Genomic DNA, 56,810 nt, shown 5'->3' on the forward strand with positions numbered 1-56,810 from the left:
GTGCGATCGCTCCCGCTGCTGCTCGAAAAATAATCGCGCCCACCCGCATCGTCCCTCCTTACGATGCGGGTGAGCGCGCGAGAAAAATCCTCGCAGGGCTCCCGGACTCGGACCGGCGGTCCTCCTCCGGCGCGGCGCTTTTCTTTCGGCGCCATCACCTTGCTACTTCGTACGATGCGACATCGTGCGCGAGTGATTCGGTCGTACAAAACTGAAGCAGGACGAAATCGATGCCCCTTTACGAATACGACGGCGAGCGCCCCATCCTCGGGCCAGGCGTTTACGTGGCCCCTCAAGCAACGGTCATCGGCAAGGTGCATCTCGCCGAAGCGGCGAGCGTCTGGTTTGGCGCGGTGCTGCGCGGTGACGTGGGCGTCATCCGCATCGGGGCCCGCACCAACGTGCAGGACAACGCCGTCATCCACGTCACGGGTGGGCTCACCGACACGACCGTAGGCGAAGACGTGACCATCGGTCATCTGGCCTTGCTGCACGGCTGCACCATCGGCGATCGGTGCCTGGTCGGGATGGGCAGCATCGTGCTCGACAACGCCACCATCGGCGATGAGTGCTTCATCGGCGCGGGCACCTTGATCACGCCGGCCACCGTGATCCCTCCGCGCTCGTTCGTGCTGGGCCGCCCCGGTAAGGTGATCCGCGCCGTGACGGAGACGGATCTCGCGTGGATCGTGGAGTCTGGGAAGCACTATGCGGAGTACGCAAAGCGCTTTACGACGTCGTTGAAGTTGATTGAGGGCACGTAGCTTTTTCGCGCGCCGCGGTCACTCCGCACCATGCGCGCCGCGGTCACTCCGCACCATGCGCGCCGCGGTCACTCCGCGCCATGCGCGCCGCGGTCACTCCGCACCATGCGCGCCGCGGTCACTCCGCACCATGCGCGCCGCGGTCACTCCGGTCCGCGCACGACGCGCAGCTCGACGCGCGTCGTGCCGATTTGCACGAGGCCGATTTTCTCGGCGGCGGCGCGCGACAGGTCGATGATCTTTTTCGAGCTGTCGAAGGGTCCGCGATCGGTGATGCGCACCCGCACGCTCGACCCGGTGTCGATGCGTCGCACCTCGACCCACGTGCCGAAGGGGAGCTTGCGGTGGGCCGCGGTCATGGCGCGCGGATCGTAGCGCTCTCCGCTCGCCGTCTTCTTGCCGACGAAGCGGGGGCCGTACCAGCTCGCGAGCCCCACTTGATCGGGCTGGGTGCCAGGGCGGCTCCCGGCCGGGCCGTTGATGAACGCGTAGTCGCCGGGTGAGTCCTCGGCCTGCGCGTTCGCGGGTGCGTTGAAGCCTCGATCGGCGGCGTTGCTGCTGCCTCCGCACCCGTTGAGACCACCGAACGAGGTCGCCAACGTGAAGAGGTAGGCGACCTGGGCGAGGAAGGGAGGCGGGGGCATCACCTTTCATGGAGTAGTACGGCTTGCGCGAAGCGCCAAGGGCGAGCACATTCGGGTGGCTTGGAGCGCCTACACGCATTTCTCCTGCTCGGCCTATGCCTCCTCAAGTCGCTCCTCGCGCCGCTCTTGGGCGCGCGACGCGGTCTGGGTGATTTCGAGCGGAGCTACGCGCCCGATCGCCTTCCGCCGCTCACACCCCACGAGAGGCGCGCGCTGCCGACATTGAGCGGGTGCATCGCCTGCGGCCTCTGCGATCTCGGCGAAGGGCTTCGCGCCGGCCGCTCCTCGGGCGTCTACGACGGGCCGATGGATCTCATGCTCGCGTCCTCGCGCAGCATGCCCGACTTCGACGCGGCCGCGCGCTCGTTCGCCGCGGTCTCCGACGAGCGGCTCGCGGAGCTGGAGCTCCGCTGCCCCGCCCGCGTTCCCATGCGCGAGGTCGCCGCCTTCGTTCGGGCGAAGAGCGCTGAGCTCCCCTCGCCTTCGCGCCGGCGCATGGGATGATGTAACGTCTTCGCGTGCATCTTCGCGCGAACACGGTGCAGCCGCCGCAACGCACCTCGAAGACCTCCGCGGCGCGGCTTCTACCGTTCGTGCTCGGCGTCCTCGCCGCAGCTTGCTCGTCCGAGGAGGGCGACGCAAAGACCACCACGACCCCCACCGTGCTCGGAGACGGCGAGCGCATTCGCGACGTGGGCGATCCCGCGGCCAGGAGGGCAGGCGCCAAGGTCTACATTTCGGGCGCGCAGGTCTTGGCGATCGACACCTTCGACGAGACGAAGAACGGCAGCAGCGCGGGCACCATTTACGTGCAAGACCCGGGAAGCGCGGCACCCTACTCGGGCATCAGCTTGTACAAGCCGGCGTTCGTCCCTTCGAACCTGCGCATCGCGCCGGGCGACGTGCTCGATCTGCGCGGTCCCTACGTGGAGCTCGCAAAAATCGGCGGCGCGGTCTTCACCCCGCCGGGGGTGCTTCCCCAACTGGATCGCCCCACGGCAACCTTCCGCTACGAAGCCACCCTCGCCGCCCCGGTCGAAATCGACGTCAACGATCTGAACGACTACACCAAGGGCCGGAGGTGGCTCGACATGTTGGTCACCGTCCGCGACGTCACGCTGGCCACTCCGCCCTCGAACGACACCAGCAACTCGGGCCGGGTCACCGCGAAGCTCATTCCGGGCGGCCGCGACGTACCAACCCTGAGCAACGAGCTGTTCGACGTCCCGGCGGGCAGCATCCCCGCGGGCACCAAGCTCCAATCGCTGACCGGCATCGTCACGTGGTTTTTCAGCTTCCACATCGCCCCCCGCTCCCCCGACGACATCGTTCGCTCCCCGTGAGCGCCCCTGCGATAGCTCATCACCGACGGCAGTCGAGAATGCTCCGTACCACGGCGACATCGAGACGCCGCGATCTCAGGCCGCGTTGACCACCGCGTCGGTGGTGAGGGCCGACTCCAGCCGTGATTGAATCTTGTGCTTCTTCGAGTACACCGTTTTGACGCTGATGTTCATGCGGGCCGCGATTTCGTTCGGCTCCAGCTCTTCGTCAAAGTACAAGTAAGCGAACGCGCGATCCTTCTCGCTGAAGCTATCGAGCATGGCCGCCGCGATCGAAGCCCGCTGCCGCTCGGCCACACAGTCGAACGGATCGGGGAGCTGACAGGCGAGCTCGTTGGCCTCCGACAGCGTTGTCTTGCTCGGCTCGCGCCGCAAGGTTCGCAGGTGGTCGTAGGCGCAGTGGATGGCCAATAGACCGAGCCAGCTCGAAAAGCGATTGCCCCGCTCCGGATCGAACGTGCGGAGCTTGTGCATCCCGTTGGAGAGCAACGACAAGAAGAGTTGCGCTTGAATCTCGAGCACGTCGTCGCCCGACACCATCGATGGGAAACGCCGGGTGACTTTGGTGATGCACCGGTGAATGAGACGGTCGTATCGGGTCTGAAATTCGCGCCATGCGCGAGCGTCGTTGCGAAGCATCGCGTCGACCAGTTCCCTGTCGCAAGCTATTCGAATCCGAGCGCGTTCCGGCGTGGTGCCATGGGCATCTCGGTAAGCATCTATCCCTCGCAGCATCTCTGGTCGGCCCTCCTCATCCGGTGCGCGAGTGCGACCGGTCGGCCGTTATAATGCGAAGGGTGTACCAACAAGCTCGACCTGGGATTTTCTCGCAGGATCAAGGTCCCCCAGGACCAGTGTCACGCTTTCTAAACGTCGTGTTACGCGTAACAACCACCGTAACACTCCATGGAAATGTTACGGTCGGTTACGCGGCGAACGGGTCCAGCACCCGAGCTCCTGTCCGAGCGACATCCTGCACATTGCGCGTGACCACCGTGAGGTCGTGAACGAGGGCGGTCGCCGCCAAAAGACCGTCCACGGCCGGGAGCGGATGGGGGACATTCAGGCGGCCCCAGAGATCGGCGATCGGTAGATCGACCCCGAAAATGCGGTCGCCATGCACCCGCAGAAGGATCGAGAGCCAGCGCTCGAGCGGCTCGGCGCCGGCGGGATCGCGCCGGCGCAAGCGCTCGATGCCCTGACGAAGCTCGGCGACGACCAGCACGGAGAGATGAATTTCGTCATCCGCCACCTGGGCCATCCAACGAAGGACCGCCGCGTTCGCGCGCTTTCCTTTTCGAAGCTCCGAGACGACGTTGGTGTCGAGAAGGAAGCTCATAGCTCGACTCGTCGCGCGGGCGATCGCGGCACGTCGAAGTCGGAGTCGTCTCCGTGGTTGGGCATGGAAAGAAGATGCCGTTTGAGGCTGGGCGTGCGCCGCGCGAGGAGGGCCTGCTTGAGGATCTCGCGATGCTCGGCCTCGGCGGAGCGACCGTGCTTGGCGGCCCGCTGTTTCAACGCGTCTACCACGGCATCTTCGACGTTTCGTACGATGAGCTGTTTCATGATATCAATGATATCACCTAACGGACGGGGGAGAAAGTCCTCCGGCCGGCGCCGGAACCTCCGCGGCGGATGCTCCGGAAGAAGATGCTCCAGAAGAACCAGAAGAAGAGGACGGCCCGGCAGGCCCGGAAGAAGAAGAAGAATGCGGCGTGCGCCGTGGGTGGAAACGGTGGTAACGCTTCGGCTGTGCAGGGATTTCTTCGTAGGTTTGCATCTTGGCTCCTCTGTCTTGGTGGTCTTGGTTGCCTTGCCCCGACCGCAGGATGCGGCGGTGCGGCCCCCTCCCATTCCGTCGTCCCCGCCGGCGGGCGGGTTGCGGGGGATCGTCCGCCGGTGGCGGCCATCGTCCGCGAGGGCGATCCGGAGGCCGCGCTCGGGCTCGCGGTGTGGACGTATGGCCTTGCACCGGAACGCGGAGCGCAGGTGGCGGTGGCGCTCGCCGCGTTGACGCAAACACGGCTGGCCGCGCGCTGGCCGGGTGCCGTCGTGACACCGAGCTGGGAGGGATACCGGGTGCGCGGCCTTCTGGAGCGCCCGTCGGAATCGGTGGCCGCGATTCAAAGCGCGCTGCTCGCGCCCGTGTCGGCGCAGGAGATGCCCGCGGTGCTGCGCAAGCTCGCGGCGCTGGCGAACAAACCGCTGCACGATCCGGCGCTGATCGAGCTGGCGAAGTGCCGCGGTGAGCCCTTCGGCGCCGTACCCGCGCCATCGGAGCCGAGCCTCGCCGAGGTGGAAGGTTGGAGGCGCGCGGCGCACGGCCTCGGGCGGGTGGCGCTGTCGGCGACAGGACTCGCGCGCGCGGTGAACGACGTGACCTTGGCTGTCAACGCGACCCGCGCATGGCCGCGGGCGGCGCGGTTGCCGGCGTTTGGGTGGGACGCCGCGTGGGCGACGACCTCGCCTGCGCCGGTGGTTTACGATGCGCGCAGCGAGATGCTCGCGGAGGGCACGTCGCGCGGTTTGGGGGGCCGGAGCGGCGCGGAGGCGCGCGCGACCTTGGCGTTTCGCACGCCGGACGCCATCCGCCCCGTGGCCGTCGCGGCCCACTTGGCGGACCCGCGCGGCACCTTGGCCGCGCGCCTCGAGGCGCAGGCGAGCGAAGGCGGCGCCGTGGTGCACGCGATCACGGCGACCGCCCATGCGCAGGGTGGGTGCCTCACCGTGGCGGTCGACGTTCGCGATCTGGGCGCGAACCCGCCGGCGCGCATCGCGACGACCCTCGCGCTGGTGCGGCAAGAGGTGTTGGCGGAGCTCGCAGAGGCCGACCCCGGCGATGGCTCGGGCCTGGTGTTCGCGCGGCGCGCAGGCGATCCGCGCGAAGCCGCCGAGCGGGCAGCCTGGTGGGAGCTCTACGCGCGAACCGCGCGATGGGCGCCCGGAGCAACCAACGGCGCGCCCCCGCCGAAGACGGAGCCGACCATGTTCGTCGCCGTCGGCTTCAACGGCGGACGCGACTCCACCCCCGTGGCACCCGACGGCACACGCCCACCCGCGTCGCCCAACGTTGCGCCCGCGACGCCCGCGTCACCCAACGTTGCGACCGCGACGCCCGCGTCACCCAACGTTGCGCCCGCGACGCCCAACGCCATCCCCACGACCGCGCCCGCAGCGCCCAACAGCGGGATGAGCGCCACCATGCGCACGGAGCTGGAGCGCGCGCTCGCGGCGTGGCGCGATCCCGTGGTCGAGCCGCGCATCCGCGTCGAGCGGGGCCAGTCGGATCTGTGGGTGCTCCTCGCCTCGCCGTGCGGCACCGTGCCCGAGGTCGACGCCGACGCGGGGCTCGGCGCCGTCTTTGCGCTGATCGCCGCCGAGCGCGCGCAGAGCCGCACGGATCCGTCCCTGACCATCGAGCCCTGGGCGTCGGGCGATGCCATCGGCCTGATCGCGCACGGCCCCGCGCTCGCCGGCGAGGCCCCGCTCGCCCACGCCCGGCGCATCGGCGACGCGGTCGCGCGGAGCTTCGTGCAGCCTCCGGATCTCGGGCTCGCCGCGCGGGCGCGCGCCGCGCTCCTCGCGTCGGCCATCCGCCCGGATCCCGAGCTGCGCGGCTTTCCGCGCCCCACGTTCAACGCCGCGCAGAGCCGCGCCTTGGTGGCGCTCGCCCACGCGGTCGTACCGGGGCATCCATCGTGGTTCTCGCCTTCGGGGAGCCTCGAGGCGCTCGCGCGCTCCTCGGACGGCGCGCTCCTCGCACGCGCCACCGGGTTGCGCAACGGACCGCTGCGGGTGGCGGTGCTGGCCAACGAAGACGCGGCGCAAGCCACCGCCGCGGCGCGGGCCGTGGATCGCTGGCTCCCGCGGCGCCCGGGGGAGACGCGCGTATGCTCGGCCCCGAGCGAGCCGCCGCCCCCGCGCCCCGGAACGTATACCGTCGACCTGGTCGGAGCGCCCAGCGAGGCGTGGCTCGCGCTTCCGCTCGCGCGCGGCGACGAGCGCGCGGCGCAAATGGCGCGGTTCTTTGCGCTCGCCCTCGACGGCGACGACGGCCTCCTTGCGCGGGCCGTCGGCGGCCCCGGCCTGGCACGGGCCTGGAGCGCCAAGGTGGTCGGGCCTTCGCGGGGGCCCGCGCTCGTGCTGCGGATCACCTCGGCGGAAGGGGCGCTCGATGCCGCGGTTGCCCAAACACGGGCACTGCTCGATCGGCTGCGCCAACGGGGACTCGAGGAATCCGACCGCCAGCGGGCCATTTCGGCGCGGGCGCGAACGGAGCTGCGCGCGCTCCTCGAGCCCCACGGGCGCCTGCTCGGCCTCTTCAGGGACGGGGCAGCGAGCCAGATACCTGCCCCTCCCTCGCTCGACGCGCTACGCTCCTTCGCTGCCAACGCACTTCGCGACGACGCGCTCGTCATCGTCGCGGCCCGCCCTCCCCGACTCCCTCCGAAAGCGACCCCGTGAGCCTTCCTCCCCCCTCGTTCGAGCAGGATGCCCAACTCGCGCTGGAAGAAGGAGAGCAACCCTGGTTCGACGTGGGTGCCGACCGCGTGCGCCTCTTACGCGACGGCGCGCAGGCCTTCCCGGCCATGCTCGAGGCCATCCAGCGCGCCGAGCGCGAGGTGCTCCTCGAGATGTACTGGATCGGCGCCGACTCGTGCGGCGAGCGCTTTCGCGACGCCCTCATGGCGCGCGCGCGCGCCGGCGTGAAGGTCAAGGTGATCTACGACGCCGTCGGGAGCCTGGGCATCACCGAGTCGTGGTGGCAGCCCGTGCGCAGCGCCGGGGGCGAGGTGCACGAGTACCACTCGCTCTTCCCCTTGGCGCAGAGCTTTCAGCTCGATCGGGTCGAGCAGCGCGACCACCGCAAGCTCCTGGTGGCCGACGACACCATCGCCTTCACCGGCGGCATCAACATGAGCGATCCTTGGCTCCCCATCGAGCAAGGCGGCGAAGGCTGGCGCGACGACGCGGTGGCCGTGAAGGGCCCCTGCGTCGAAGAGTTCCGCTCCCTCTTCTACGAGACATGGCGGCGCATCACGCGCACGCAGCGCCCGCGCGACGTCCTCCCCTTTCCGCGGCGCCGCTCGCGCCCCGTGTGGGTGCTGGCCAACAACTGGCGAAGGAGGCGCAGCATCCGGCGCGAGTACGTCGTGCGCATCGCCAACGCGCGCCAGCAGGTCGACATCGCCAACTCGTACTTCGTGCCCGACGGCGGCGTGCGCCGGGCCATGTTCCGCGCGGCCTCGCGCGGGGTGCGGGTGCGCGTCCTCGTCCCGGCCCGCGGCGACGTTCCCATCGTTCAATTTGCCGTCGAGGCCATGTTCGAGCAGCTTCTGCGGCACGGCGTCGAGGTGTATGCTCTGCCGGGCCCGATCCTCCACTCGAAGATCGCGATCGTCGACGAGACGTTCGCCACCATCGGCAGCTACAATCTCGACGAGCGATCGTGGCGCAAGAACCTCGAGGTCAACCTCGCGGTGGAAGACTCGCAGTTCGCGCGTCATGTTCGACACTGGTACGAGCACGATCTTGCCCAAGCGCTCCCCATCGATCTGGCGACCTGGCGTCAGCGCGGTACCCTTCGCCGCGGCATGGAGTGGGTCGCGTTTGCCATGCGGAAACTCTGGTGACCATGAAATTCAATCCCGTACGAAAACCGGTTCGAATCGCGGGCTTCGGCCTCATCACGGCCACCCTTCTTCCGCTCTATGTCACGCGCGACGCCATGGTCGGCGGCGGCCCGCGCAAACGCGCCGAGCTGCGCGACCGCTGGACGGGCCGCTGGGCGCGCTCGCTGCTCCGCCTCTTCTCCGTCCACCCCAACATCGTGGGCGCCATCCCGCCGCGGGCGGGCGGCTGCCTGGTGGTCGCCAACCACCGCTCCACCATCGACATCGCGCTCATGCTCTCCACCTTCGGCGGCTGCGTGGTCAGCCGCGCGGATCTCTCGCAGTGGCCCATCATCGGCACGGCGGCCAAAAAGGTGGGGACCCTCTTCGTCGAGCGAAGCAGCAAACAAAGCGGCGCCCAGGTCATTCGGCGCATGGCCGCCCGCCTGGCCAGCGGCGACGTGGTCTCCCTCTTTCCCGAGGGGACCACCTTCCCCGACGACGAAGTCCGCCCCTTCTCCCGCGGCGGCTTCGTGGCGGCGGTGCGGGCGGGGGTCCCGGTGTTGCCCGTGGGCATTGCCTACGAGCAGGGCTCGGGGGCGGCGTTCGTGGACGAGAGCTTCATGGAGCACCTGGACCGCATGTCCAAGGCGCCCCCCACCAAGGTCACCGTGTGCATCGGCGACCTGCTCCCCACCGACGACGGCCGCGCCGCCACCCTGGCAACGCGAGCGCACGAGGCGGTCTCGGACCTCGTCAAAAAAGCGCGCTCGCTGTCGTAAATTCGCGGCGGCCGGCCAAACTGGCTGGCTATCCCCCGCCCACGAAGTGAACGATTTCGATGGTATCCTCGGCGGATACGAGGTGGCTCTCGTGGCTCGCGCGCGGGACGATCTCCCGGTTGATTTCGACCGCGACGGGACCGGAGCCGAGCTCCAGGTGGGTGAGAAGGCCCCGGACCGTCAAACCTTCCGGAATGTCGCGTCGTTCTCCATTGATGATAACGTGCATGGGTGACCTTTTTCCGACGAGTGGACCGACAGCGCAAGCTGCGCTCACCGAGGACCCGCCCGCATGGCTGAAGATCCGATGGACGAGGGACGTCAAAATCCAATTCCGCCCCCCCTCGCCGATGACCACGAAGACGTGTCGTGGGCCCTCTCCACCGCCCAATCCACGTGGGAACGCGGGGAGCATACCGACGCGCTCAAATGGCTCCGGCGCGCCGTCGAGGCGGCCAGCGAGGCCGAGGCCGACGACCGCGCCCTGACCTTGGCCAAGGCCGCCGCCGATCTCACCACCCGCATCGACGAGCTCGGGTGGGAAGTCAGCTCCGTGCGCCCCGGCGCACCCACCATCACGGTCCCGGATACCCCCAATGTCGCCAAGCCCACGGTCCGCCTGAGCCCGCTGGTGCCCCCTCCGCCCCCGCCGTCCGGACCGACCGCTCCCGTCGGTCACCTGAGCGCGCGTCCTCAGGTTCCCCCGGCGCCGCCCGCCCCCTCGCCCCGCGCGTTCCGACCTTCGCCCCCGTCCGGGCCGAGCGCGGAGCCGGTCGCGAGCTCCTCGTCGCCCATCTCGTCGCCCTCGTCACCCATTGCCGCCGCCGGCCAGCGCGCCGCGGTGTCGACGCGCTCCACGGGATCGTCGCTCCTGGGGAGCAGCGCCGGAACCACCACGGCCTCGGGCACCGCCAAACCGACCCGCCCCAAGCACGCCAGCTTGGGTCTCTTGGGTCCCCGCCCCGCGACGCAACGAGAGGGCGTCGAAAACGGCAGCTCCGGCCCCGGCGTGCCCCGCCCATCGCAACCCACGCGACCCCCGCTCCCGCCGCGGCCTGCATCGCGGCCCCCGGTTTACCGCGAGAGCTCCACCAGCGCCGCACCTCCTCCGGTGGCCGCCCGCCCGCCCGTTTCCCGCGAGGCCACCACGAGCGCCGTGCCTCCGGCGCCGCCGCCACCGCCGGCCCCGCCCCGGCTCGAAGCCCCCGCGGTGATCGAGGCCATCTCGTCGAAGAACCTGGTGTCGTTGAACCTCCCGCAGACGCCCAGCGCGGAGCCGTTTCCTCTTGCGATGCGCGCCGAAGAACCGGCCCCGCCCGAAGCCCGAACCGAGCCCCGAGCGCCCGACGCCTTCGAAACCACGCGCACCACCCGCCCCGCCGGTGCATGGGACGATGGCGCCGACGATGGCGCGTTTGCACCGACCCCCGTCTACCCGTCGGGCCCCGAGAGCATCACCTTCGTCGGCCCCTCGCAGATACCACCTCCGCTGGAGGACGGATCCGCAGCCGGCGCCGCCTCCCTCTCGAAAGAGGATGAGGATAAGGAAGAAGATATCGAAGAAGGGCGAGGTGCCCGACTGCCCGAGGCGAGCGCGGAGGACGAAGCGCGCACCGCGCCGCCCACGTCATCGCCTTCGCTGGAGAACACCTGGAGCCCGCTTCGCAGCCCGGGCTTCCGCGGCGCCGAGGACATCGAGTCCTGGCCGACCGAAGCGATCCCGGGGCACGCGCTCCCGAACTTCAATGTCGAGGACTCCACCAAGACGCGCGTCGGAACGCCCGCGTACCGCGATGAGGCGATCTCGGCCTCCAGCCAACCGGCCACGACGCATCGGCTTCACGATGCCGAGAGCCGCATCGCCGCGCGCGGACCGGTGCAGAAACCTTCTCAAGCGGTGCGCGTGGTGGTCTGGCGCGGACCGGACGGGGTGCACGTCGCCCCGCACGGCACGACGGTTACGGCCATTTCCGTGGACGCGCTGCTCGTGGCGCTCGACCCCTCCGCCGATCTGTTCGCCTGGCTCACGAACAAGTAATCCAAACAAACGCGAACAAATACGAGTTCGTGGGGATTTTCATGTGAGTCTTTGCAGGCACACCATCGAAGATGGAGTATCGTAGCCGCCGAATGTTCGACGAGTTCGGAATCAATGCAGGTCTTGTTGAAGAGCTTCACGCAAAATTCCAACAAAACCCGCAGGCCGTGGACGGCAAGTGGCGCACGTTCTTCGAATCCCTGAACGGTCATCGCGCGGTCTCCTCGCCTGCTGGATTCGCGGGTCCCCCGACGCCCGAGACGGGGCTTTCTGCGGCCTCTGCTCCCTCTGCTCCCGTCAGCGCCCCGCCCATCGCAAAGAACGGTAATGGCGCTGCCCACGCGTATGGGCCCGCGAACGGTGCGCTCAACGCGACGATCTCGGCCAAGGGCTTCCTCGGCCTCGCGTCCTCGGAAGAAGAGCAGCTCACGGCCGTCGCCGTTCAGGGCCGCGTCTATCAGCTGGTGAACGCGTACCGCGTGCGCGGCCACCTCTTCGCGCGGGTCGATCCGCTGGTCAAAGATCCCCACGTGGATCCCACGGTCGCAGGAGCGCCCCCGGCGCCCGCCCCCGAGCTGGATCTCGATAACTTCGGCCTCACCGTGCAGGATCTGGAGAACACGTTCGCCACCGGCGGCATCGCCGGGCTGCCCGAGCGGACGACCTTGCGCCAGATCATCGCGCACCTGAGCGAGACGTACTGCAGCTCGATCGGCGTCGAGTACACGTACATCGAGGAGCCGGAGATGCGCGGCTGGCTCGAGCAGCGCATGGAGTCCACGCGCAACCGCGCCGCGCTCGACCACAAGCAGGTCGTCCGCATCCTCACCAAGCTGACGGACGCGGAGGTCTTCGAGGCCTTCATCGCCAAGAACTACCTGGGCGCGCGCCGCTTCTCGGTCGAGGGCGCCGAGAGCATCATCGCGCTCCTGGCCATGCTCATCGACGAGGCTGGAACGCACGGCGTGGGCGAGATCGTCCTCGGCATGGCCCATCGCGGCCGCCTCAACGTGCTCGCCAACATCATGGAGAAGGACGTGCGCGAGCTGTTCGCGGCGTTCGACGACAAGAAGCCCGAGCGCTTCCTCGGGGGCGGAGACGTCAAGTACCACCTCGGCTACTCCACCGATCGCGTCACCTCGTCGGGTGCCACCGTGCACCTCTCGCTCGCCTTCAACCCGAGCCACCTGGAGTTCGTCAATCCGGTGGTCGAGGGCCGCGTGCGCGCCAAGCAAGATCGCGCCAAGCGCAAGCACGTGATGCCGCTCCTCATCCACGGCGACGCGTCGTTCATGGGTCAGGGTGTCGTGCCGGAGACCTTGAACCTCGCGGGCCTCGAGGGCTACTCCACCGAGGGCACCATCCACGTCGTCGTGAACAACCAAATCGGCTTCACGACCCTGCCGAAGGACGCGCGCTCCACCCGGTACTGCACCGACATCACGCGCATGATGAAGACCCCCGTCTTCCACGTGAACGGCGAGGATCCGGAGGCGGTCATCCAGGTGACCCGCCTGGCCATGGAGTACCGCCAGCGCTTCCAAAAAGACGTCGTGATCGACGTATACTGTTACCGCCGCCTCGGCCACAACGAGGGCGACGAGCCGCGCTTCACGCAGCCGATGATGTACTCGCTCATCGACAAGAAGCCGACGGTCCGCGAGATGTACGTGGCGCGGCTCTTGGAGAGCCACCGCATCACGCGCGAGCAGGCCGACGAGATCGAGCGCGCCAGCAAGCAGCGCCTCGACGACGCCTTGGTCGAGGCGCGCAAGGGCGACTACCACACCTTGCCGAGCGCCATGGAAGGCCTCTGGACCCCGTACTACGGCGGCCCGGACGTCACGGTGCCCGAGGTCCCGACCCATGTCGACAAGCACGTGCTGCTCGACACGCTCGATCGGCTCACCAAGATGCCCACGGGCTTCACGCCCAACACCAAGGCGCTGTCGATCATCAAGGCCCGCCGCGAGCGCGCGCACACCCAGGGCACCATCCAGTGGGAGACGGGTGAAACCTTGGCCTACGCGACCTTGCTCGCGGAAGGACACCGCGTCCGCCTGAGCGGGCAGGACTGCCGCCGCGGCACCTTCAGCCACCGCCACGCGGTGCTCTACGATACGCAGACCGGCGCACCGTACGTGCCGCTGGCCAACGCGGGCCCCGGGCGCTTCGAGGTGCTCGACAGCCCGCTCTCCGAGGCCGCGGTCCTGGGCTTCGAGTACGGCTACAGCCTCGACTACCCCGACGGCCTCGTGATCTGGGAAGCGCAGTTCGGCGACTTCATGAACGGCGCGCAGGTCATCATCGACCAATTCATCGTGTCGGCCGAGGACAAGTGGAACCGCTTGTCGGGCCTCGTGCTCTTCCTCCCCCACGGCTACGAGGGGCAAGGACCGGAGCACTCCAGCGCGCGCATCGAGCGCTTCCTCCAGGGCGCGGCCGAGGACAACATCCAGGTCTGCAACCTCACCACGCCCGCGCAGATCTTCCACGTGCTGCGCCGCCAGGTGCTCCGCCCGTGGCGCAAGCCGCTCATCGTCTTCACGCCGAAGAGCCTCCTCCGCCACCCGGAGGCCATCTCCACCCTCGACGAGCTGGCCAACGGCTCGTTCCAGCGCGTGATCCCCGATCGCGCCATCGAGCCGAAGAACACCAAGCGCGTCCTGCTCTGCACCGGCAAGGTGTACTACGACCTGCTCAAGCAGCGCCGCGAGCTCAAACGCGAGGACGTGGCGATCCTCCGGCTCGAGCAGCTCTATCCCTTGAACGTGCAGCTCAAAGAGGCGCTCGCCCCCTACCCCGACGGCACCCCGCTCGTCTGGGTGCAAGAAGAGCCGCGCAACATGGGCCCCTGGTACTTCTTGAACGCGCGCCTGCGCGAGTTCATCGGCGACCGGCTGCCGCTCTCCCTGGTGTCGCGCGTCGAGAGCGCGAGCCCGGCCACCGGCAGCAAGGCGAGCCACGATCTCGAGCAGCGCATGTTGATGGACGCGGCGTTCAGCTGATCTTGGCTCGTGTCGATCGCAACGCCGCCTTCGTCACGTGAACCTTTGTGATTCGGAGTCGAGCTCCTTGGTTACCTGCGCGTGACCTCGGATCGCGCGCCGGCTCCCCTTCCCTATCTCCCCGGCATCTCCCGTGTGCCGGGGAGGTGCCTGCCCCGGCTTCGTACGCCTCAATGCACTGATGGATTGGACACGCCTCCACGAGACGCTCGCCGATTGGACCTTCGTGTTCATCGGCGGGCTGGTGGTGTTGGTCGCGGGCCTCGCGAATCGCTTTCTGCCGCAATCGCGAAAGCATATGCGGCGCACGATTGGGCTCTACGGGGTCTATGTCGCGTGCCATGGCCTCGGGATCTTTTTGACCCAAGCGGGGTTCTCCACCTGGGGCCCCCGCTTTCGCCTCGGATCCGAGTTCTTCGAGGCGTTCACGTTGGTGGCGCTGACCGGGTTCGTGGTGTTCGACCTGCTGCTCCCGCGGCTGAAGGTCGACCTGGTCAGCATCACGTCGGACATCATCCTCGGCATCGCGTACCTGGTGACCGCCCTGGGCGTGGCGCACGAGGCGGGGATGGACCCCACGTCGGTGCTGGCTACGTCGGCCATCGTCAGCGCGGTGCTCGCCCTCTCGCTGCAGGCCACCCTCGGCAACATCCTGGGCGGCGTGGCCTTGCAGCTCGATGGCTCGATCCACGTGGGTGACTTCATTCAGCTCGAGAGCGGCCGCCAGGGCGAGGTCAAAGAAATACGATGGCGCCACACGGTGGTGGAGATGATCAACGGCGACACCATCATCGTCCCCAACGCCTCCTTGCTCGCGCAGAACATCGTCCTCATGGGCAAGCGCGAGAACGCCCCGCTGCAGCGCCGGGTGTCGGTCTTCTTCAACGTGGACTTCCGCCACAACCCGCAGACCGTGGTCCAGGTGGTGAGCGACGTGCTGTGCGCATCGCACATTCCCAACGTGGCGGACAACCCCAAGCCTGACTGCGTCTGCCTGGAGCTCGCGCACGACGTCCGCCACAGCTTTGGCTACTACGCCGCGCGCTACTGGCTCACCGATTTCACGCTCGAGGAGCCGACGAGCTCCGCCATCCGCGCGCGCATCCACGCGGGCCTTCGCCGGAGCGGCATCCCGCTGGCGCACCCCGTCCAGTCGACCTTTTCGCTGGTCGAGGAGACGGCCAACGACAAATCGCTGCGCCTGCGCGATCGGCGCCTCTCGGCCATGCGGGCGGTGGATCTCTTCCAAGGTCTCACCGACGAAGAGCGCCTGGCGGTGGCGGAACGTTTGCAACCTACACCTTTCGCGGCGGGCGAGACGATCACCCGGCAAGGTGCGACGGCGCACTACCTGTACTTGCTCACCCGCGGGCGGGTGGAGATCCGCATGCGCACCGAGGGCGAATCGCGTGTGGTGGGCACCGTGGAAGGCCCGGACTTTTTCGGGGAGATGGGGCTGATGACCGGCGAAGCGCGCACCGCCGACGTGGTGGCCGTGACGGACGTCGATTGTTACAAGCTCGACCGAAGCGGCTTCGAGGAGATCCTACGGAATCGGCCCGAGGTGGCCGAGGGCATGAGCCAAACCATGGCCAAACGGCGGGTGGGGCTCATTGCAGCGCGTGATGGGCTGGATCTCGCGTCCAAACGCGCCCGCGAAGCGTCGGAGCAACAGCGAATTTTGGGCAAGATCCGCGACTTTTTCGGGTTATTGGAATGAGGGATGCCTACGCCGCGTCGCTGCCCGTCCTGTTCTAGCTTTCGCGCCAAGTCTCGTTTTCAGCTTTCGCGCCCGTTCTCGCTCGCATCTTGGCCGTCGCGCCCATCCTCGCTTGGATGCGGCGACGTCTGCGGCCGCGCCCACGGCTCTCCTTTTCGCGCGAGGACGGAGATGACCCAAAGGGCCAGCGCCGCGATGACGAAGGAAGCGACATAAAAGAGGGGGCGGGGATCGGCCATGAGTCACGCACCCTACCGCTTTTTGCTGGCGCTGATGTGCTTCTTTCTAGGCACGGGGTGCGCGGAGGTCCGGCTCGCGCAAACGAACGACGTGGACCTCGTCTATGCGATGGCCGCGGCAGCTCCGGCGACCCCGGTGCCGTCCGGGAGCCTGGAGGCGCAGGTGCGCGCGCGGCTCGCGGCGGCCCGCATCGCCGCCGACGTGCGTGTGGCGGATGGCGCCCTGCATGTCACGGTGGACCTCGATAACGCGGCCGCCGTCGATCCGCTGCTGCTCTGGCGCGGGGGGATCGCGCTGCACCGCTGGGATGGGCACCTCAAAGCCGGCGACGACGAGCCTCGCGAGACGCCGCTGGTCGATTTCGCGGGCCGCGTCGCCCGGGTGGAGACCGCGCGCCACGGGCACGATCTGACCCTTTTCACCACCGTCGCCATGCGCAACCCGCCCAAGGAGCCTCTGACCGTCAGCTTGGCGGGAAAGGTCGTCGCCGTTCAGAAGGTCGACCACACCCCTTCCCTCACCGTCTCGTTCGGCGACGATCTCGACTCTTACGGGCGCGCCGACCGCGCGAAGCGGCTCTTGGAGACGCCGGCGTTGCCCGCGCTCACCAAGGCGGCCCGCGAGCCGGTTCCACCGCGCTGGGGCATCGGGGTGCTGGGGCTCCTTTTGCCGATCGCGCTCTCCATGGGGTGGCTCTCCTTCGTGCGCCGCTTCGATCGCGCGCGCCCGGAGCCGCGGTGGCTGGTGGGCACCACGTTTGCGCTCGGCGGCGCGAGCGCCATGCTGGCGGGGCTCGTCGAGTACGGGCTCGGGTGCCTGAGCCCCTACTTGCACCCGATCCGCATGACCCTCGGCGGGCAGCTGCTCGCGACGCCATTGGCGCTGGTGGTGTTCACGGCGGTGGTGGGGCTCCCCGAGGAGGGCTCGAAGTGGCTCGGCACCTGGGCGCTCGCGCGGCACCGGCCGGAGTTCGACGAGCCGGTGGATGGCATCGTCTACGGCGTGGCCTCGTCCTTGGGCTTCGCGGCCATGGAGAACATCCGTTACTTCGCGTGGGGGCGGCTCGCGACCAGCGTGGTCGTCCTGCGCGCGTTCACCAGCGTCCCGGCGCACATGTTCTTTGGCGCCATTTGGGGCTACGCGCTCGGGCGCAAGCTCGTCGCGCCCCAGACCAGCGTGCCGAAGTTCCTGCTCGCCGCCGCGATCCTGCACGGCGCGTACGACACGTTCCTCTCGGTGCACGCCTTGGAGCCGCTCACCTTGGTGCTCCACGTGGCGCTCACGTCGCTCTTCATCGTGCTCCTGCGCCGCGCGCTTCGCCGCGGGGTGGTGACGGCGGGCGACGCGGTCCCCGAGTCGTCGCGGCGCCTCTCGATCGGGCTGGGCTCTCCCTTCGTCTTCGCGCTCTGGGCCGTCTCCATCCACCTGATCGCCGCCGCCATCGTCACCCTCGCCCTCTACTTCGACGCCACCCACGAGCGGATCAACGCGACGTTCTTGGTCGCCGGCAGCGGACTTCTCCTGCTCTTCGGCGTCGCCGCGCATGGTCTGGTGGGCTCGTTGCCGCTCGAAGCCGTCATCGACGAGAACGGCGTCACCTTCGCCGGCGCCACCCGCGCGTGGAGCGACATTGGGAGCTTCGAACGCAAGCGCGCCTCGCGCATCTTCGGCGAGGCGTACGAGCTCGTCATTCAATCGCGCGCCGGCACCCTGCACATCGGGCCGGGCAGCGACGAGGCCACGACGACCTTGGCCGCGTGCCTCGCGGCGTACACCGCGCGGGCGTGATCCGCGTGCGCGCCGTGCGGGCGTGATCCGCGTGCGCGCCGCGCGGGCGTGATCCGCGTGCGGCGGCGCGCGTACGTGCGTCAGTCGACGGCGATGAGCTCGACGTCGAACTTCAGCGCGGCCATGGCCGGAATGTCGGGCGGGTGCCCCGCCTCGCCGTAGGCCAAGTCGTACGGGATCACGAGCTTGCGCTTGCCGCCGACCTTCATACCGGCGACGCCCTGGTCCCAACCCTTGATGACCTGACCGGCCCCGAGCTTGAACCCAAACGGCTCGTTGCGGTCGCGCGAGCTATCGAACTTCTTTCCGTTCATCAATGTGCCCGTGTAGTGCACCTTGACCGAGTCGCCCGCCTTGGCCTCGCGCCCGTTGCCGACCACGTCGTCGGTGATCTCGAGCTTGGTGGGCCCGGGCGGCTCGGGCGCCGCTTGCGCGGGCTTGAAGCCGCCCTTCTCGGGCTCGTCGACCTTCTTCGAGCAGCCCGAAAGGCCGCCCCCCACGCTCACGCTCACCAGAAGACCAACGGCCAGACCCATGCAGTACCGTGCTCGCATCGCGCGCAGCGTTCTAGCACCGGCGGCTTCGCCGCGTCCATTGGCGCCTTCGTTACGTCGCGTGCTTCAAGTGGGCCTCGATCTGGCGCAGCCGCCGCTCCACCGTCTCGGGCTCCAGGTAAATGGCCATGCGCGTGCGAAGCTCCGGCAAGGCCCGCAAATAATCCTGCGTTTGGGCGAGCTCGGGCGACGTGATGCCCACCGCGTGGAGCGCCCGCTGCACCGTGCCGGGCCCGATGATGGGCGCAAGACCGGTGCGCTGCACGATCTCCTCGAACAGGCTGCGGGCCGTCATCGATACGTGCCGCTCCGCCGCGAGCAGGAACGCGAAACCAACGCGATGAACGAGTCCGCGCGGGCGGCAGCCTGGAGCGCCGCCCCTTCCAGTATCAGTGGCGACGGCATTTTCGCACACCATAATACGATGGGCCGAGGCGGTTCGGCAACGGGTGCCGCATCGATTTGTAGGTGCACGCACGCGTTCGCGCGGGCCAGCACGCATGTGTGCACATGCGCGAGCGCGCGCGTGCGCGATGGCGATCGCTAACGTTTCCCCTGCTGCGGCGAACGCGGCGTGGAGCTGGGCGATCCGCTGCCGCCGCCCGAAGAGGGCAATGTCACGCCAAGCTGGCCCGCGACCAAGCCGAGCACCGCGTCGAGCTGGTCCTGCGTCACCGGCCCATGGAGCTTCACCAGCGAGCCTTGGCTGGTGATATCGACCGTGCCGAGCAAGTTCTGGGTGACGAGCCGCACCGCGATCGAGTTTTGCTGCCGGACCACCTTGCGCAGCGCGTCCGCCGCCGCGGACGCCGCCGCCGGGTCGGGCGTATCGCCCTCGGCATACACGTCGGCGCCGCCCCCCTCGCGCGGCACGATCCACATGCGCATCTCGGAGACCGACTCGGGGATGAACGGCATCGGCCGATGCGGCGTCGCCAAGGTGAGACGCATCGCCTCCCCGGGCCGGCTGTGGACGCCCACCTTGGTCTTCGACAAGGTCTTCGCGGCCGCGTGCGCAAAGTCGGGCGGCACCACCGCCAGCACCCGCGTCTGCGGCCGCAAAAAGACCCGCTGCGCGCGGTCGGCGTGGCCGAGCGACGCCTTCACCCCCGGAACACCGGCGTCGAACGCGCCGCCGCTCGCGTACTTCTTCGAGACCACGTCGATGGCGCGGTCGACGATTTTGTCGCTCGCCGAGTAGTGCACCAAAATGACGTCGCGCTCCGTGTGAAGGAGCGACGGCCCGGTGATGTAGATCCAATCCGCGTCGCGCACGGGATCGATCTGCGTGCCGGCCATGAACTCGTCCCACTGCGGGATGGCCGACAAAAGCGGGCCGGCCTGCGCGCCCACGGGGTTCTTGCGGATCTCCTCCATGTTCACGAGCAGGCGCACCAGCGGCGGCCCGGCCTGCATGTCGCTCGCGGAGCCGACGAGCGCCGCCGGATCGTGCGACTTGCTCGCCGGCGCGCCCGCATCGTCCCGCGCGGCCACCGCGGCATCGGCGAGCGAGGGAGCTCCGGCGTCGAGCATCGCCACCTTCGCCGAGGCGTCCTCCCCCGGCGACGCGGCGACGTCGGTGCCGCCATCGGTCGACGCGTCTTCCTCCGGGGCCCCCGCGTCGCGCGTGCGATCGGGTCCCTTGGGTTTTGGCGCGGGTGTCGCGGTCGACCCCGGGCTCTCGGCCGGCGGAGGGCTTGGAGGCTCCGGAGGCGGAGGCTCGGGGGGCGCTTCGTCCTCCATGACGTCGATGGGGATCGAGAGCTCGCCCTCCACGTCCACGAAGTCGAGCTTTTGCTCGGGCAGCAACGACCACGGGCCCAGGGCGAAGTGCAGGCCCACCGAGACGACGAAGGCCAGCCCGAACCCGTACCGAATGCGCTTTGGGTCCCAGAATCTCTCCGGACCGGTCGGCTTCTTCGAAGGACGTTGCCGAGCCTGGCGCAACGTGGCATGCGGTGCGGTGGGCGCACCCTCGGCGGCCCCAGCCTGCACCTCCGAAGGACCGCCGTCGCTCGGACGCGTCTCCTCAGCCACGCCGTTTTCCTCTTTTTCCCACGGTTGCTGGACCGAGGGTCGCGTCATTCATCGTCATTTTCAAGAAATCCAAGTGCGGCATAATTCTTGTTGTTCTACGCCGCAAACCCATGAGTGAGCCTTCCGGGCTTGGCGAGCCAAAGCCGCCGAGCCACCCCCCGCACCGCAGCGTCATCGACCACGAGAACACCCGAGCGGTGACCTGCCAAGAAGTGGATCGACACGCCAGACCCGCAGTACTAGAGGCAGGGGGTACCTCAACACATAGCCGCAATCGGCAGCCATTTCGTATGCATTTTCCTCGCCGTCCGCTCTCGAAGTCCTTGGTTTTGACGGTCTGTGCCGGCAGCATCGTGTGGGGTGTGGCCACCGGCTGCAGCCAAGATTCCAGCCCCCAGGCCAACGGTCCCGAAGCGGACGCGGGCCCGCAAGCCCCGTCCACGGTCGCGAGCGGCACGCCTGCCGCGCCGGGCAAGGATCCCAAGGCGCCGAGCGCGGAGCTACCCGATGCGGCGGCGGCGTGGGATGGACCGCTCCTGGGCGCGCTGTTCATGCAGACGCCGGTCATGAGCGACATGGAGTGGCCGATCCCCGAAGGCTCGCGGATCCGGGACCCGGCGCGCGAGAAGGTCGTTCGCATCGGATACCTGCGCAAGGGATCCAAGGTACCGGTCATTCCCGAGGCGCATCGAAAACCCAACTGCACCGATGGCTGGTACGAGCTCGTCCAAGGCGGATTCGTCTGCGGAAGGTACGCCACGCTCGATCTGAATCACCCCACGCTTCGACTGCAAGCGCCGCATGCGCCCGACATGAATGCGCCGTTGCCGTATCAGTACGGTTACAACCTGACGCACGGGATGCCGCTCTACAAGAACATCCCCTCGCGCGAAGAGCGGCTCGAGTACGAGCCGTGGCTCTCGGGGCGAGCGCGGGCCCGGAGGGCGGAGGAATCCGCGTCGTCCGACCTGGATGCTGGCGCAGGATGGGGGACGAACCCCAACGATCCTTTTGGCGTCGGGGTCGACACGGTGGACGCGTCCACTCCTTGGTATTTGCAGAAATTCGATGGCGGGAAGCCTCAGATCACCCTCGATGAGCTGCGCGGCGAAGAGGGGGGCCCGGTGGTGCGGCGCATGGTGCGCGGCTTCTTCCTGGCGCTCGACAAGCAGGAGGAGCACCCGGAGAACCACTCCAAGTGGTGGAAGACCACCGGTGGCCTCTACGCGCCCGTGGAGCGCATCGTGGTGCAGCGGCTCCTCACGGAATTTCACGGTGTGTGGCTTCAGGACCCCTTGCCCGGCGTTCCGACCATCTCGGGCAACCCACCCACCACCGGTGACGCAGGAGCCTATGGTGATGGGGGTGCCCCCCTTGCCGCGGGGCTTCCCACCAAGCTCCCGGTCGGGTTCATCCTCTGGCGTGGTCACAAATGGACGCTGACCGCCGACAAGAAGCGCGCGGTGCGCGGCGAGCCCCTGCCCCGCTTCACGGCCGTGGGCCTCACGGGCAAGAGCATCACCGTGAACGGATTCGGCTTTTGGGAGACGGAGGAGGGCTGGTGGATGCGCAACGCCGACGGGCAAATCGCCCGGCAGACCACGCCGCCCAAGGATCTCGCCCCCGAAGAAAAGTGGATCGATGTCAACCTCAAGGCGCAGACCGTGGTCCTGTACTCGGGGAGCACGCCGGTCTATGCCACCGTGGGGTCGACGGGGAAAAAGAGCCCGATCAAGGAAAAGAACCACGAAACCAAGCCGGGATCCTTCCGCATTCGGGAAAAGCACATCGCCGCGACCATGGATGGCGATGTGGCGAGCGATGGGCCTTACTCCATCGAGGACGTCCCCTGGATCATGTACTTCAACGGCAGCATCGCCCTGCACGGCGCGTTCTGGCACTCCAACTTCGGCGTGGAGCGCAGCCATGGGTGCGTGAACCTTTCTCCCATGGATGCGCGCGCCATTTTCCAATGGTCCGATCCACCGCTGCCGGAGGGGTGGCATGGGGTCATGAGCACGCCGGACCGGCCTGGATCCCGGGTCGTCGTTCGCGAAGAGTAGCGCTCGACTCCGACCTGAGCGGTCCTCCTCCACCTCGAAGGTGCGCTCCTCCGATGCCGGCCCGAACCGGTTGACGCATCAGTCGACTTGACGGCCCCGCGCGAGTGAGAAAAGTTGCGTGTTGTGAATCAACTTTCGGCCCACCTCGATCGTGGATGGGATTTGGCGCAAAAGGGGGATGCGACCGGCGCCATTGCATGCGCACGTCGCGCCCTCGAACTGGATCCTCAATCGCCCGAGGTGCACAACCTTTTGGGCTTCAGCTCGGCGCTCGCGGGAGACTGCGACGATGCGCTCGACCATTACAGGCAGGCCATTGCACTCGACGAGACGTACCTGGAGGCGATGCTCAACGCCGCCGAAATTTTGACCTACCCCATGGGGGAATGGGACGAGGCGATCGCCATGTGCGAAGACGCACTCGAGTATGCTGAAACCCCCGAGGAGATCGCCGACTGCGTGCTCCTCAAGGTCGATGCACTCATGGGCAAAGGAAAGACCGAGGAGGCGGCCAAAGCCATGGCGATCATTCCCGAAGGACCGTTCGAGCACCCGAGCTACGTTTTTCTCATTGGACGGGCCTATTACGAGATCGGCCAGATCGACAAGGCCGCCCCCCTGATCGAGGAGGCCGTCCGCCGCGATCCCTCCTCCCCCGACGCGCAGTACTACCTCGGCCTCGTCCGCGACGAACGCGGCGACGCCCGCGGCGCCACCGAGTCCTTCCTAAGGGCGCGCATGCTCGACGCCGTGCGCGCGGCCCCTCCATGGTCGCCCTCGCCCGAGACCTTCGGGCGCATGGTCAAGTCGGTCATCGAAAAGCTCGACGCGCTGCTCGGCCGCTATGTTCGCGAGGCCGAGGTCTATGTCGTCGATGTCCCCGGCGCGGAGCTGGTGGTCGACGGCGTCGATCCCCGCGCGATCATGATTTTGGATCGGCTCCCGCCGCCCGGGAGCGATGGGGGCGGTCCTCTCAACGGGGAGAGCTCCCGCGCGGTGCGCGTTTTCGTCTACCAGCGGAATGTGGAGCGGGCCGCAGGTTCTTTGGACGCCATCGAGGACGAGCTTTCGCGCGCGCTGGAGCGCGAAATAACATCGGTGTTTCTCGAGTCAGACGAGCCTCCGCCGAAGCATCAATTGAACTAAGCTCGAACCCCGTGAAAATCGGGGCGCAGGCTGCCATCGTCGTATTTGGCGCGATCGGAGCGGGCGCGCTTGGGTGCTCGCTCCTTCTCGACGCGGGATCGCTCTCCGAGGGTGGCGGTGCAAGGCCGCCGCCCGACGATGGCGGCATCGGGGGCGATGCGGCGGGCCCTGCGATTGATTCGGGCGGGTATGATGGGCCGTGTCCGAGGACCAAGGGGCCTGCGATGGTTCGCGTAGGCAACCACGCCGGTGGCGACGCGGCGATCTCGTTCTGCGTCGATGCGACGGAGGTCTCCGTCGCGCAGTACCGGCAGTTCGTCGCGACGAATGATGGCGGTAAGGACAAAGAGCTCGCCGACTGCGCGTTCAATACGTCGTACGAGCCGATGAAGAGCGACGGCGGGCCGCCGGACCGCGTCGCGGACAATCTACCCGTCGTCTACGTCGATTGGTGCGACGCATTTGCCTATTGTGCGTGGGCAGGTAAGCGCCTCTGCGGGGCGATCGGTGGCGGCCCGGCGCCGATCGGAACACCGGGGGATGCGCGGGAGAACCAGTGGATGTTCGCTTGCTCCGCCGGCGGCTCACGAGCCTACCCCTACGATGGTAACGATGGAGGCTTCGTCACCAACGTGTGCCACGACGGGCTCGTCGAGAAGAGCACCGAGCCGCCGCTGTTGCCCGTAACGCGCGTTTCGCCCTGCGAGGGTGGTTTTCCTGATCTCTTCGACATGAGCGGCAATGTCGAAGAGTGGGAAGACTCGTGCGATAAACAGCGTTGCCACACGCGCGGCGGCTCGGCCTTCGACTGGGGTCGCCACAGCGCCGACACCGCCGTCGACATCTTCGCCTGCGCGGTCCCCTTTCGGGCCGCAGGCACACCCATGGGAGAGCGCAATCCCGACGTCGGGTTTCGTTGCTGCAGTGACTAAGACGCTTTGCGCGATTCGGATCTCACGGCGGGTGTACGCAGCATCGTGATGACTCCGAGGGCGGCGTGGCTCTGCTCCTCGATCCTCGCCTTCTTGCTTGGTCCTCACTTTGCTTGGGTGCGCGGTCGAACTTCTCGGGGCGCCTCGATGCGGCGCCGGTGCTGACGCTGTCGTTTGGTGCAGCGAGGCGCGAGGTGGACGGCGCGTAAGCCGGTTCTTTTGACGACGATCGAAGTCGGAATTTCATGTGCCGGAGTGCGAAATGACATCGCTCTTTTCCGGATCGGGGAGCGCCGTCGGAGCAGCAACTGAATTAGACTCATGCGGGTGAAAGTCGGGGGACGGGCACGGGCGGCTATTGTTGCAGCGGTTGTCGGAACGAGTGCTCTTGGGTGCTCGCTCCTTTTCGATGCGGGGTCGCTCTCCGACGGCCGCGCCGAGGGGGCGCCGCCCGACGACGGTGGCGGTGGCGGTGGCGGGATGGATGCGCCGGGTGTTGGGATCGATGCGGGGGAGCCGCGAGGTGGTGACACGCCGTGCCCGGCGATGAAGGGGCCCAAGATGGTTCGCGTGGGCAACGATGCGGGGGGCGACGCGTCGATCTCGTTTTGCATCGATTCCACGGAGGTCACGCGCGAACAGTACGACGAGTTCCTGAGCGCGGATGGCGGTGGCGCGGACAAAGCGCTCGAGGAGTGCTCGTTCAACCTGTTCTATCAGCCATATCAACACGAGGACGCTGGCCCGCCGCCCAACGCACCGGGCAGTACGCCGGTGGTCTATATCGATTGGTGCGACGCGTACGCGTATTGCGCGTGGGCGGGCAAACGCCTTTGCGGGCGGATCGGCAAAGATGGGTTGACCCTCGGTCAATCGAGCGATCCACGTGCGAGCCAATGGACGTTCGCTTGCTCGGCCGGCGGTTCGCGGAACTACCCCTACGGCAATAGCTACGAGCCTGGCAAATGCAATGACGGCACGACGATGCCGAGGTATCTGGCCGCCATCGATGAGTATTCGCAGTGCACGGGCGGCGTCGAGGGGCTCCTCGCCATGAGCGGCAACGCCTACGAGTGGGAGAACGCGTGCGACTACTGGGCATGCCACGTGCGCGGAGGCTCATACCAGGGTGGACGTAACCCTGACGCCGACTCCTTCTCGTGCAAGGTCCCCGCCCAGCGCGATGGCTTCAACCGCAGAAACCGCGCCAACGACGTCGGCTTCCGCTGCTGCAGCAACCCCTAACGCTCCGCCAACGTCCCTGCCGCGCGCCGAAGTCAAACCCGCTTCGAGGACATCGGTTTCCGCGGCTGCGATCTTCCAGGCCTCGGCGCCCATTCGACAACCATTCTTGTCTCGCATGTCGCGCGCGATCGACGAACATCCCCCGCGCTCGAGGGCGAAGTCACATCGGCATTTCTCGCGTCGGATGAGGGTTCGCCGACGCGGCGATTGAATTAGACTCGTTTCGTGAAAATCGGGGGATGGGGTCGGGCGACGATCGTTGTCGTGGCGGTCATTGGAACGGGCGCCTTTGGATGCTCGATTCTATTCGATGTGGGCGCTCTTTCCGACGGTGGCGGCGCGAGCCCGACGTCCGACGACGGCGGGGGGGATGCGCCGGGTGGCGCGTGCCCGGAGGGAAAGGGGCCCGAGATGATTCGTGTGGGCAACGACGCGGGTGGCGATGCTGCGATCTCGTTCTGCGTCGATACGACCGAGGTCACCATCACGCAATACCGGCGGTTCCTCGAGGAGACGAAGGGCGACGCGGGCAAGCAGCCGCGTGAGTGCGCCTTCAATACGAGCTACGAGCCGCTCACCGAAGACGGAGGGGAACCCCCTAGCGCGCATGCGGATAGCCCGGTCGTCTACGTCGACTGGTGCGATGCGTACATGTATTGCACATGGGCCGGCAAACGCCTTTGCGGGCGCGTCAACGGAGGCTCCGCATATCACGGAGCACCGGGCGATCCGCGCGAGAGCCAGTGGACGTTCGCCTGCTCGCGCAATGGGGCGCGCCCATATCCGTACGGTATGGGGTTCGACACGTCGCTCTGCAACGATGGGAACGGAGGGGACCCCCACCTGGCTCCCGTCAAACAATTCAAAGGTTGCGAGGGCGGCTTTACGGGACTCTTCGACATGAGCGGCAACGTCGCAGAGTGGGAAGATGCGTGCAAAGACGCGGACCAATGCCCTACCCGCGGCGGCTCGTACTACATCGGTCGCGACCCCGATCGCGACGTCTTTTCCTGCTACGTCTCGTTCTTTTCCTTTGACTTTACCCGTCAGCATCGCGGCAGGGCCGTGGGGTTTCGTTGCTGCGGCCCCTAGCACCGAGCGTCATGTCGCAACGTGGACGATGGATCCCGCGCGACGAGTGCTCCTGCGCGATCCCACTCGACCATCGCCCCCCCCGCAGCGGGCCGCTACGCGGACGTGGGTTTCGCTGCTGCAGCGATCCCTAGCGGCGTCTCGCTCAATGCCACGCGCCAATCCCAACCCCCCAGTTCGTGTAACGCGGCGCCAAATCCACGGCGAAGCTGATACGCCACGTCGTGGCCCCAATGAGCCCCCACGCATCGAACGGAAAGAGCTTGATATCCGCCCCACACGTCAGATGCTGCCGCGCATTTCCCTCGGGGAAGCGCGAAGGTTCGAGGTAAGCGCCGATGCGCCCGCGGACCCGGTCGTGGACGGGCTCCGCCTCGATGGCGAAGCGGGGCATCACGGTCACGTTGCGGCCGAAAGGTTCCTTCTTTTGGTCGAGGAAGCTCCCCACGTCGACGGAGTCGTCGGAGGGCCCCGTAAAGAGGACGCTGGCGACCATCAGAATCTTTTCGCGCGGCCAGTTCGCATAGCGCGCACGGCGCTGCGCCAGCAAGCGCTCCGATTCGGCCTCGAGGCGCATGTCCTCGATGCGGCGAACGGCGTCTTCCTGCTCGGCGATGGTGCGTTCGAGCTCGCGGCGGCGATTGGGCGGGGCGGCGGCCAGCTTCGCTTCGTGCTCGCGCTCGCGCCGCGTGCGCGCCTCGGCGATGGCGTCGCGTACGGGGGCCTCTTGTTCGTGCGGATTGAGCCACGCGGGGTTCAGCGGACGAGGACCGGCTTGCAGCGCCACCCCCAGCTCCGCCTCCCACGGCTGCACGATCTTCGCAGGTAAAATGAATTTGTCCGCCCGCTCGACGCCGTCGTTGTCGCGGGTGGTCGCCGACTCGCCACGCGGGCCCGCGCTCACCGGCGCACGCAAGGTGGCGCCGACGCGAAATGGCGCGCCGTCCGGCTTGTAGAGCGCCCCCACCTCCGGCGCGGCCCCCAGCATCGATACGAGGGTGCGCCCCGGGACGAATTGGCCGGTCTGCGAAATCTGCAGCGCCACGACCCGCAAGCCCAGGCCGAGTGAGACCTGGTTCCCCCAAAAACCGTACGCCGCCACGATATGCGAGCGGTTCGTTTGAAGGGTCAGACCCGGATCGGTCTCCGTGGCCGGCGTCAGCTTGAATTGCTGGAGATCGCTGGTGACCGCCATCCCCAGCCCCCCGAACTGGAGCTGCAGGCCGAGGTTCACATAGAGAAAATCGCTGAACTGCGTGGTGCCCGTGTTGCCGCGGCGCCCGCGGTTGTCGAAGTCGGAGCCAGCGAACGCACCAGGGAACGAGATGCCCGCCGAGATGTCGTAGTCGAACCACTTGTGGCTGAATGGCTCGCGCACGGCGGGCGCCGACGCGTTGGAGGCCGTCCCTTCGACCCCCTCGGCGTAGGCCGTGTAGGCGCCGGCCAAGCCCGTCACCCGGATGGGGGCGATGAGCGGACCTTGGTAGAACTCGATGCTGTAGTCATTTCGCGTCATCGGGGCCGGATCGTCGGCCCGCGCGGTGCGCGTCAGGAGCGCCTGCACCACGAGATGAACGAGCGCCGTGAGGACGAGGTACGTCAGGAAGGCGGGGACGGAGGCTCGCCGCCGCCGCTGCCCGGGCGTGCTTCGCCCGTGCGGGAGCCCAGAAGGAAACGGACCAACGGCTCGGCGTCGAGCTTCGCCGTGGTGAGCAGCGCGTCGAGCAGGCGCTGGCCCAGCTTCGCGAGATCGAGCAGGAGCGCGATGCGGGAGCGTTGAAGCTCCACCCGGGCCCGGGTCTTGGCATCCACGTCGCGGATGGTGTCCAGCATGGCGAGCGCCTCCTCGAAGGCGTCGATGGCCATCGTGATCTCCCCCTTTTCGCGTTCGTTGAACACGCGGGAGATCATCCGCCAAAGCTGCACCTCCGCCGCATAGAAGTCCCTTCGCTCACCTTGCACCCAGACTTTACGGACCACCCCCCACCGTGACAGCTCGCTGAGGGTCATGCTGACCGCCCCGCTCGAGAGCTTGAGGAGTTGCCGCAGGTCCTCGGCGCTGAGCGGGTCGGGCGATAAATACAACACTGCCCAGACGCGGCCCATGTTCCGTTTGAAGCCCCAGAACTCGATGAGGCGCCCGACGACGTTGCTGACCGCGATTTCGTTCGCCCACAGCGCGCGCGTTTCCTTGCTGGTGCTTCTCGGTTCCATCGGGTCCTGCTCTAGCTCGTGTAGCTCGTGTAGCTGGTGTAGCTGATGTCGCTCGCCACCGCCGTTCGCTGCCCCCGCGGCTCGCGCCATTATTTAATGCGCCCGGTCAGCTCGCGGGCCACCGCCCCGAGGAGCTCGCGGGCCATCGTGGGCGGCGCAGCCGATGCCAACGCCGCGAGCGCTTGCGCGGTGTGCTCGCGCGCGATCTCGCGAACGGCGTCGCACGCTCCGCTGCTGCGGACCGCTACCGCCAAACGTAGGCTGGTGTCGCCGTCGCCGCCGCGCGCCCGCTCCACGTCGGCCGGCTGGGCAAAGCCCCCGGAGATGGCGCGGATCAGGGGGAGCGTCACCTTTCCCTCGTGCAGATCGGCCAGGAGCGTCTTGCCCGTGAGCTCGGGATCGCCGGCGTAATCGAGGCAATCGTCGACCAGTTGAAACGCCGTTCCCACGTGTTCGCCAAAAATGCCGAACGATGCGGCCGCGGCCTCGGAAGCGCCCGCCGCGCGCGCCCCCACGCGGGCCGCCCATCCAAAGAGCGACGCGGTTTTGTCACGCACCACGCGGAAGTACGTGGCCTCCTCCAGATCGAGCCGGGAACGCGAACGCAGCTGCACCACCTCGCCATCCACCAAGCGCCGCAAGGTGCAGATCAAGTCGGGGAGCGAGGAGGCGTCGGCGCCTACGCGAACGGCGGCGCTGGTTCGCTCGAGGGCGTGGGTTAGGAGGAGATCGCCGGCGAGCACGCTCACCGCGTTGCCCCAAACCCGGCGCGCGGTGGGGGTGCCCCGGCGCTCCATGCCATCGTCGATCACATCGTCGTGCAGCAATGTGGCGAGATGCACCAGCTCGGAGACCACGGCGAGCTCGCGTACCCCCTCGGTCACCGCGCCAAAGCACGATGCCGCGAGAAGGACGGTGAGCGGGCGCACCCGTTTGCCGCCCGCTTCGAGCAGGTGTGCGCCGGCGTCGATGGCCGGCGCCACGCCCGAGCGCGCCGCGTGCGACAGCTCCTGCCCGACGTATTTCATGTCTTCGGCGAAAAGTGACGCGACGTCCGCGATGCGCTGTGCCGCGCGCGTGCCAGCCCGCTCGGGGGTCGCTGTCTCCTGCAACAGCGTGACGGAGTTCATGGGCGATGGGGTTCTCTCTAAAGTTTCAAAACATTTTGAAAGTAGTGGTAGCCCATCCAGAGGTCAAGAGAACGCTACGAAGGATGCAACCCGCTGAGCCAGCTTTTCCGGCTCTTCGGCGCGATCGGGCGGCCCCAAAAAGAGCACATCGGCCGAAAGCCCCCGCGATCCAAGGGCCGATCCCACGGCCGCCATCGTTTGCGGCAGAGCTTCGGTTTCGCTGAACGCCACCACCAAAAATCGCCCCTCGCCAAAAACGCCGAGGGCCTTGTCGATGGCGCCGCCCACGTGCTCGGCCACCCGCACATCGCCCACCACGTGCCGTGCGCGGCCGCCGCCATAGACCATTTCCCCCACCACTTCGCCGAGGGACCGCTCGTGTTCCCCCATCACCACCACCGCCACCCCATGGGCGGCGAGCATCAGGGCCACGGCCTTGGCGCGCGGCGAGGTCTCCGCCTTTGGTCCGATCCCCAGTACGAGAGCGATGCCCGTTGTTTTCGCGTTCGACGACACGCTACTCGCTTTACAACGCTTTGCTCCAGCTGTGGCACCAAGACTGCTAAAGAGGATCGCGTGACGGAGAGAACGGCACGGCAAAAGCTTGCTTCGCGGCTGGTGTACGGGAGCTTCCTCGGGCTCGCGGCCGCGTTCATTCTATCGAGCGCCTTTCAGCTCATCGTGTCCGTCTTCGGGCTGGGCATCGAGCCCCTGGCCGCCCCCGGCGCGGGGGCGGGGCAGACCGTGGATTCCCACCCCCATGCGTGCACGGAGGGAATTGCCTCCCTCTCGGCTGCGCTGGACCGAAGCTTTGCGCACGCTGCGGGCCCTGACCCGACGGCGGGGGCCGCGGGGGAGCCGGCCAGCGAGGAGGCGCTCCTGGCCAACTTCCGTAAGAACCTGGAACCGGAGTGGGCCGAGGAGCGAAAGATCGAAGAGAGTTGTATGGGCCAGCCGCGCGGGCGGGACGCGTTCGCCGCCCTCTTGCGGCTGAAATTGGCCGAAGAAGGGTTCGTCCGCCGGCAAATGGTGGAGATCGATCCTTTAAGGCGCAGCGTTCAAGCCTATTTGCCGCACTGAAGCACAAAAAAAGCGGTACAAGGTCCCGGTGTCCGAAGAAGCGTCTCCCCCCTCCTCCTCGACTCCCCCGACGTTCGACGTCATCCCCCTGAGCGCCGACGTCCGGCGCGCCATCGACGCTCTCGGTTACGTGCACCCCACCCCGGTGCAGCGGGCCGTCTTCGAGCCGGCCGTGCGAGGGCGCAGCCTGGTGGTGCAAGCGCGCACGGGAACCGGAAAAACGGCGGCCTTCGGCCTGCCCATCGTCGACCAGCTCGTGCGCCGCGGCGTGAACCAGGTGCAGGCGCTGATCTTGACGCCCACGCGCGAGCTGGCGCTGCAGGTCGCGCGTGAGCTCACCCACCTCGGCCAGTTCCGAGGGACCAAGGTCACCGCCATCTACGGCGGCGCCCCCATGGGCAAGCAGATCGACGAGCTGGCCTCCGGCGCGCAAGTCGTGGCCGGAACCCCCGGGCGCGTGCTCGACCACCTGCGCCGCGGAACGCTCGATCCCTCGAACATCCGCATCTTCGTGCTCGACGAGGCCGACGAGATGCTCTCCATGGGCTTCGCGAAAGAGCTTCACGCCATCGTCGACCTCTTGCCACGCGAACGACAAGGGCTGTTCTTCAGCGCCACCATCCCGCCGGACATCGAGCGGCTCGCCGTCAACCAGCTGCGCGATCCGGAGTTCGTCACGCTCTCCAGCGATCAGGTGGGCGCGCTGGAGATCCACCACTTCGTCTACTTGGTGGGACAGAACGACAAGCGCAAGGAGCTCATTCGCATCCTTGACGTGGAGGATCCCGAGAGCGCCATCGTCTTCTGCAACACACGCGACGAGACCGAGCGCGTGGCCGAGGTGCTGAAGAACCACGGCTACGACGCCGAGTGGCTCAATGGCGATCTCGAACAGCGCGAGCGCGAGCGCATCATGCAGAACACGCGCGAGGGCAAGCTGCGCTTTCTGGTGGCCACCGACGTGGCCGCGCGCGGCATCGACATTTCGCACCTCACGCACGTCATCAACGCCGACTTCCCCGAGAGCGCCGAGCAGTACGTGCACCGCACCGGCCGCACGGGGCGCGCCGGGAAGACCGGCACCGCCATCTCGCTGGTGGGGCCCAAGAATATCGGTGCACTCTACATCCTTCGCCTCACGTACAAGATCCGGCCCATCGAGAAGCAGCTGCCCACGGCGGCGGAGCTCAAGACGCGCACCGAGCACGATCTGCTCACGATGTTCGCCGAGGCGTTCGGCAAGGCCCATGTGCAGCCCGACGATCTCGCGCTCGCGCGCCGGCTGCTCACGCACATCGACGTGGAGCCCATCGTCGCCGGTCTCTTGCGCGGCTACCTCGGCGCGCGCGAAGAGGCCGGAGAAGATCCGAAGCAGGAGGCCGCGGAGGCCCGGCGGGCGAAAAATCCTCCGAAGCTCGAATCGGAGCCCGCCGCGCCGCCCGCTCCCGTGATGGCCCGCGCCGACGGGCGAAGGGGCGACCGCGAGCCGCCGCCTCCCTCGGTGGGCCCGCGGCGCCCGAGCCGATCGGGGGGCGCGCGCGCCGAGTTGCGACGTCACGGCACATCTCCGATCGCGCGCGAATCGGGGTACCGCGAGCCTCGCTATCAAGTGCACGATGCACCGGTGGCGCCGGCGCCCGTCGACCCCGCTCCGCCGGTGGCCACGGTGACCGTGCCCGCACCGGCGCCCGTGCCCACGCCCGCGCCGCAAGCGCCGCAAGCGCCTCACGTCGTGGCGGCGGCAGAAGGAAACGCGAGCGATGCCAGCGAGGCCGAGGCGCAGAACGACGAGCGCAACTTTGCGCGCATCTTCGTGAACGTGGGCCGGCGCGACGGCGTGGGGCCGCTCGATTTTCATCGCATGCTCTTCGAGGGCGCGGGCCTCTCGCAGAAGGACGTGGGGCCGATCCACGTGCGCGATCGCATTAGTTTCGTGAGCGTGCGGCGCGAGTGGCTCGACAAGTCGGTGTCGGCGCTCGCGGGGCAGATCGTGGGCGGCCGGAGCATCGTGGCAGAGCCTGCGCGCGAGCGCGCGTGACATCGACGCGACACGGGTGCCCGCGATGCACCAACGCGCTCACGCGTTGCTCGGGCTCGAGCGGAGCGACGCGCATTGCAGCACATGCAACGACTTCAAGCGTGTAAGAAACATCGGCGCCCGTTGAGCGCGCACCTAACCTTGCCGTAAACTCACTACTATGTCCGCCTCGCCCGCGTCGTACCCTCAGGGCGCCTACCCGTCTGCATTGCTCCCCGGTCAAACCCTTCGAGGTCTGCTCGAAACACGCCGCGCCCACCGGCAGGCCCTCGCGCTCGAGGAGGCGATCTCCATCGCCGTTCCACTCGCCCTCGACTTGAAGCAGCGCCACGAGCGCGGCGAGCGATGGCTGGTCCATCCTTCGTGCATCGTGGGGGGCCCGAACGGCCTCGCGCGGCTCGAGCCAAAGCTCTCCCTCGCCCCCGCCGATCCGCGCGACCGCGCGTGCCTCGCGCCGGAGCAACAGAGCTCCCTCGCGCCGGGGGGCGCGCGCGCCAGCGTCTTCTCCATCGGCGCCATCTTGTACGAATCGGTGGTCGGCACCTCGGTGGGGCCGGCCATGCGCCGGCCGTCTTCGGTCATCGCCAACATCCCCGACGCCTTCGAGGTGCTGCTCGCCAAGGCGCTGGTGGGCGATCCCGCGCACCGCCCCGAGGATCTGGGCGCGCTGGCGAGCGCGCTGCACCACCTCGCGCCCATGCGGAGCATGCACCCGCCGGAGGCCGACGAGACGCGCCTGGATCACGCCGAGGGCTTCGACGTGGACATCCGGCTCTCGATGCTGCCGCCGTCGGAGCTCGCGTCGCAGCTCTCCCAAGATTACCAGACTTACCAGGACTACGGCGCCATCGATCCGCAGGAGTCCGCGGCGCGCCCCAAGGCGGCCGTGCCGCCGCCGAGCGATCCGACGGCGCGCCTGGCCATGCTGAAGGAGCAGCTCGAGTCCGATCCGCGGCCGCGCTACGTGGTGAGCAAAGACCGTATGGACCACGGGCCGTTCTCGGCCGTCGAGCTCCTGCAGCAGATCGCGAGCAACGCCTTCACCAGCGCGCACCTGCTCCGCGACGAGATCAGCGGGCAAGAGCACACCATCGCCGAGTGGCCCGAGTTTGCGCCGTTCGCCGAGCAGGCGGGCTTGAAGCGCGAGATCGTGGCGGAGAAGAGGGCCGTCGCCCAGGTCGAGATCACGGAGAAGAAGGCGGGCGCCGCCAAGATCGTCATCAGCGTGAGCGCCGTGCTGGCGGTGGCCATCGTGGTCGGCATCTTCTTCTACAAGAAGGTCGGCTCCCGCAACGACGACGTCGTCCTCAGCGACGATCCCAACGCCGTCGACTACGATCTGCAAGGCGGCGTCAAAGGTCAGAAGCGTCCGGCCGCACCCGGCAGCCGCGGAGGCGGGGGCGGCGGTGGTGGCGGCGGGGCGTACGCCGGAGGCGGTATGAGCTACGAGACGGCCCTCGCCAACAACGTGCAGGAGGTGGCCATCGGCAGCGGCGGCAAGCCCGAGCCCGATCTCACCGACGCGCAGCTCTCGGCGCCCTTGAAGAACGCGAAGTTCATCAGCGGGTGCGGGGCCCCTTCGGACATGTCGGTCACCGTCAAGGTCGCGATCAAGAACGGCCGCGCCGTCGGCGTGAGCGTCTACCCCAATCCGGCCAACGCCGGCGTCGCGTCGTGCATCGACCACGCCGTCCGTGGCCTCTCGTGGCCGTCCAACTCCAAGATGGATACGCTCACCACGACGTACTGACGTCCTCCCAGCCCCCTCCCCTCTGGCCGGGAGGGGGTTCGTACACCGCGTGCTGCGCGGCCGATCCCGCTACCCCGTGCGCGCGAAGATCTTCGCGTAATGATCCGCCACGGGCTCGCCGCCGAGCTGACTGAAGAACGTCGAATACGCCATCCAAATCGCGAGCCCGTTCAGATCGCGGAACATCGACGGCAGATACCGGGGCGGCTTGATCACGCCGTCGGCGACGCGGCGCGCGAGCACGGGGACGTCTTCATGGGCGACCTTGCCGACGAAGAGGTACGGGATCAAATCGCCGCGATTGTGCTGAATCGCGCTGCGGATGAAGGCGTAGTTGAGGACGATCCCCTTGCAGTAACACGCGTCCTTGGTGAACGGCGCCCCGCCCTCCACCACGCCGCCCCGGAAGATGCGGCGCGTGTTGTTGAAGCACTCCTCCTCTTCGTAGCCCTCGGTGCGAAACCACTCGAAGACCTCGATGAAGCTGGCGCCGTCCTCCGCCTTGTCCACGGCCAGCACGCGATCGTTCAGCCGGCGCGCGCGCCGCGGGTAGGCACGGAAGGTAAAAATCTCGAGCAGCGCCGCCAGCCCTTCCTGCACCGACGTGGTGCGCGGAGGCCCCTTGGCGAGCCAGCGCGCCACCGGCTGCTGCTGGCCGTTGAGCGAGGTCGCCACGTGCACCCACCCCTCGTGCACCTCGAGGATGTCGATGTCGCGCGGTGAAAACAGCGCCCCCGTGCGGATCTTCACGTAGTCGTTGCCAGCGGCGGCGTCCGCCAGGATCGTGTCGTCGGCCTGCACGCGCACCTCGGTGTCGGCGAAGTAGCTGGCGAAGCGCTCGTTCAGCTCCGCCGCGCACTCGGCCGACGTGAGCGAGCGCTCCGCCGTGGGCCCGAGGTGGTTGTCGTCCGACTTGGTGAGGATGCTGTAGAGCACGTGCCCGAGATCGCGCACCGTGGACTTGCCGTCGGGGAACTTGTCCTTGGGCGAGCCATAGAGCTTGCGCGCATACGCATAGAAATGCGGCGTTCCGCGCGCGGCGAGCATGCGCACCACGTCGCGGTACTCGAGCGCGGTCGCCTGCATGATCTGGCCGATGGCGTCGGACTCCCCGAGCTCGCCGTCGATGTCGCGCGCGATGGCCTCGAACTCTTCGGACTTGGTGCGCGGATCGAAGCCGAGATCGACGCTGGCGTAGTAAGCCGCGTCGACCTTGGGCAGCTCCCTGCCCCGGTTCTTGAGGAACTGCTCTTCGATCCCGTTCTCCCAGCGGATCGATTGAAGCACCCGGATGGGCCGCTGCGCCTCCACGATGCGGGCCGCCAGCTGCGCCACGATTTCCTTGTAGCTTCGCCACGGGCCCGAGGGCGGCGGGGGCGGGATCGAGGGGTAGTGCTCGAAGTGCTCCTCCTCGACGACCACCACCTTGGTCGCTTCGAGCGCCTTGGCGGTTTCTTTGGCGGCCTCCAACGCTTTGCCGGCGTCTTTGGCTCCGTCTTTGACTCCGTCCAGCGCCTTGCCCGCGTCTTTGGCTGTTTCCAGCGCCTTGGTGACGTCTTTGGCCGTATCGAGCGCCTTGATCACCTCGCCCTTTTCGGCCTTCGAGCCCTCGGAGCGGTCCGCTTTGCCGCCGGGTCCCGTCGACGGCGCGACGGGGGTTTCGCTGGTGCTGCGGCTCGCGGCCGTCGGGGAGCCCGCAGCCTCACTGCCACGACGCGACTTGGGTTCCATGCTCGAACCGCCTTACCTCCTGCCCGCGGCGCCCGCGACATGCGCCGCGACCCGCTCGAGAACGTCGACGTCACGGATCCCGTCCGCCTCGGCGCGGTAGCTCAAGACCAGCCGATGCCGCAGCACGGGCACGATGAGCGCGCGAACGTCCTCCACATCGGCCGCCGCCTCACCGCGCAACGCCGCGCGCGCCTTGGCGGCCAGCACCAGCGCCTGCGATCCACGCGGCCCGGCGCCGAAGCGCACGAACTCGGCCACCTCCGGGACGGCACCGCCTCCGCCTCTGGCCTTGGTGCCATCCGACTTGACGGGGCGGGTCGCCCGGCCGAGGGCCACCGCGAGCTCCACGGCTTCCTCGGTCACCGGCACGCGCGGCACCAGCGCCTGCAGGGCGCGCACATCGTCGGCCGAGAGCACCCGGGGCACCGACCCCACCTCGGAGCTCGTGGTCTTGCGCGCGATCTCGCGCTCCTCCACCTCCGAGGGGTACTCGATGTGCACCTCCAGGAGAAAGCGATCGAGCTGCGCCTCGGGGAGCGGGTACGTCCCCTCTTGCTCGATGGGGTTGCGGGTGGCGAAGACTTGAAACGGGTCGGGCAAGTGGTGCGTCTTGGTGCCCACCGTCACCCGCCGCTCTTGCATGGCTTGCAAGAGCGCCGCCTGCGTCTTGGGCGGGGTGCGGTTGATCTCGTCGGCCAGGACCAGGTGCGCAAAGATGGGCCCGGGCAAAAAGCGCAGCCTTCGACGAAGCTGCCCCGCGCCATCTTCCTCCTCTTGGAGCACGTCGGTCCCCGTGATGTCGGCGGGGAGGAGATCGGGTGTAAACTGCACCCTTCCGAAGCTCAGATCGAGCGCCTCCGCCAAGGAGCCCACGAGCAAGGTCTTGGCCAGCCCGGGAACGCCGACGAGCAGGGCGTGCCCGCGGGCCAGGAGCGCGACGAGCATCAAGTCGATGACCGCCTCCTGCCCGACGACCCGCTCGGCCAAGGCCTCTTTGAGCCGCTGACTGGCCTTCGAGGCCCTTTGCAGGAGCTCCACGTCGTCCACGGGGGTGCCTACAGGGGCTCCATTTTGAATCTGGGCGGGCGAAACGGAATGCGCGGGCTGCATAGATACGGATGAGCTCGATCGCGACGGGGACTCTTCTTCGGCCTCTCTCACGGTTACCCATGACGCTACCATTTGCCCGGGGGGTTCGGGACGTGTACATCGGCGCGGTGGTTGCACTTTCCCAATCGACCATCTCGCTCGCGTCTGAAGCAGAGACCGGCGTGCCCCGGGCAAGTGGGTCGGCTGCCGGGGGCGGCGAAGCTCGCGCCGGGGCGGGCGCCGCAACCGGCGAAGCTCGCGCCGGCGGGGCGGCTGCCGCAATCGGCGAAGCTCGCGCCGGCGGGGCGGCTGCCGGGAGTGGCGAAGCTCGCGCCGGCGGGGCGGCTGCCGCAATCGGCGAAGGTCCGACTGGGGCGGCCGGGGGTGGCGAGGCTCGGGCCGGGTCGGGCGCAACCGGCGAAGGTCGCGACGGGGTGGCTGCCGGAAGCGGCGAAGGTCGCGCCGGGGCGGCTGCCGGAACCGGCGAAGCTCGCGCCGGGGCGGGCGCCGCAACGGGCGAAGCGCGGACCGGGGCGGCCGGGAGTGGTGGAGCTCGGGCCGGCGAGACAGCGCCCGTCGAGACGGTGCGGCGGCCGGAGCCGGGGCTCGCGCGCGGTGTTTGGGAAGCGCCTCCCATGTTCTTCTATGTCGGCGGCGGAATCGTCGTGGCGGTTTCGGTTCTTTATGCGCTTTGGCGGCGCGGGATCGTGCGCTTCCGCCGCACCCGGAGCACCTCATCGTGATGCCTGTCGAAAGCACCCCCATGGCCGAACCGCGCACCGGTGTTCCGGTCCGCCGCATTCTCGCAGTGATGCTCATCTTCGTGGCCGTGTACGGCGCCTTCGCCGTGTATACGGGCCTCGAGAAGATCGCCGGCTCGCTCGAGAGCTTCGCGTACTCCTCGTTCCTCGCGGCGTGCGGGCTCGCCTTCTGCAACTACGTCGTTCGCTACTTCAAGTGGGAATTTTACCTCGCCCGGCTCGACATCCGCGGCATCCCCAAGGTCGATAGCTTCTTCACCTTTCTGTCCGGCTTCATCCTGACCATCTCGCCCGGCAAGGTCGGCGAGGTCTTCAAGTCGCTGGTCCTGCGCGAGACGCACGGCGTGCCCATCGAGCGCACCGCCCCCATCGTCATCGCCGAGCGGGTCACGGATCTCATCGGGATCATCGTGCTCATCGTGCTGGGATCGATCGGGTTCTCCGGCGGCCTCGTATGGGCCGGGGCCGGCGCGGTGGTGGTGGCCGCGCTCCTGATCGTGGTGGCCTCGCGCCGCATATCGATGGGCATCATCGCCATGGTCGGGCGCATGCCGGGCAAGGTCGGCAAGCTCGCGCCCAAGCTCCACGACGCGTACGAGAGCCTGGCCACCTTGGTGGCGCCGCAAAACCTCTTCGTGCCCACGGTGCTCTCCATCGCGGCGTGGGCGTTCGAGTGCCTCTCGCTGTGGGTGCTGCTCGCGGGCTTCCAGCAGACCACCAGCGTGCTGCTCTGCACCTTCTTCTATGCGACGAGCACCCTCGCCGGCGCGCTCGTGCCGGTGCCGGGCGGCTTGGGCATCACCGAGGGTGCCCTCCAGCGCCAGATGATGGAGCTCGGCCACGTCAGCGAGGGCACCAGCACCGCGGCCATGCTCCTGGTCCGCTTTGCGACCCTGTGGTTCGCGGTCCTTCTCGGCTTCGTGGCCCTAAGCGCCCTCAAGCGCCGCCACCCCACGTTGTTCGCGGCCAAGGGCTGAGCGCGATCCAAGGCAATAGGTTCTTTACCCGGGGTTGGGTATGCTTTCGCGCGTGAGCGAGCTCAAAACGGCGCTTCTGGCTATCTTTCAAGGTGACGGTCGCGAGCGCGTCATCGACACGTTTCGACAGGTCCTCGCCGCCGGCAACGAAGCCATCCAAGTCTTCACCGAGGGGCAGACCGTCGAGCAAATCTCCCAGGGCTACCTCTCGCTCATCCTCGAGCACATCCAGGGGGAAAAGCGCGACGTGCGCGACTACTGGATCGAGACGATCACCCCCGCCCTGATGGAGCAGGGTCAGTCGCTCGAGGAGATCGCGCGCTCGGGGGTGCGCTTCAGCGTGATCTTCGCGGTGTCGGTGGTCTCGGCGCTCCCGCCCGAGCTGCGCATCGCCGGCACGGCGTGGGCCGCGGAGTTTCACAGCGGGGTGCAGGCGGATATGACCCGCGTCTGTCTCGACAAGCTGCTCGAGCGCCGAACGAAGCCTTAAGGCGCCAAGCTCCGCAGCGCCTCGAGCGCGCCGCGGAAATCCGCGGGCGGCGGCGACTCGAAGCGCATGGGCGCACCCGTCGTCGGGTGCAAAAATCCGAGGACCCGCGCGTGAAGCGCCTGATGCCCGAGCGACTCGGCGATGGTGCGCAGCTCGGGCTCGCGCGGCGCGCGGCCGTAGAGCGGATCGCCCAGGATGGCGTGCCCCGACTCCGAGAGGTGCACGCGGATCTGATGCGTGCGCCCCGTCTCGAGGGAGCAGACGACGTGGGTCGCGCGCCCGCCGGCCAAGCGCTCCAGGGCGCGCACGTGGGTCACGGCGTGCTTGCCGTGCTGCACCTTGCCCGTGTAGCGCATGCGATCCACCGGGTGCCTCCCGTGCAAGGTCGCGAAGGTCCTAGACGGCACGTCCCCCAGCGCAATCGCCTCGTACTCGCGCAAGATGGTGTGCGCTTGAAACTGCAGCTTGAGCGCCTCGCGGGCGCGCGGGTGGCGGGCGACCACCAGGATCCCGCTCGTCCCTTTGTCGATGCGGTGCACGATGCCGGGGCGCACGAAGGTGTCCTCGGCCTCGTTCTCCGGCTCGATGCGCTCGACCAGCCCGCGCGCCAAGAGCCCATTGACCAATGTGCCCGACTCATGCCCCCGGGCGGGGTGCACCACCAGCCCCGCCGGCTTGTCGACCACGACCAGATCGTCGTCCTGATGGAGCACCTCGAAGACCACGCCGGCATCCGGCTGCGCAGCGGTCGCCTCCGGCAGCGCCGGCTGCACGACCACAGTGGCGCCGGCCCGAAGCTTGGTCGACGCGCGGCCCGGGGCACCATCCACCGTGACGAGCCCCGCCTCGATCCAGCGCTGCAGCTCGGCGCGCGACGGGGATGCCGGCGCCGACGGATGGTCGGCCAGCGCGCGCACGAGGAACTGATCGAGCCGCACGCCGCTCGCCTCCCGCGGGGCCACCCATGTGACCGGCGCCGCACGCGAAGCCCGCGCGCCCTGCGCAGCTTGCGCACCCTGCGCACCCTGCGCAGCTTGCACGCCCTGCGCAGCTTGCGCACCCTGCGCAGCTTGCACGCCCTGCACGACGGATGGGACCGACCGGACCAATGGACGCGAAGCGGCCAACACGGCCAGCTACCAGACCTTCGACTTGATGTGCCCTTTGGCCTTCACCAAAATGTCGACCAGGGCGCGATCGTAGAAGTTGCGCGGGTAGAGCTCGGGCGAAACGCGGCGCTTGAAGAGGGCGCGGCCCTCCTCGATTTCTTCGGCCAGGGCGTCGAACAGGTTGTCGTTCGTGATGCCGTTGACGATCTTGTCCTCGTTGTAGAGCGAAAGATCGCTGGCAATGGCGCGCGCGAGGCGGCGCGCGGCTTCCTCGGTCTCGATGAGCGGCATGGTGCACCAAAGTATCGCGGGAGCGTTCGGTCTTCGTCAACGCCGGAGAAGCCCAAACGCCTGAAAAAGCCTGAGGGAGCCCGCCGCTGCCGTTTTCGTGGTAAGCAGCGAGTCACACGAGGCAACACGAGACCGACATGGCAAATGCTCGCACGATCGCCCAGGCCATCGAAGATGCCGCCAAAACCGCGCCGACGCGCGGCATGCGCTTCGTCCCCGAGAGCGGCGTCCCCGGCACGCGGGGCGTCACGGAGACGAGTGAAGCGTCATTTTCCTTCACCGCCATCGAGCGCGCCTCGGCCCGTTACGGCGGGGCGCTGCAAGCGCTCGGCCTGCGCAAAGGCGACCGGGTCGGGCTGATCCTGCCGGCCAACGAAGATTTCGTGCTCTGTTTCTTCGGCGCCATCGCGGCCGGCATCATCCCCGTCCCCATTTATCCGCCGCTCGGTCCGGGGCAGCTGCAAACCTATCTCGACAACACGCGTCACGTGGTCGAAAAGAGCGGCGCCCGCGCCCTGGTCACCCCGGCCAAAATCAAGCGCCTGCTCGGCACGGTGCAATCCGCATGTCCTGCGCTCGAGCAAGTGGTGGCGGTCGAAGCCATCCGCGAATCCATGGAGGCGCTGCGCCCGGAGAAGATCACGCTGGACGACATCGCGTTCCTCCAGTTCACGAGCGGCTCCACCTCGCGCCCCAAGGGGGTGAGCCTCACCCACGCGAACATCGCGTCCAACCTCGAGGTCATCATGGAGAACGGCCTCGGCGTCCGCGAGGGCGACGTCGGCGTCTCCTGGTTGCCGCTCTACCACGACATGGGGCTCATCGGCTTCGTCATCGCGCCGCTCTACTACCGGGTGCCGAGCATCTTTCTCTCTCCCCTGCTCTTCCTAAAGCGCCCCGTCACCTGGTTCCAGACCATCACGCGCCACAAGGGAACCATCTCCTACGCGCCCAACTTCGCCTACGCGCTCTGCATGAAGCGAATCCGCGAAAAGGATCTGGAGGGCATCGATCTGTCGACCTGGCGGGTCGCCGGCTGCGGCGCCGAGCCCATTCGCCCCGAGACCCTCGAGTCCTTTGCCTCCACCTATGCGGGCGTAGGCTTTCGCAAATCGGCCTTCGTCCCCTCCTACGGCATGGCCGAATCCTCCCTGGGGATCGCCTTCAGCCCCCTCGAGCAGGGGATGAAAACCCTCTCGCTCGACGGCCCCACCCTCTGGTCCGAGGGCATCGCCAAGCCCATCGACGACACCCCGCCCAAGTCCTCCGCCGATCCTTCGCCCGACTCGAGCGACACGGTCGTGCGCCTCGTCTCGTGCGGCCGCGCCTTCCCCGCGCATCAAATCCGCATCTTCGATCCGGACGACCTCACCAGCGAGCACCCCTTCGAAGAGCGCAAGGTCGGCGAGATCCGCATCTCGGGCCCCAGCGTGATGCACGGCTACTGGGACGACGTGGATCGCACGCGCGAGTCCTTCGCGGGCCCCTTCCTGCGAACGGGCGATCTCGGGTTCCTGCACGATGGCGACATCTACATCTGCGGGCGCATCAAAGAGGTCATCATCGTCAACGGCCGCAACTACTACCCGCAGGACATGGAGTGGGAGGCGAGCCACGTCCCCGGCGTCCGCAAGGGGAGCGTGATCGCGTTCGGCTCGCGGCACCCGAGCGGCATCGAGGCCGACCGCGAGCGCGTGGTCATCGCCTTCGAGATGCAAGACGCGCAGGACATGCCCATGGGGCAAAAGGTCTCCAAGGAGATCCGCAAGGCCGTGCAAGAGGGCATCGGCTTGACGGTCGACGACGTCGTCGCCCTTCCCCCGGGCACCTTGCCCAAGACGTCCAGCGGCAAGCTCCAACGCGGGAAAACACGCTCCCTCTACGAGTCGGGCGAGTTGTTGGATCGCGTGAAGTCGCGCGACGCGGGCCGCATCGAGCTGGCGAAGCAGGCGGCGAAGAGTCAGCTCAGTTACTTCAAGCTGGCGGTGCTCGGCGGGCGGCGCAGGCGCGAAGAGTAATTCGTCGTTTGACGAGCCGCCGGGGGGCTTGACGTATTTCGCAGTCGCGACGTCGCGACTGCAAACGGCGTCGTGCGTTTGATTTCGTGTCGCGCACGGACGGATCGTGCGCCATCGTCCCAATTCCTGAGTGGGGGCCGTCCGATGGGCGGGCGGCGCGAGGGCTCGCGGCATGGGAGCAGCGCGTGGAGCGTACGCGTGGAAGCGCGCGCGCCCGATGCGAGCGCGTCCCGTGGAAGGTGCGCGGAAGGTGGGAATGGCGATGCGATGGCGGCACACGGGGTGGTTGGGGTTGGGCATCGTCGTTGCGTGCTCCTCGCAGAGCATCCGCGACGGCGTCACGCACGAGTCGGGGCATGACGACGATCCGGGGCGCCATTCTCACGGCGCACCCGATGCAGCGGCGCCGCGCGGCGACCGCGACGCGAGCTCCGAGACGGAGGCGGGGGCGCTCGATGGTGGAGAAGATGCGGGGTCCGACCTCGATGCGGGCGCGCCGGACGGCGGAGACGACGCGGGGTGCGGGGCCGACGCGGGCACGCCGGACGCGGGAGAGCACGATGCGGGAGAGCGCGACGCAGGCGCATCGGATGCCGGCCCCGCGGTGCGACTGACTCCTTCCAATCTTCCGCCGGACATCTGCGATACTCCCGGGACCAAGGACCTGGATTATCCGGCCCAAGGCTCCCCCATCTCGAGCCCGTGCGATGCCGTGGTCGCGCAGGGAGATGGCCTACCCGACATCTGCGTGTACAAATTCGCGAAGGTCACGCTCGCGGGGACGCTCCGCTTGCAATATGGCGCGCGCGCGATCGCCATCGTCGCCACCGATACCTTCACCATCACGGGCGCGGGTGGAGTCATCGCATCCGGGGGTATCGACTACTTCTCGGGTTGCGGCGCACCCGACTCGAGGGGCACGGGGCCGAGACTCAGCGGCGGCGGCGCCGGACATACGACCCCAGGCGCGCCCGGCGGCGGGGGAACCCAGAGCGGCAGCGCCTATTCCACGAGCGGCCCGAAGCTCGTCGCGGGCTCCTATGGGGCCGAGGGCCCGTGGCACCCGCGAAAGTCGAGCAGCAGCGGTGGCGGAGCGGGTGGCGCTTTTCAAATGGTCTCTTGCACCCGTCTCGAAGTCCATGGGCTGCTCGAAGCAAACGGCGGCCCCGCGAAGACGACCTACTCGTCCTCGATGGGCGGCGGCGGGGGAGGCAGCGGTGGGACGATTCTTCTCGAAGCCGCACATATTTTCGCCGACGGCGCCCAACTTCGAGCGCTCGGTGGAAAGGGCGGCGATGGCTATTACTACACGAACGAAGGCTCGATCCTCGTACGTGGCGGCCAAGGGGGAACGGGCGCCACACCGCCTCAAAAGGGCGAGTCTGGACTGGATCTCGCCCGCGGCGGTGGAGGCGGTTCCATCGGGCGCATCTTGATCAACCTTCCCGCCGGCACGCCGCCCCCCACCCTGAACGCCGATCCGCCCGCGATCTTCGGCGTCGTCGAAACGCATGGAGAGCTCCCCCGCCCCACGACGAGAACGGACACGACCGGTCGACGGTGATGGCGCGCGGTGACGTCACGCCGTGCTTCGTGGATGGGTTTGTGCTTTGAACGTGCGCCGTCGTCGCCTGCTCGTCGCAGCGCCTGTGCGACGGATCCTCCCCCGGTGTTCGGCGCCGTCGTCACGCACGGAGCCTTGACGCGATTTCTCCATTTCGTGGAGCGCCCGCGCCGCGCTGATGGATCGCTTCTCCTCGCCCCAATTCTCACATAACCGCTCCCGCGCGCATGAGGCGCAGGGGGGTCGGGCGAATCGATGCATAGGGCGGCGCCGCACGAGGTGTCGCGCAGGAGGTGGACGGCGATGACATTACGTCATTCTGCGATGTTCGGATGGTGCATTCTGGCTGCGTGCTCTGCGCAGAGCAGCGGCGACGGGAAGACGGGGCGGGAGCTCCATCATCGCGACGATGCGAGCGCCCAAAACGACGCGATATCCGAGAACGACGCAGGATCGGAGAGCGATGCGGGCACCGAGGTCGACGCGGGCCCGCTCGACGGCGGCGACGTGGACGCAGGCCCGCCGGGTACGCTGACACCGTCGAATCTTCCTCCGGACATTTGCGACACGCCCGGGACGAAAGATCTGACCATCGCTCCTTCCGACAACCGAGGATTTGGCATCGGCTGCGACGCCATCATCCCCCAGGGAAATGGGCTGCCGGACATTTGCATGTACAAGTATGCAAACGTAACCATCGCCGGGAAAGCTTTGGCGTTGAACTTCGACAAGAAGGCGGCGGTCGCGATCGTTGCGACCAACGCCTTCACCGTGACGAACACCGGCGTGATCGAGGCGTCCGGGGAAACGCACTACACACCGCGCAATGGCGCCGGCGGGCCCGACCCGAGAGGAGAGGCACGCGGAGGCCGCGGCGGGGCCGGGCATGTCACGCCCGGCGCAGGTGGCACGAGCGGTGGCGCCGCATATGCGTCGACGGGAAACCAGCTCGTGGCAGGGGCGCGCGGCGGGCCAGGCTGGGCGCCCACGGGGAGCGGCTGGCCCGATAACACGGTCCCGGGTGGTTTTGCGGGTGGCGCGCTTCAACTCGTTTCGTGTGGCCGCCTCGAAGTTCATGGCACCATCCGGGTCAACGGCAGCTATGGCGTATCGGTGATCCGAGGTTCGGGCGGCGGCGGAGGCAGTGGTGGAACGCTCTTGCTCGAAGGGGCGCAGATCGTCACAGAGGGAGCAAGGCTCGAGGCGCTCGGCGGCGGCGGTGGCTCGGGCGGTGGCACCAACTGCCCCGGCGGAAACGGCGGTACGGGTTCCACGCCGCCCAAGGATGGTCACTCCGGAGAGGGTTGTTGGCCCGGTTCGGCCGCCGGGAGCGGAGGCTCGATCGGGCGCATCTCGATGAACCTCCCCGCGGGTACCCCACCGCCCCCCGTGAACGCCGACCCGCCGGTGCTCTTCGGCGTCGTCGGAACGCACTGAGCGCACGAGCGCTCTCGATTTCACCGCGGGAGCCCGGCCCAGAGCGGGCTCCCGTCACCCCAGACGAAGGGAGCGACGACGGACCTGCGGCGGCGGCAACGATCCCCGAGGCATCGGGGCCCGGACGCGGCGATGGCGCCCGACATGTCATGGCAGGTGCCGGCGGCGGCGGCAGGACCACGGGCTGTTTTCGGCGTTCTGGACGCGCACGGACCCATTTTTGCTCTTGAGGTTGCAAAATCCTTTGACGGGGCCACGGGAATAGGGCATCTAATATTTCGATAATGAAAGTGGATTTCATTTTCATTACCGATGTGCAAAAAGAGTCCTCGCCTTACGCAGTCCGGCGAAGCCGGAGGCCGATTCGAAAGCTCCCGTTTGGGTCGCTCCTCGTCGGGAAGGTGCCCCATGATCGCCAACTCGATTCGACCTCCGACTTCGCCGATGCACTGCGCGGCGGTCTCGGAATTCTTTCCATCTCGGTGTTCCCAGGCGCCGGGCTGCTCTACTTGCTCCGCCTGCTCTCCACCCTGACGTACGCCATCGCCGTGCTCATCGCCCTCGCCGCCCTCGTCTTCGCGCTCTGCTGGCGCGCCTAGCACGACCGTGCGCCCGCACACGCATCAGGTCCGCACCGCTCACCCGCACTTCTCGCGCCCCCGCTCGACACCGCACCCCCGCAATGATTGCATCGCACTGCAGTTGATTCCGAATATCAATATCGGAAAACGATATCACGGGCTCGACATGAAGCACGATCGCCGCCTGAAGCGCGTCGGAGCGATTGCAATTTAGAATCTTTCTCACTACGTTTTCCTTTGGCCATGAAGTCCAAAGAAGCGGAGGCCAGCGAAGCCCAGGACGAGGTGCGCGCCGAGCGCATCGCGCAGATGATGCATGACTTGCGCAACCTGGGTCTCAAGTTGACGCCGCAGCGCCGCGCGATCGTCGAGCAATTTGCCTGCGATCTCACGCACCCCACGGCGCAGGAGCTCTTCGATCGGTTGCATCGCGAGTTTCCGTCGATGAGTTTTGCGACGGTGTACAACACGCTCGACGCGCTCACGTCGGCCAACCTCGCCGGCACCCTCCGGCTCGACGGGCACGCGGCCCGCTTCGATCCCAATCGCAAACCGCACCACCATGCCGTGTGCGACGAGTGCGGTGTCATCGTCGATATACCCGCCGACTCGCTGACGCCGAGCGAGGAGGCTACCATCTCCGTCCGCGAGCACTCGGACGGCTTTCATGTTCGTGCGGTGGAGCAGGTCTACCGCGGACTCTGCGGCGCGTGTGCCCGAAAAACACGCGCCTAACACCCGGAAACAACAAGGAGAACGGGAGCCATGGCAAAGTCACTCTCAGGCACCAAGACACACGGCAATCTGAAGGAAGCATTCGCCGGCGAATCGCAAGCCAACCGCCGATACTTGTATTTTGCAAAGGTCGCCGACGTCGAGGGTTACACCGACATTGCCGGCAACTTCAAGGAGACGGCCGATGGTGAGACGGGCCACGCGCACGGCCACCTCGACTACTTGAAGACGGTGGGCGATCCCGCCACCGGCCTCCCCTTCGGCAACACGGAGAAGAACCTCAAGAGCGCCATCGCCGGCGAGACGCACGAGTACGAGACCATGTACCCGGGCATGGCCAAGACGGCGCGCGAAGAGGGCTTCGACGACATCGCCGAATGGTTCGAGACGCTCGCGAAGGCCGAGAAGAGCCACGCCGGTCGCTTCACCAAAGCGCTCGACAGCCTGAACTCGTAAAGCAGCCGCTTTCGCGTTCTGCGCGCTTCGAGCGTTTCCGCGTCCGTTCGTCGCCGTCCCCGAAGCGGTCTCGTACCGCGCGCTGGCCCACGCACGTTGGCCAGCATCGGCGTGCTCGGCGACGGCGGCGGCGACGACGTCCCGAGCTGCCTCCCTGCTCCTCCCCGCCCCGCCCCGCTTTTCTTCGCCGCTCTCCCGACTATGGTGGCGTCCGTCCATGAGCAAAATTGATCCTCGCCCGACCGAGAAGCCCGAGTTCAACCCGAACGCGGAGCGCTACTGGGATGCCCGCGATCTCGAAGGAGAGCTCCGGCGCGTCATCGAGATTTGCCACAACTGCCGCATGTGCGTGAACTACTGCGGCTCCTTCCCCGACATGTTCGCGCGCGTCGACCGCGACATCGATGCCGGGGCCACCGGCTCCGAGCGGCTCGGGATCGAGGACTTCACGAGCATCACGGACCACTGCTGGCAGTGCAAGATTTGTTACATCAAGTGCCCCTACACCCCCGACGAAGGCCACGAGTGGCTCGTCGATCTGCCGCGGCTCCTCATGCGCGAAAAGGCGCAGCGAAGCCGGCGAAATGGGATCTCGCTGCAGGAGACGGCGCTCGGTGAGCCGGGCATCCTCGGCAGCCTGGCGAGCGGGGTGACGGCGCCTCTGGTCAACTTCGTGAACGCGAACCGGCTGGTGCGAAAGACCATCGAGAAGGTGGCGGGCATCTCCAGCGAGTTTCCGATCCCGTCCTACGCCGCGCAGCCGTTCGCGCGCTGGCTCGCGAACCACGAGCCCCTGGCGGGCGCAGGATCGGCCGGCAAGGTCGCGCTCTTCTCCACGTGCCTCGGCGATTACTACTTTCCCTCCGTCCCCGCCAACGCCGTGCGCGCGCTGGAGAAGAACGGGTACGCGGTCTTTCGGCCCGAGCAGCAGTGCTGCGGCATGCCCAACCTCGACGGCGGCGATCTCGAGGGGGCCAAGGCAAAGGCGCGCTTCAACGTGGCCTCGCTCCACGCCGCGCTCGAGCAGGGATATGCCCTGGTCGGCGCCCAGCCCACGTGCACCATGACCGTCAAAGGGGAGTATCCCGAGCTGCTCGGCACCCGCGAGGCCCGCGAGGTGGCCGACAACGTCTACGACCTGATGGGCTTCTTCGACAAGTTGCGAAAAGAGAAGAAGCTCAATCGCGAGTTCACCAAGCCGCTGGGCAAAATTGCCTATCACGCGCCTTGCCATTTGCGCGCGCAGAAGATCGGATATCCGGCCGTGCGCGTGCTCAACCTGGTGCAGGACACCGAGGTCGAGCTGGTGGAGCAGTGCAGCGCCATCGACGGCACCTGGGGCATGAAGGCCGAAAACTACGAGGAAGGCCGCAAATACGCCGAGCGCCTCGTGCGCGGCATCGAGGCGGCGGAGGCCGAGCTCGTGGTCTCCGATTGCCAGCTGGCCGCGCGCCGCATTCAGAAGGAAAACGGGGTGCAGGCCATTCACCCCGTGGAGGCGCTCGCCAGCGCCTACGGCGTGGCCATTTCACGAGCATCGGAGACACCGCGATGAAGCCCATAGCGCGCAACGAGATCCTGAGCCTCGGGGAGTACGAGGCCGTCCGGCCTCATTTTCGAGCGCGGATCATCGAGGAAAAGAAGCGCCGGCGGCTGGCGCTCGGCCCCTACGCGAGCTGCGTCTTCGAGAACCGCGACACCGTCCTCTTGCAGATTCAAGAGATGCTGCGCACCGAGCGCATCACGCGCGAGGGCGCCGTTCTGCACGAGATCGAGACGTACAATCAGCTCGTTCCGGCGCCGGGCGAGCTCTCGGCCACCGTGATGATCGAGATCGACGAGCGCGCCACCCGCGAAAAGTTCCTGGCCGATGCCCTCGGGATCGAGCGGCACATCGCCCTGGTGGTCGACGGCGAGCGGTTCAACGCCACGTGGGATCCGGAGCGCCTCTTGCCCGACCGCGCGTCCGCCGTCCTCTATTTGAAGTTCCCGCTCTCCGAAAAGGCGGTTCGCGCGATTCGCCAGGGGGCGACGTCGCTCGAGCTCCTGGTGGACCACCCGCGCTACCAGGCGCGCGTGCCCCTCTCGGAGGCGACGACGAAGAGCCTGGCCGAAGATCTCGAGGCCCATGCTGGTGCATGAGCGCGCCGTACGCTTCGAAGAGATCGACGCCGCAGGAATCGTCTTCTTCCCCCGCTTTCTGAACTACTGCCACGACGCCATGGAGGCGCTCTTCGCGCCGCTCGACGGCGGTTACGTGCGCCTGGTCACCGAGCGGCACATCGGCCTCCCCACCGTGCACGTGGAGGCCGACTACCGCTCCCCTCTTCGCTACGGCGACGTCGCCCGCATCGAGGTCACCATTCCGCACGTGGGCAGTCGCTCCTTCACCCTTCACTACCGCTTCGCGCGCGCCGCCGATGGCCTCCCCGTGGCCGAGGTGAAGCACATCGTGGCCACCACGGATCTCACGGCGATGCGGGCGGTCCCCATCCCCAACGACGTCCGCGCCGTGCTCGAGCGGCACCGCGCGCCGCCGTCGTAGGCGCGTGCCCGGACAACGCGGCGCATCGCCCTCGGAGGCGGTGATCTAACGCAGTTGGCTGGTGAGCGCCGCCGAGACCAACCCCGTCAGCAGAATCAGGACGAGGGTCCCAATGATCCAACCGACATAGCGCTTGCGCCGGCCACCATCGAGCTCGTCCGGCACCTCGACCTTGCCCCCGGCGGGCACCACGATGGCTTCGGCGCGGGCGGAAGAGGCCACCGGTGCGAGGGGCGCCCAGGGATCGTCCTTGGACCCCAACACCACCGACGGGGTCGTGGAGCCGCGGCGCTCGCGCTCGAGGCGCGCCTCGACGTCTTTTTGCCAGCGCACGAAGGGCGCCATCGACTCGTCGACGGCCTCGCGGACCATGGCCCGGATGCGCTCGCGCACCTCGATGGGCATGTGCGTCGTCTGCGAGTAGCGATCGAGCGGTGTGGAGCTGGGCGCCGGCGTGGCAATGCGCTGCGCCGTCGCGACGCCGACCGCCGGGAAAGGCGCCGGGGTGGCAATGCGCTGCGACGCCGGCGGGGGCGGCGTTGGCGTCATGCGCTGCGCGGACACGACGGCTTGCGGCGGTGTCGGGGCAACAGCTGACGGCGCGGGAGCAGACGGCGGCGGCGCGACCAACGTGGGCGAGGACGGCGCGGCGGCAGGAGCCGGAGGCACCGCGGCATGGCGCGCGGGGACGGTTTCGTCCGGGGGCGAAGACGCGGATGAAGCCGGAGTTGCCGGCGCATTCTTCGCAATCACCCCCGTTACGACCATGCTCGGCTTCGGGGGCACGCCCGGCGACCCGGGCGATGACGCGGTGCCCGGCGACGACGCGGTGCCCGGCGACGATGTGGTGCCCCCCGCAGGCGCTCCCGAGGCCGACGCCGCAGACGGCGGTGGCGGAGGGCGCGAGACCAGCGTGGTTGCGCGCGTGGCAAGCGGCGGGACAGGGCTCGTGGTTCCTGGCGTCACGGGGCGCGCCGGGGGACGCGCGTTCGGATTGGCCACTTTTGCGGGCGCCGGTCGCGGCGGCGGACTGCTCACCGGACGAGGCGATCGACCTTGATCATTCACTTTATCGAGGGTGCCGTATTGGCTTGAAATGCGCCAGAGTTGAGAGACGAATGAGGCATTTTATCGCGGGGAGCGATGGACGCCAAAAAAGGCGAACCGAGCCGTCGTCTTATGGCCGTTCGCGCAGGACTTCGTGCCTTTTCGAGGCTACCGGCTCAGACGATCTTCTGCGCAGGTGTATCCTACACATACCTGCGATACCTACGCACCCTGAGGCGGTGCGAGAACGGCATCCATCGGATCGACACCGCGTAGGTGCATGGCGCGCACCTTGGTGAGGAGCCAGGCCCCGAAGAGGAAAAGACCAATGCAAGACCACTGCGCCGGGGTCAGGCCCGCGTAGCGCGGATCGGCGTTTCGCCCGTCGACGATGCGCAGGTAGTCCATGGCAAATCGAACCGGCGCATAGGCGAAGGCCACGGCCACGACATAGGCGCCGGTCGGTAGCTTTCTGTGCCAGGTGAGCGCAAATGCCGCGGCCAGCACCACGGTGAACATCCACTCGAGCAGGCCCAAATCGTAGCGCGGATAATCGCCATGAAGCAGCTCGATGAACGTCTTGACGGGCGGGTGCAGGTTGGGATCTTGGAAGGGATACCCCACGGCAAAGAACGCGTCCGCCGCCGCGCGCGCGCCCGGGTGATCGTGCACCACGCTGCAGCCGCCGCGGCCAAAAATCCAGGCCACGGGAAAGACCGAGAGGATCAAATCGCAGAACGGCAGCACCGGCTGCACGTCCTTGCGCCGCGTAAACCACACGATGGAAATGGGCCCCACATTCAACTTCGGTTTGAGCTCATAGAACTTCCAGAGCAGCACCCCGATGAGCCCTCCGATGAATCCACCGAAGGAGCTCAACCCTTCCCACAAGAGAAACAGCGACCAAGGCCGCACCCACTCGAAGTGCCCATTCTCGATGCGGGCAATTTCGGTCGGGTGATAAAAAATCTCGTCGAGCATATGCCCGCCCATGAATCCGGCGACGAGCATCCAGGTGATGAACGAGTTGAGCTTGTCGAGATCGAGCCCGCGCTGGCGCGCCCTTCGGGTGGCGAGGGCCGTTCCGATGAGAACACCGGTGGCCACGAGGAGACCGAAGGGATGAAGCGGCACCGGACCCAGCTGGATGTCCGAAACGTGGATGTAGGGGAGCATTGGTTTTCCTCACCCGTACACGTTCCCGTCCCCGTCCACGTTCCCGAAATTCTCGGGAAAGACGCTCAGGAACGGGATCGTGTACGTGTACGGGTTCCGAGAGAAGGCATTCAAAAGGCGAGAGCTCAACCGACGAGACGGATCTTTCGTTTCGCCCCTGCGAGCGCGAGCTGCCCGCAGGCCGCGCTGACGTCGTCCCCGCGGCGGCGGCGAATGAAGCACGAGTAGCCGTCGTCGCATAGGACCTGTTGGAAGGCGAGCACGGAGGAGAGATCGGGCGGACCCAGCGCCGATTCGGAGATGGGGTTCATCGGGATCAAGTTGATCTTCACCGGCAGCCCGCGAAGCAGGCGGCTCAATTTGCGCGCCTCGTCCACGTTGTCGTTGCGCCCGGAGACCAGGGTGTACTCGATGGTGATGCGCCGCCGGCTGGGGAGCGGGTACGCGCGCAAGGCCGCCATCAGCTTGGGCAGCGGGTATTTCTTGTTGATCGGCAAGAGGCGCGAGCGCGTCTCGTCGTCGGCCGCGTGCAGGCTGATGGCGAGCCCGATGTTGCCGCCGAAATCCTTGCCCAGCCGCTCGATCTCCGGGACCAACCCGCTGGTCGACACCGTGACCCGCCGCGACGAGAGCCCGATTCCATCTTGGTGCGTGAGGAGCGCGAGCGAGCGCGCCGTGGCCTCGTAGTTGTGCAGCGGCTCGCCCATGCCCATGTAGACGACATTGCGAAGCTGCTCGCCGGGATCGAGGCGGCTGCGTCCCAAGAGCACCTGCGCCACGATCTCGTCCGCGCCCAAGTGGCGTTTGAGCCCCGCCTGGCCGCTCGCGCAAAAGACACAGCCCATCGCGCAGCCCACCTGCGTCGAGATGCACTGGGTGACGCGGGTCACCGGATCGGCGCCTGTCTCGGCGGCCGCTTCCTCGTCGTCGTCGGCGGCCGCGGAGGCGTCGGCGTCTTGCTCCACCGGGTTGGGCAAGGAGCTCTTTCCGCCCGTCACATTGGGGATGAGCACCGTCTCGATGGTCGCCCCATCGCGCAGCCGCCCCAGGATCTTGCGCGTGTCGTCGGCCGCGCGGCGCTCCTCCGCGATGGCGACCACTTGCCCGAGCCCGCCCTCGGTGAGGGCCGCGCGCATGGCCCCCGGCAGATCGCTCATTTTGTCGGGCTCGGTCACCCCGCGGGCGTGGATCCAGCGAAAGATCTGGCGCGCATGAAAGCCGCGCCCGCCCATCGCGCGAACCGCCTCGCCCCACTCCTCCGGGGTGCGCGCGATCGGCGGCGTCTCGGCCTTCGCGATCATGGCTCCACCTTCCCCGCGGCTTCCACGCCGTTCGAGCTCTTGGCGCGGGCCTCCGCGGCCTTGGCCTCGTCCCAGTAGCGATCCAACGTGGCGAGCGGCAAGGTGTCCTTCGCGCCGTTCGCGTCCTTCGCCTCGTTGGTGCGAGGAGCGCCCCAGCCGCCGTGGTTCTCCTGCACGCGCTTCTCCACGTGGGCAAAGCGGCGCGAGAACTTGTCGATGGTCATGCGCAGCGCCGACTCGGCGTCGACCTCGATGTGCCGCGCCAAGTTCACCAGCGCGAAGAGCACATCGCCGAACTCCTCCTCGATGGCCCGCGTCTGCCCGCTGGCGATGGCGCGGTCGAGCTCCCCCAGCTCCTCGGCCACCTTGGCGCGCGAGCCGGCTTCATTTTCCCAGTCGAAGCCCACCCGCGCGACCTTCTCGCCGATGCGCTGGGCGCGCGTGAGCGCGGGGAGGCTGCGCGGAACGCCGGCCAGAATGGGGCGCCCCTTCTTCTCCTCGGCCTTGATCTTCTCCCAGTTGACGAGGACCTCTTTGGCGTTCTCGGCCTTCACATCGCCGAACACGTGCGGGTGCCGGTGCACGAGCTTGTCCACGATGGCGGCGATGACATCGTCAATGGCAAACGAGCCCTCGCGCCGCCCCAGCTCCGCCTGAAAGACCACTTGGAGCACCAGATCCCCGAGCTCCTCGCGCAGCTGATGCCGGTCCTTGCCGTCGATGGCATCGATGACCTCGCACGCCTCCTCCAGCACGTACTTGCGGAGCGTCTCGAAGGACTGCTCGCGATCCCAAGGGCAGCCGTCTTCGGCGAGCAGGCGTTGCATCACCCCGACCAGGCGGGGGAAGGTGCCGCCGTCTTGCTGTTCGAGCGGCGGTACGGGTCGCGGTGCGTTTTCGTCGAATCGCGCAAGTTTGGGGGGCATCGTTCGGGTGGTTGCTCTAGCACACGCGCGGGGGATACGGTCTTTGGGACCGATGGATTCGCGGGCTCAACTATCCCTCACCTGGCGTCGCACGGCGATCGTGGCCGGCATCGCGCTGACGATGCTGCTCGGATACCTGCTTCGCGGGGTCATCGTCCCGCTCTTTTTTGCCTTCCTCCTCGCCTACGCGCTCGACCCGTTCGTGGACCGGCTGGAGGAGCTCAAGGTCCCCCGAACGCTCGGTGCCATCCTGGTGATGATCGGCATTTTCTCGCTGGTCATCATGGTGCTCATCTACGCCATCCCGCTTTTTCTCGATGAGTTGCGGGCCGCCGCGCGCGATCTCCCCTCGCAGATCGAAGGGCTGGAGGAGCGGCTGGAGCCCTGGCTCTGGAACTCCTTCAAGCTGAAAGTGCCGCACTCGCTGGGCGAGCTCGGACACTCCTTGGAGGAGCGGCTCGAAAAGCAGGGTCCGGGGCTGCTGAGCGCGCTCGCCCTCGCGGCCTTTGGCACCTTGAGCTATGTGGCCGTGGTCCTTAGCGCGCTCATCGTGCCGGTCTTTGCGCTGTACCTGCTCATCGACTTCGATCGCATCGTCGCGCGCGCGGCCCAGCTCGTCCCGCGCCGTTGGGCGCTGCCGGTGAACGACGTGGCCAATCAGGTTCACCGCACCCTCGGCGGCTACGTGCGCGGGCAGCTCACCGCCAATTTCGTGCTGGCCGCCCTCTACGCCACCGGCCTCCGCATCGTGGATATCCGGCTCGCCGTCGCCATCGGCGTGATGACGGGGATGCTGGCCTTCGTGCCGTACATTGGATTCTTCACCGGTCTGTTCGTGGCCCTGGCCATGGCGACCCTCGACTGGCACGGGCCCGGGCGCCTGCTCGGCGTCCTCGCGGTGATGGGCGGCGTGCAGCTGCTCGACGGCACCCTCATCACCCCCCGCATCGTCGGACGCTCCGTGGGCCTCGCGCCGTTGGAGGTGCTGATCACGATGATGGCCGCCGCCTCGCTCTTCGGGTTCCTCGGGGTGCTCCTGGCGGTGCCGCTGGGGGCCGTGGTGAAGATCCTCATTCAGCGGCTGGTGCGCGTTTACCTCATGTCGGATTTTTACTCCCAGGGGTAATCAACCGCCCCGCAATGACGCACAAAGACACACAGCCGCTATTTGTAAATATATGTATGACAACCGATGATTCGGCTGCCGACTGCTTTGCGCTAAAAAGCTTTGTGCACTAACTAATTGGTATGAGCAGCGCAGTCCTTTTGGAGCGGGTCGGTCGTACGAGCGTGATCACCATCAACCGTCCGGAGGCGCGCAACGCCCTGACGCGGGACGTGATCCATGGCGTGCGG

Annotated in this window: 55 protein-coding genes (2 of these 55 only partly in view); 34 read left to right on the top strand and 21 right to left on the bottom strand. The window is 67.7% G+C overall.

The window, feature by feature from the left end; genetic code table 11:
- Both miaB and LZC94_23955 read left to right on the top strand, forming a co-directional pair.
- Positions 1-33: the 3' end of a tRNA (N6-isopentenyl adenosine(37)-C2)-methylthiotransferase MiaB gene (gene miaB, locus LZC94_23950; GenBank protein ID WXB10928.1), read on the top strand. Its footprint begins 1,536 nt before the window's first position; 33 of the gene's 1,569 nt are visible here — the last part of the coding sequence; its start codon lies off the left edge, out of view; its stop codon occupies positions 31-33.
- Positions 34-230: 197 nt separating this feature from the next.
- Positions 231-764, top strand: coding sequence for a gamma carbonic anhydrase family protein (locus LZC94_23955; GenBank protein ID WXB10929.1), 534 nt, complete (start codon positions 231-233; stop codon positions 762-764).
- 143 nt (positions 765-907) lie between these two features.
- Here the strand turns inward: LZC94_23955 and LZC94_23960 are convergent, their stop codons facing one another.
- Positions 908-1,408 carry a septal ring lytic transglycosylase RlpA family protein gene (locus tag LZC94_23960; GenBank protein WXB20235.1) on the bottom strand — a complete coding sequence of 167 codons (501 nt, stop codon included), beginning with the start codon at positions 1,406-1,408 and terminating at the stop codon, positions 908-910.
- A 60-nt stretch (positions 1,409-1,468) separates the two neighbouring features.
- Between LZC94_23960 and LZC94_23965 the strand changes: the two genes are divergently transcribed.
- Together LZC94_23965 and LZC94_23970 are read left to right on the top strand one after the other, a co-directional pair.
- The gene (locus tag LZC94_23965) at positions 1,469-1,912 is read left to right on the top strand and encodes a hypothetical protein (protein ID WXB10930.1); all 444 of its coding nucleotides are present in this window, start codon (positions 1,469-1,471) and stop codon (positions 1,910-1,912) included.
- 14 nt (positions 1,913-1,926) lie between these two features.
- Positions 1,927-2,751 (top strand): hypothetical protein, encoded by an 825-nt coding sequence (locus LZC94_23970; protein ID WXB10931.1) that lies wholly within the window; start codon positions 1,927-1,929, stop codon positions 2,749-2,751.
- Between the two features lie 75 nt (positions 2,752-2,826).
- On the opposite strand, the gene LZC94_23975 is transcribed toward LZC94_23970, so the two are convergent.
- From LZC94_23975 to LZC94_23985, 3 genes are all read right to left on the bottom strand, one after another.
- The gene (locus LZC94_23975) at positions 2,827-3,390 is read right to left on the bottom strand and encodes a sigma-70 family RNA polymerase sigma factor (GenBank protein ID WXB10932.1); all 564 of its coding nucleotides are present in this window, start codon (positions 3,388-3,390) and stop codon (positions 2,827-2,829) included.
- 286 nt (positions 3,391-3,676) lie between these two features.
- Positions 3,677-4,090: a type II toxin-antitoxin system VapC family toxin gene (locus LZC94_23980; GenBank protein WXB10933.1), complete on the bottom strand. Its 414-nt coding sequence runs from the start codon at positions 4,088-4,090 to the stop codon at positions 3,677-3,679.
- Entirely contained in the window at positions 4,087-4,317 is a 231-nt protein-coding gene (locus LZC94_23985) for a hypothetical protein (GenBank protein ID WXB10934.1), read from the bottom strand. Before LZC94_23985 ends, LZC94_23980 begins: the two co-directional genes overlap by 4 nt.
- Positions 4,318-4,650: 333 nt before the next feature.
- On the opposite strand from LZC94_23985, the gene LZC94_23990 reads away from it, so the two are divergent.
- Genes LZC94_23990 through LZC94_24000 form a run of 3 tightly spaced genes read left to right on the top strand, consistent with a single transcriptional unit; the run spans position 4,651 to position 9,145 of the window.
- Positions 4,651-7,215 (top strand): hypothetical protein, encoded by a 2,565-nt coding sequence (locus LZC94_23990; protein WXB10935.1) that lies wholly within the window; start codon positions 4,651-4,653, stop codon positions 7,213-7,215.
- Positions 7,212-8,384, top strand: coding sequence for a phospholipase D-like domain-containing protein (locus LZC94_23995; protein ID WXB10936.1), 1,173 nt, complete (start codon positions 7,212-7,214; stop codon positions 8,382-8,384). Before LZC94_23990 ends, LZC94_23995 begins: the two co-directional genes overlap by 4 nt.
- A 2-nt stretch (positions 8,385-8,386) precedes the next feature.
- Entirely contained in the window at positions 8,387-9,145 is a 759-nt protein-coding gene (locus LZC94_24000; protein WXB10937.1) for a 1-acyl-sn-glycerol-3-phosphate acyltransferase, read from the top strand.
- 28 nt (positions 9,146-9,173) lie between these two features.
- On the opposite strand, the gene thiS is transcribed toward LZC94_24000, so the two are convergent.
- Positions 9,174-9,374 carry a sulfur carrier protein ThiS gene (thiS, locus tag LZC94_24005; protein ID WXB10938.1) on the bottom strand — a complete coding sequence of 67 codons (201 nt, stop codon included), beginning with the start codon at positions 9,372-9,374 and terminating at the stop codon, positions 9,174-9,176.
- 63 nt (positions 9,375-9,437) lie between these two features.
- Here thiS and LZC94_24010 point away from each other — a divergent pair, with 63 nt between their 5' ends.
- The 3 genes from LZC94_24010 (at position 9,438) to LZC94_24020 (ending at position 15,911) form a co-directional block, all read left to right on the top strand.
- Complete coding sequence (locus LZC94_24010; protein WXB10939.1) at positions 9,438-11,183, top strand: hypothetical protein; 1,746 nt, start codon at positions 9,438-9,440, stop codon at positions 11,181-11,183.
- 92 nt (positions 11,184-11,275) lie between these two features.
- Entirely contained in the window at positions 11,276-14,191 is a 2,916-nt protein-coding gene (locus tag LZC94_24015; GenBank protein WXB10940.1) for a 2-oxoglutarate dehydrogenase E1 component, read from the top strand.
- Positions 14,192-14,372: 181 nt separating this feature from the next.
- Positions 14,373-15,911 (top strand): mechanosensitive ion channel family protein, encoded by a 1,539-nt coding sequence (locus LZC94_24020; protein WXB10941.1) that lies wholly within the window; start codon positions 14,373-14,375, stop codon positions 15,909-15,911.
- A gap of 59 nt (positions 15,912-15,970) precedes the next feature.
- Here the strand turns inward: LZC94_24020 and LZC94_24025 are convergent, their stop codons facing one another.
- Positions 15,971-16,150, bottom strand: coding sequence for a hypothetical protein (locus tag LZC94_24025; protein ID WXB10942.1), 180 nt, complete (start codon positions 16,148-16,150; stop codon positions 15,971-15,973).
- Between LZC94_24025 and LZC94_24030 the strand changes: the two genes are divergently transcribed.
- On the top strand, positions 16,149-17,939 hold the full coding sequence (locus LZC94_24030; GenBank protein ID WXB10943.1) for a PrsW family intramembrane metalloprotease: 1,791 nt from the start codon (positions 16,149-16,151) through the stop codon (positions 17,937-17,939). The genes LZC94_24025 and LZC94_24030 overlap by 2 nt on opposite strands.
- A gap of 80 nt (positions 17,940-18,019) precedes the next feature.
- Here LZC94_24030 and LZC94_24035 read toward each other — a convergent pair whose 3' ends face one another.
- From LZC94_24035 to LZC94_24045, 3 genes are all read right to left on the bottom strand, one after another.
- Complete coding sequence (locus LZC94_24035; protein WXB20236.1) at positions 18,020-18,331, bottom strand: FKBP-type peptidyl-prolyl cis-trans isomerase; 312 nt, start codon at positions 18,329-18,331, stop codon at positions 18,020-18,022.
- A 214-nt stretch (positions 18,332-18,545) separates the two neighbouring features.
- A complete protein-coding gene (locus tag LZC94_24040) occupies positions 18,546-18,788 on the bottom strand; it encodes a hypothetical protein (GenBank protein ID WXB10944.1) in 243 nt (80 codons plus the stop codon).
- A gap of 248 nt (positions 18,789-19,036) precedes the next feature.
- Positions 19,037-20,530 carry a hypothetical protein gene (locus LZC94_24045; protein ID WXB10945.1) on the bottom strand — a complete coding sequence of 498 codons (1,494 nt, stop codon included), beginning with the start codon at positions 20,528-20,530 and terminating at the stop codon, positions 19,037-19,039.
- Positions 20,531-20,820: 290 nt separating this feature from the next.
- Here LZC94_24045 and LZC94_24050 point away from each other — a divergent pair, with 290 nt between their 5' ends.
- The 5 genes from LZC94_24050 to LZC94_24070 all read left to right on the top strand — a co-directional run bounded on the left by LZC94_24050 (position 20,821) and on the right by LZC94_24070 (position 27,008).
- On the top strand, positions 20,821-22,593 hold the full coding sequence (locus tag LZC94_24050; GenBank protein ID WXB10946.1) for a L,D-transpeptidase: 1,773 nt from the start codon (positions 20,821-20,823) through the stop codon (positions 22,591-22,593).
- Positions 22,594-22,716: 123 nt separating this feature from the next.
- Entirely contained in the window at positions 22,717-23,739 is a 1,023-nt protein-coding gene (locus LZC94_24055) for a tetratricopeptide repeat protein (GenBank protein ID WXB10947.1), read from the top strand.
- Positions 23,740-23,750: 11 nt separating this feature from the next.
- A complete protein-coding gene (locus LZC94_24060; GenBank protein WXB10948.1) occupies positions 23,751-24,671 on the top strand; it encodes a formylglycine-generating enzyme family protein in 921 nt (306 codons plus the stop codon).
- Positions 24,672-25,217: 546 nt separating this feature from the next.
- Positions 25,218-25,916, top strand: coding sequence for a formylglycine-generating enzyme family protein (locus tag LZC94_24065; protein ID WXB10949.1), 699 nt, complete (start codon positions 25,218-25,220; stop codon positions 25,914-25,916).
- Between the two features lie 264 nt (positions 25,917-26,180).
- Positions 26,181-27,008, top strand: coding sequence for a formylglycine-generating enzyme family protein (locus LZC94_24070; GenBank protein ID WXB10950.1), 828 nt, complete (start codon positions 26,181-26,183; stop codon positions 27,006-27,008).
- Positions 27,009-27,153: 145 nt separating this feature from the next.
- Here LZC94_24070 and LZC94_24075 read toward each other — a convergent pair whose 3' ends face one another.
- The 4 genes from LZC94_24075 to LZC94_24090 form a co-directional block, all read right to left on the bottom strand.
- On the bottom strand, positions 27,154-28,575 hold the full coding sequence (locus tag LZC94_24075) for a hypothetical protein (GenBank protein WXB10951.1): 1,422 nt from the start codon (positions 28,573-28,575) through the stop codon (positions 27,154-27,156).
- 32 nt (positions 28,576-28,607) lie between these two features.
- Entirely contained in the window at positions 28,608-29,222 is a 615-nt protein-coding gene (locus tag LZC94_24080) for an ArsR family transcriptional regulator (protein WXB10952.1), read from the bottom strand.
- A gap of 89 nt (positions 29,223-29,311) precedes the next feature.
- Complete coding sequence (locus tag LZC94_24085; GenBank protein ID WXB10953.1) at positions 29,312-30,352, bottom strand: polyprenyl synthetase family protein; 1,041 nt, start codon at positions 30,350-30,352, stop codon at positions 29,312-29,314.
- A 63-nt stretch (positions 30,353-30,415) separates the two neighbouring features.
- Positions 30,416-30,868, bottom strand: coding sequence for a hypothetical protein (locus tag LZC94_24090; GenBank protein WXB10954.1), 453 nt, complete (start codon positions 30,866-30,868; stop codon positions 30,416-30,418).
- Positions 30,869-30,928: 60 nt separating this feature from the next.
- On the opposite strand from LZC94_24090, the gene LZC94_24095 reads away from it, so the two are divergent.
- The 3 genes from LZC94_24095 (at position 30,929) to LZC94_24105 (ending at position 35,220) form a co-directional block, all read left to right on the top strand.
- The gene (locus LZC94_24095; protein ID WXB10955.1) at positions 30,929-31,432 is read left to right on the top strand and encodes a hypothetical protein; all 504 of its coding nucleotides are present in this window, start codon (positions 30,929-30,931) and stop codon (positions 31,430-31,432) included.
- A 28-nt stretch (positions 31,433-31,460) separates the two neighbouring features.
- The gene (locus tag LZC94_24100) at positions 31,461-33,470 is read left to right on the top strand and encodes a DEAD/DEAH box helicase (GenBank protein WXB10956.1); all 2,010 of its coding nucleotides are present in this window, start codon (positions 31,461-31,463) and stop codon (positions 33,468-33,470) included.
- 160 nt (positions 33,471-33,630) lie between these two features.
- The gene (locus tag LZC94_24105) at positions 33,631-35,220 is read left to right on the top strand and encodes a hypothetical protein (protein ID WXB10957.1); all 1,590 of its coding nucleotides are present in this window, start codon (positions 33,631-33,633) and stop codon (positions 35,218-35,220) included.
- 69 nt (positions 35,221-35,289) lie between these two features.
- Here the strand turns inward: LZC94_24105 and LZC94_24110 are convergent, their stop codons facing one another.
- Complete coding sequence (locus LZC94_24110) at positions 35,290-36,951, bottom strand: flavohemoglobin expression-modulating QEGLA motif protein (protein ID WXB10958.1); 1,662 nt, start codon at positions 36,949-36,951, stop codon at positions 35,290-35,292.
- Positions 36,952-36,963: 12 nt separating this feature from the next.
- Entirely contained in the window at positions 36,964-38,061 is a 1,098-nt protein-coding gene (locus LZC94_24115; GenBank protein WXB10959.1) for an AAA family ATPase, read from the bottom strand.
- A 413-nt stretch (positions 38,062-38,474) separates the two neighbouring features.
- Here LZC94_24115 and LZC94_24120 point away from each other — a divergent pair, with 413 nt between their 5' ends.
- The 3 genes from LZC94_24120 to LZC94_24130 are packed head-to-tail and all read left to right on the top strand — an operon-like array spanning position 38,475 to position 40,268.
- Positions 38,475-38,783 (top strand): hypothetical protein, encoded by a 309-nt coding sequence (locus LZC94_24120; protein WXB10960.1) that lies wholly within the window; start codon positions 38,475-38,477, stop codon positions 38,781-38,783.
- A complete protein-coding gene (locus LZC94_24125; protein ID WXB20237.1) occupies positions 38,783-39,778 on the top strand; it encodes a flippase-like domain-containing protein in 996 nt (331 codons plus the stop codon). The genes LZC94_24120 and LZC94_24125 overlap by 1 nt, the downstream gene beginning before the upstream one ends.
- A gap of 52 nt (positions 39,779-39,830) precedes the next feature.
- Positions 39,831-40,268, top strand: coding sequence for a hypothetical protein (locus LZC94_24130; protein WXB10961.1), 438 nt, complete (start codon positions 39,831-39,833; stop codon positions 40,266-40,268).
- On the opposite strand, the gene LZC94_24135 is transcribed toward LZC94_24130, so the two are convergent.
- Together LZC94_24135 and LZC94_24140 are read right to left on the bottom strand one after the other, a co-directional pair.
- Complete coding sequence (locus LZC94_24135; GenBank protein ID WXB10962.1) at positions 40,265-41,344, bottom strand: RluA family pseudouridine synthase; 1,080 nt, start codon at positions 41,342-41,344, stop codon at positions 40,265-40,267. The genes LZC94_24130 and LZC94_24135 overlap by 4 nt on opposite strands.
- Before the next feature lie 60 nt (positions 41,345-41,404).
- Complete coding sequence (locus tag LZC94_24140) at positions 41,405-41,668, bottom strand: hypothetical protein (GenBank protein ID WXB10963.1); 264 nt, start codon at positions 41,666-41,668, stop codon at positions 41,405-41,407.
- 137 nt (positions 41,669-41,805) lie between these two features.
- On the opposite strand from LZC94_24140, the gene LZC94_24145 reads away from it, so the two are divergent.
- The 9 genes from LZC94_24145 (at position 41,806) to LZC94_24185 (ending at position 51,004) form a co-directional block, all read left to right on the top strand.
- Complete coding sequence (locus tag LZC94_24145; protein ID WXB10964.1) at positions 41,806-43,686, top strand: fatty acyl-AMP ligase; 1,881 nt, start codon at positions 41,806-41,808, stop codon at positions 43,684-43,686.
- Positions 43,687-43,942: 256 nt separating this feature from the next.
- Positions 43,943-45,250: a hypothetical protein gene (locus LZC94_24150; GenBank protein WXB10965.1), complete on the top strand. Its 1,308-nt coding sequence runs from the start codon at positions 43,943-43,945 to the stop codon at positions 45,248-45,250.
- Positions 45,251-45,553: 303 nt separating this feature from the next.
- Entirely contained in the window at positions 45,554-46,687 is a 1,134-nt protein-coding gene (locus LZC94_24155; protein ID WXB20375.1) for a hypothetical protein, read from the top strand.
- Positions 46,688-46,971: 284 nt separating this feature from the next.
- Positions 46,972-47,286, top strand: coding sequence for a hypothetical protein (locus tag LZC94_24160; GenBank protein ID WXB10966.1), 315 nt, complete (start codon positions 46,972-46,974; stop codon positions 47,284-47,286).
- A gap of 225 nt (positions 47,287-47,511) precedes the next feature.
- Complete coding sequence (locus LZC94_24165) at positions 47,512-48,003, top strand: transcriptional repressor (GenBank protein WXB10967.1); 492 nt, start codon at positions 47,512-47,514, stop codon at positions 48,001-48,003.
- A 30-nt stretch (positions 48,004-48,033) separates the two neighbouring features.
- On the top strand, positions 48,034-48,459 hold the full coding sequence (locus tag LZC94_24170) for a rubrerythrin family protein (GenBank protein WXB10968.1): 426 nt from the start codon (positions 48,034-48,036) through the stop codon (positions 48,457-48,459).
- Positions 48,460-48,676: 217 nt separating this feature from the next.
- The gene (locus tag LZC94_24175) at positions 48,677-50,014 is read left to right on the top strand and encodes a hypothetical protein (GenBank protein WXB10969.1); all 1,338 of its coding nucleotides are present in this window, start codon (positions 48,677-48,679) and stop codon (positions 50,012-50,014) included.
- Positions 50,011-50,601: a DUF3501 family protein gene (locus LZC94_24180; protein ID WXB10970.1), complete on the top strand. Its 591-nt coding sequence runs from the start codon at positions 50,011-50,013 to the stop codon at positions 50,599-50,601. Before LZC94_24175 ends, LZC94_24180 begins: the two co-directional genes overlap by 4 nt.
- On the top strand, positions 50,588-51,004 hold the full coding sequence (locus tag LZC94_24185; GenBank protein ID WXB10971.1) for an acyl-CoA thioesterase: 417 nt from the start codon (positions 50,588-50,590) through the stop codon (positions 51,002-51,004). Before LZC94_24180 ends, LZC94_24185 begins: the two co-directional genes overlap by 14 nt.
- A 45-nt stretch (positions 51,005-51,049) precedes the next feature.
- On the opposite strand, the gene LZC94_24190 is transcribed toward LZC94_24185, so the two are convergent.
- Positions 51,050-51,757, bottom strand: coding sequence for a hypothetical protein (locus LZC94_24190; protein ID WXB10972.1), 708 nt, complete (start codon positions 51,755-51,757; stop codon positions 51,050-51,052).
- A 13-nt stretch (positions 51,758-51,770) separates the two neighbouring features.
- On the opposite strand from LZC94_24190, the gene LZC94_24195 reads away from it, so the two are divergent.
- Entirely contained in the window at positions 51,771-52,064 is a 294-nt protein-coding gene (locus LZC94_24195; protein WXB10973.1) for a hypothetical protein, read from the top strand.
- 209 nt (positions 52,065-52,273) lie between these two features.
- On the opposite strand, the gene LZC94_24200 is transcribed toward LZC94_24195, so the two are convergent.
- From LZC94_24200 to mazG, 3 genes are all read right to left on the bottom strand, one after another.
- A complete protein-coding gene (locus LZC94_24200; protein ID WXB10974.1) occupies positions 52,274-53,227 on the bottom strand; it encodes a prolipoprotein diacylglyceryl transferase in 954 nt (317 codons plus the stop codon).
- A 125-nt stretch (positions 53,228-53,352) separates the two neighbouring features.
- Entirely contained in the window at positions 53,353-54,528 is a 1,176-nt protein-coding gene (rlmN, locus tag LZC94_24205) for a 23S rRNA (adenine(2503)-C(2))-methyltransferase RlmN (GenBank protein ID WXB10975.1), read from the bottom strand.
- Positions 54,525-55,454 carry a nucleoside triphosphate pyrophosphohydrolase gene (gene mazG / locus LZC94_24210; protein WXB10976.1) on the bottom strand — a complete coding sequence of 310 codons (930 nt, stop codon included), beginning with the start codon at positions 55,452-55,454 and terminating at the stop codon, positions 54,525-54,527. Before mazG ends, rlmN begins: the two co-directional genes overlap by 4 nt.
- A gap of 52 nt (positions 55,455-55,506) precedes the next feature.
- Between mazG and LZC94_24215 the strand changes: the two genes are divergently transcribed.
- Complete coding sequence (locus tag LZC94_24215) at positions 55,507-56,580, top strand: AI-2E family transporter (GenBank protein ID WXB10977.1); 1,074 nt, start codon at positions 55,507-55,509, stop codon at positions 56,578-56,580.
- Between the two features lie 122 nt (positions 56,581-56,702).
- Positions 56,703-56,810 carry the beginning of an enoyl-CoA hydratase-related protein gene (locus LZC94_24220; protein WXB10978.1) on the top strand. 675 nt of this gene lie beyond the right edge of the window, so the window shows 108 of its 783 coding nt (coding positions 1-108); its start codon is at positions 56,703-56,705; its stop codon lies beyond the right edge, outside the window.

This window comes from Sorangiineae bacterium MSr11954, from assembly GCA_037157815.1.
Lineage (GTDB): Bacteria > Myxococcota_A > Polyangia > Polyangiales > Polyangiaceae > Pendulispora > Pendulispora albinea.

What these genes read in the sequence shown, in the direction of transcription:
- LZC94_24150 (WXB10965.1), top strand. Translation starts at nt 43,943, where the DNA reads ATGGCGATGCGATGGCGGCACACGGGGTGGTTGGGGTTGGGCATCGTC.
- LZC94_24085 (WXB10953.1), bottom strand. Translation starts at nt 30,352, where the DNA reads ATGAACTCCGTCACGCTGTTGCAGGAGACAGCGACCCCCGAGCGGGCT.
- LZC94_24110 (WXB10958.1), bottom strand. Translation starts at nt 36,951, where the DNA reads ATGGAACCCAAGTCGCGTCGTGGCAGTGAGGCTGCGGGCTCCCCGACG.
- LZC94_24160 (WXB10966.1), top strand. Translation starts at nt 46,972, where the DNA reads ATGAAAGTGGATTTCATTTTCATTACCGATGTGCAAAAAGAGTCCTCG.
- LZC94_24050 (WXB10946.1), top strand. Translation starts at nt 20,821, where the DNA reads ATGCATTTTCCTCGCCGTCCGCTCTCGAAGTCCTTGGTTTTGACGGTC.
- LZC94_23960 (WXB20235.1), bottom strand. Translation starts at nt 1,408, where the DNA reads ATGCCCCCGCCTCCCTTCCTCGCCCAGGTCGCCTACCTCTTCACGTTG.
- LZC94_23985 (WXB10934.1), bottom strand. Translation starts at nt 4,317, where the DNA reads ATGAAACAGCTCATCGTACGAAACGTCGAAGATGCCGTGGTAGACGCG.
- LZC94_24000 (WXB10937.1), top strand. Translation starts at nt 8,387, where the DNA reads ATGAAATTCAATCCCGTACGAAAACCGGTTCGAATCGCGGGCTTCGGC.
- LZC94_24010 (WXB10939.1), top strand. Translation starts at nt 9,438, where the DNA reads ATGGCTGAAGATCCGATGGACGAGGGACGTCAAAATCCAATTCCGCCC.
- LZC94_23955 (WXB10929.1), top strand. Translation starts at nt 231, where the DNA reads ATGCCCCTTTACGAATACGACGGCGAGCGCCCCATCCTCGGGCCAGGC.
- LZC94_24170 (WXB10968.1), top strand. Translation starts at nt 48,034, where the DNA reads ATGGCAAAGTCACTCTCAGGCACCAAGACACACGGCAATCTGAAGGAA.
- LZC94_24030 (WXB10943.1), top strand. Translation starts at nt 16,149, where the DNA reads ATGAGTCACGCACCCTACCGCTTTTTGCTGGCGCTGATGTGCTTCTTT.
- LZC94_24165 (WXB10967.1), top strand. Translation starts at nt 47,512, where the DNA reads ATGAAGTCCAAAGAAGCGGAGGCCAGCGAAGCCCAGGACGAGGTGCGC.
- LZC94_24025 (WXB10942.1), bottom strand. Translation starts at nt 16,150, where the DNA reads ATGGCCGATCCCCGCCCCCTCTTTTATGTCGCTTCCTTCGTCATCGCG.
- LZC94_24125 (WXB20237.1), top strand. Translation starts at nt 38,783, where the DNA reads ATGCCTGTCGAAAGCACCCCCATGGCCGAACCGCGCACCGGTGTTCCG.
- LZC94_24155 (WXB20375.1), top strand. Translation starts at nt 45,554, where the DNA reads ATGACATTACGTCATTCTGCGATGTTCGGATGGTGCATTCTGGCTGCG.
- LZC94_23980 (WXB10933.1), bottom strand. Translation starts at nt 4,090, where the DNA reads ATGAGCTTCCTTCTCGACACCAACGTCGTCTCGGAGCTTCGAAAAGGA.
- LZC94_24105 (WXB10957.1), top strand. Translation starts at nt 33,631, where the DNA reads ATGTCCGCCTCGCCCGCGTCGTACCCTCAGGGCGCCTACCCGTCTGCA.
- LZC94_24040 (WXB10944.1), bottom strand. Translation starts at nt 18,788, where the DNA reads ATGACGGCCCGCAGCCTGTTCGAGGAGATCGTGCAGCGCACCGGTCTT.
- LZC94_24065 (WXB10949.1), top strand. Translation starts at nt 25,218, where the DNA reads ATGAAGGGGCCCAAGATGGTTCGCGTGGGCAACGATGCGGGGGGCGAC.
- LZC94_24140 (WXB10963.1), bottom strand. Translation starts at nt 41,668, where the DNA reads ATGCCGCTCATCGAGACCGAGGAAGCCGCGCGCCGCCTCGCGCGCGCC.
- LZC94_23975 (WXB10932.1), bottom strand. Translation starts at nt 3,390, where the DNA reads ATGCTTCGCAACGACGCTCGCGCATGGCGCGAATTTCAGACCCGATAC.
- LZC94_24115 (WXB10959.1), bottom strand. Translation starts at nt 38,061, where the DNA reads ATGCAGCCCGCGCATTCCGTTTCGCCCGCCCAGATTCAAAATGGAGCC.
- mazG (WXB10976.1), bottom strand. Translation starts at nt 55,454, where the DNA reads ATGCCCCCCAAACTTGCGCGATTCGACGAAAACGCACCGCGACCCGTA.
- rlmN (WXB10975.1), bottom strand. Translation starts at nt 54,528, where the DNA reads ATGATCGCGAAGGCCGAGACGCCGCCGATCGCGCGCACCCCGGAGGAG.
- LZC94_24080 (WXB10952.1), bottom strand. Translation starts at nt 29,222, where the DNA reads ATGGAACCGAGAAGCACCAGCAAGGAAACGCGCGCGCTGTGGGCGAAC.
- LZC94_24180 (WXB10970.1), top strand. Translation starts at nt 50,011, where the DNA reads ATGAAGCCCATAGCGCGCAACGAGATCCTGAGCCTCGGGGAGTACGAG.
- LZC94_24215 (WXB10977.1), top strand. Translation starts at nt 55,507, where the DNA reads ATGGATTCGCGGGCTCAACTATCCCTCACCTGGCGTCGCACGGCGATC.
- thiS (WXB10938.1), bottom strand. Translation starts at nt 9,374, where the DNA reads ATGCACGTTATCATCAATGGAGAACGACGCGACATTCCGGAAGGTTTG.
- LZC94_24020 (WXB10941.1), top strand. Translation starts at nt 14,373, where the DNA reads ATGGATTGGACACGCCTCCACGAGACGCTCGCCGATTGGACCTTCGTG.
- LZC94_24195 (WXB10973.1), top strand. Translation starts at nt 51,771, where the DNA reads ATGCTCGGCTTCGGGGGCACGCCCGGCGACCCGGGCGATGACGCGGTG.
- LZC94_24145 (WXB10964.1), top strand. Translation starts at nt 41,806, where the DNA reads ATGGCAAATGCTCGCACGATCGCCCAGGCCATCGAAGATGCCGCCAAA.
- LZC94_24185 (WXB10971.1), top strand. Translation starts at nt 50,588, where the DNA reads ATGCTGGTGCATGAGCGCGCCGTACGCTTCGAAGAGATCGACGCCGCA.
- LZC94_24175 (WXB10969.1), top strand. Translation starts at nt 48,677, where the DNA reads ATGAGCAAAATTGATCCTCGCCCGACCGAGAAGCCCGAGTTCAACCCG.
- LZC94_24200 (WXB10974.1), bottom strand. Translation starts at nt 53,227, where the DNA reads ATGCTCCCCTACATCCACGTTTCGGACATCCAGCTGGGTCCGGTGCCG.
- LZC94_24015 (WXB10940.1), top strand. Translation starts at nt 11,276, where the DNA reads ATGTTCGACGAGTTCGGAATCAATGCAGGTCTTGTTGAAGAGCTTCAC.